At 26.2% G+C, this 43,691-nt stretch carries 42 protein-coding genes, 1 tRNA gene, 1 rRNA gene and 1 other RNA gene; 8 read left to right on the plus strand and 37 right to left on the minus strand.

Translation table 11 applies throughout. From position 1 onward, the window contains the following. Positions 1-212 (minus strand): 16S ribosomal RNA (locus AC4FQ1_RS12215); the annotation flags it as partial. 256 nt (positions 213-468) lie between these two features. Continuing rightward, entirely contained in the window at positions 469-1,002 is a 534-nt protein-coding gene (locus AC4FQ1_RS12220) for a hypothetical protein (RefSeq protein ID WP_303130893.1), read from the minus strand. A gap of 321 nt (positions 1,003-1,323) precedes the next feature. Here AC4FQ1_RS12220 and AC4FQ1_RS12225 point away from each other — a divergent pair, with 321 nt between their 5' ends. After that, entirely contained in the window at positions 1,324-1,815 is a 492-nt protein-coding gene (locus tag AC4FQ1_RS12225; RefSeq protein ID WP_491149422.1) for a PTS sugar transporter subunit IIA, read from the plus strand. A 35-nt stretch (positions 1,816-1,850) separates the two neighbouring features. On the opposite strand, the gene AC4FQ1_RS12230 is transcribed toward AC4FQ1_RS12225, so the two are convergent. The 4 genes from AC4FQ1_RS12230 to AC4FQ1_RS12245 all read right to left on the minus strand — a co-directional run bounded on the left by AC4FQ1_RS12230 (position 1,851) and on the right by AC4FQ1_RS12245 (position 6,764). Then, a complete protein-coding gene (locus tag AC4FQ1_RS12230) occupies positions 1,851-4,010 on the minus strand; it encodes an SdrD B-like domain-containing protein (protein ID WP_491169784.1) in 2,160 nt (719 codons plus the stop codon). Positions 4,011-4,043: 33 nt separating this feature from the next. Continuing rightward, complete coding sequence (gene srtD, locus AC4FQ1_RS12235; protein ID WP_303130898.1) at positions 4,044-4,706, minus strand: class D sortase, LPxTATN-specific; 663 nt, start codon at positions 4,704-4,706, stop codon at positions 4,044-4,046. Positions 4,707-4,749: 43 nt separating this feature from the next. Further along, a complete protein-coding gene (locus AC4FQ1_RS12240; RefSeq protein ID WP_303130900.1) occupies positions 4,750-5,688 on the minus strand; it encodes a GNAT family N-acetyltransferase in 939 nt (312 codons plus the stop codon). A gap of 314 nt (positions 5,689-6,002) precedes the next feature. Then, positions 6,003-6,764, minus strand: a complete 762-nt coding sequence (locus tag AC4FQ1_RS12245; protein ID WP_491149417.1) for a tRNA threonylcarbamoyladenosine dehydratase — start codon at positions 6,762-6,764, stop codon at positions 6,003-6,005. Between the two features lie 151 nt (positions 6,765-6,915). Here AC4FQ1_RS12245 and AC4FQ1_RS12250 point away from each other — a divergent pair, with 151 nt between their 5' ends. Beyond that, on the plus strand, positions 6,916-7,608 hold the full coding sequence (locus AC4FQ1_RS12250) for a 5'-methylthioadenosine/adenosylhomocysteine nucleosidase (protein ID WP_491169785.1): 693 nt from the start codon (positions 6,916-6,918) through the stop codon (positions 7,606-7,608). Between the two features lie 62 nt (positions 7,609-7,670). On the opposite strand, the gene gad is transcribed toward AC4FQ1_RS12250, so the two are convergent. The 7 genes from gad to AC4FQ1_RS12285 all read right to left on the minus strand — a co-directional run bounded on the left by gad (position 7,671) and on the right by AC4FQ1_RS12285 (position 16,648). Further along, positions 7,671-9,074, minus strand: coding sequence for a glutamate decarboxylase (gad, locus tag AC4FQ1_RS12255; RefSeq protein ID WP_491169786.1), 1,404 nt, complete (start codon positions 9,072-9,074; stop codon positions 7,671-7,673). A 116-nt stretch (positions 9,075-9,190) separates the two neighbouring features. Beyond that, positions 9,191-10,765, minus strand: a complete 1,575-nt coding sequence (gene gadC / locus AC4FQ1_RS12260) for a glutamate/gamma-aminobutyrate antiporter (protein ID WP_491149413.1) — start codon at positions 10,763-10,765, stop codon at positions 9,191-9,193. 589 nt (positions 10,766-11,354) lie between these two features. Then, positions 11,355-12,851 (minus strand): carboxypeptidase M32, encoded by a 1,497-nt coding sequence (locus AC4FQ1_RS12265; protein ID WP_491169787.1) that lies wholly within the window; start codon positions 12,849-12,851, stop codon positions 11,355-11,357. A 20-nt stretch (positions 12,852-12,871) separates the two neighbouring features. Further along, positions 12,872-13,048, minus strand: a complete 177-nt coding sequence (locus tag AC4FQ1_RS12270) for a hypothetical protein (RefSeq protein WP_303129105.1) — start codon at positions 13,046-13,048, stop codon at positions 12,872-12,874. Positions 13,049-13,226: 178 nt separating this feature from the next. After that, positions 13,227-14,318, minus strand: coding sequence for a glycerol dehydrogenase (locus AC4FQ1_RS12275; protein WP_491149409.1), 1,092 nt, complete (start codon positions 14,316-14,318; stop codon positions 13,227-13,229). Between the two features lie 147 nt (positions 14,319-14,465). Then, complete coding sequence (locus AC4FQ1_RS12280) at positions 14,466-15,734, minus strand: ABC transporter permease (RefSeq protein WP_491149407.1); 1,269 nt, start codon at positions 15,732-15,734, stop codon at positions 14,466-14,468. Beyond that, positions 15,734-16,648, minus strand: coding sequence for an ABC transporter ATP-binding protein (locus AC4FQ1_RS12285; RefSeq protein ID WP_303129101.1), 915 nt, complete (start codon positions 16,646-16,648; stop codon positions 15,734-15,736). Before AC4FQ1_RS12285 ends, AC4FQ1_RS12280 begins: the two co-directional genes overlap by 1 nt. A gap of 302 nt (positions 16,649-16,950) precedes the next feature. On the opposite strand from AC4FQ1_RS12285, the gene glsA reads away from it, so the two are divergent. Further along, positions 16,951-17,883, plus strand: coding sequence for a glutaminase A (glsA, locus tag AC4FQ1_RS12290; protein WP_303129100.1), 933 nt, complete (start codon positions 16,951-16,953; stop codon positions 17,881-17,883). Positions 17,884-17,945: 62 nt separating this feature from the next. On the opposite strand, the gene AC4FQ1_RS12295 is transcribed toward glsA, so the two are convergent. The 4 genes from AC4FQ1_RS12295 to dnaX all read right to left on the minus strand — a co-directional run bounded on the left by AC4FQ1_RS12295 (position 17,946) and on the right by dnaX (position 21,337). Then, a complete protein-coding gene (locus AC4FQ1_RS12295) occupies positions 17,946-18,194 on the minus strand; it encodes a pro-sigmaK processing inhibitor BofA family protein (RefSeq protein WP_303129099.1) in 249 nt (82 codons plus the stop codon). A 263-nt stretch (positions 18,195-18,457) separates the two neighbouring features. Continuing rightward, positions 18,458-19,054: a recombination mediator RecR gene (gene recR, locus AC4FQ1_RS12300; protein ID WP_491169788.1), complete on the minus strand. Its 597-nt coding sequence runs from the start codon at positions 19,052-19,054 to the stop codon at positions 18,458-18,460. Positions 19,055-19,208: 154 nt separating this feature from the next. Then, positions 19,209-19,547: a YbaB/EbfC family nucleoid-associated protein gene (locus AC4FQ1_RS12305; RefSeq protein ID WP_024614223.1), complete on the minus strand. Its 339-nt coding sequence runs from the start codon at positions 19,545-19,547 to the stop codon at positions 19,209-19,211. 149 nt (positions 19,548-19,696) lie between these two features. After that, on the minus strand, positions 19,697-21,337 hold the full coding sequence (gene dnaX / locus AC4FQ1_RS12310; RefSeq protein WP_303129094.1) for a DNA polymerase III subunit gamma/tau: 1,641 nt from the start codon (positions 21,335-21,337) through the stop codon (positions 19,697-19,699). Positions 21,338-21,579: 242 nt separating this feature from the next. Here dnaX and AC4FQ1_RS12315 point away from each other — a divergent pair, with 242 nt between their 5' ends. The 3 genes from AC4FQ1_RS12315 to AC4FQ1_RS12325 all read left to right on the plus strand — a co-directional run bounded on the left by AC4FQ1_RS12315 (position 21,580) and on the right by AC4FQ1_RS12325 (position 23,578). After that, positions 21,580-22,197, plus strand: coding sequence for a hypothetical protein (locus AC4FQ1_RS12315; protein ID WP_491169789.1), 618 nt, complete (start codon positions 21,580-21,582; stop codon positions 22,195-22,197). A gap of 95 nt (positions 22,198-22,292) precedes the next feature. Further along, positions 22,293-23,084, plus strand: a complete 792-nt coding sequence (locus AC4FQ1_RS12320; RefSeq protein ID WP_303129091.1) for a thymidylate synthase — start codon at positions 22,293-22,295, stop codon at positions 23,082-23,084. Then, entirely contained in the window at positions 23,084-23,578 is a 495-nt protein-coding gene (locus AC4FQ1_RS12325) for a dihydrofolate reductase (RefSeq protein WP_303129089.1), read from the plus strand. The genes AC4FQ1_RS12320 and AC4FQ1_RS12325 overlap by 1 nt, the downstream gene beginning before the upstream one ends. Positions 23,579-23,859: 281 nt before the next feature. Here AC4FQ1_RS12325 and ffs read toward each other — a convergent pair. From ffs to AC4FQ1_RS12360, 7 genes are all read right to left on the minus strand, one after another. Continuing rightward, an RNA gene (ffs, locus tag AC4FQ1_RS12330) (signal recognition particle sRNA large type) lies at positions 23,860-24,124 on the minus strand. Between the two features lie 2 nt (positions 24,125-24,126). Beyond that, positions 24,127-24,216: transfer RNA gene (locus tag AC4FQ1_RS12335), tRNA-Ser, on the minus strand. 181 nt (positions 24,217-24,397) lie between these two features. Then, the gene (locus tag AC4FQ1_RS12340) at positions 24,398-24,613 is read right to left on the minus strand and encodes a hypothetical protein (RefSeq protein WP_491169790.1); all 216 of its coding nucleotides are present in this window, start codon (positions 24,611-24,613) and stop codon (positions 24,398-24,400) included. Between the two features lie 109 nt (positions 24,614-24,722). Continuing rightward, complete coding sequence (gene lgt / locus AC4FQ1_RS12345; protein WP_491169791.1) at positions 24,723-25,508, minus strand: prolipoprotein diacylglyceryl transferase; 786 nt, start codon at positions 25,506-25,508, stop codon at positions 24,723-24,725. Positions 25,509-25,522: 14 nt separating this feature from the next. Then, positions 25,523-25,966: a nucleoside deaminase gene (locus AC4FQ1_RS12350; protein WP_491149427.1), complete on the minus strand. Its 444-nt coding sequence runs from the start codon at positions 25,964-25,966 to the stop codon at positions 25,523-25,525. Between the two features lie 60 nt (positions 25,967-26,026). Then, positions 26,027-27,277: an HlyC/CorC family transporter gene (locus AC4FQ1_RS12355; RefSeq protein WP_303129067.1), complete on the minus strand. Its 1,251-nt coding sequence runs from the start codon at positions 27,275-27,277 to the stop codon at positions 26,027-26,029. A gap of 227 nt (positions 27,278-27,504) precedes the next feature. Continuing rightward, a complete protein-coding gene (locus tag AC4FQ1_RS12360; RefSeq protein ID WP_491169792.1) occupies positions 27,505-27,894 on the minus strand; it encodes a hypothetical protein in 390 nt (129 codons plus the stop codon). A 117-nt stretch (positions 27,895-28,011) separates the two neighbouring features. Here AC4FQ1_RS12360 and AC4FQ1_RS12365 point away from each other — a divergent pair, with 117 nt between their 5' ends. Continuing rightward, positions 28,012-28,575, plus strand: coding sequence for a hypothetical protein (locus AC4FQ1_RS12365; RefSeq protein WP_491169793.1), 564 nt, complete (start codon positions 28,012-28,014; stop codon positions 28,573-28,575). A 67-nt stretch (positions 28,576-28,642) separates the two neighbouring features. Here the strand turns inward: AC4FQ1_RS12365 and AC4FQ1_RS12370 are convergent, their stop codons facing one another. From AC4FQ1_RS12370 to AC4FQ1_RS12410, 9 genes are all read right to left on the minus strand, one after another. Then, a complete protein-coding gene (locus AC4FQ1_RS12370; RefSeq protein ID WP_491169794.1) occupies positions 28,643-29,572 on the minus strand; it encodes a 2-dehydropantoate 2-reductase in 930 nt (309 codons plus the stop codon). Between the two features lie 671 nt (positions 29,573-30,243). After that, entirely contained in the window at positions 30,244-30,438 is a 195-nt protein-coding gene (locus AC4FQ1_RS12375) for a hypothetical protein (RefSeq protein WP_303129060.1), read from the minus strand. A gap of 264 nt (positions 30,439-30,702) precedes the next feature. After that, entirely contained in the window at positions 30,703-32,136 is a 1,434-nt protein-coding gene (locus tag AC4FQ1_RS12380) for a response regulator transcription factor (RefSeq protein ID WP_491169795.1), read from the minus strand. After that, entirely contained in the window at positions 32,114-33,805 is a 1,692-nt protein-coding gene (locus tag AC4FQ1_RS12385) for a sensor histidine kinase (RefSeq protein WP_491169796.1), read from the minus strand. Before AC4FQ1_RS12385 ends, AC4FQ1_RS12380 begins: the two co-directional genes overlap by 23 nt. Positions 33,806-33,939: 134 nt before the next feature. Next, positions 33,940-34,650, minus strand: coding sequence for an MgtC/SapB family protein (locus tag AC4FQ1_RS12390; RefSeq protein ID WP_491169797.1), 711 nt, complete (start codon positions 34,648-34,650; stop codon positions 33,940-33,942). Between the two features lie 65 nt (positions 34,651-34,715). Further along, entirely contained in the window at positions 34,716-35,789 is a 1,074-nt protein-coding gene (locus tag AC4FQ1_RS12395) for an ABC transporter ATP-binding protein (RefSeq protein ID WP_303129056.1), read from the minus strand. A gap of 23 nt (positions 35,790-35,812) precedes the next feature. Beyond that, positions 35,813-37,513 carry an ABC transporter permease gene (locus AC4FQ1_RS12400; protein ID WP_303129054.1) on the minus strand — a complete coding sequence of 567 codons (1,701 nt, stop codon included), beginning with the start codon at positions 37,511-37,513 and terminating at the stop codon, positions 35,813-35,815. Between the two features lie 98 nt (positions 37,514-37,611). Next, complete coding sequence (locus AC4FQ1_RS12405) at positions 37,612-38,643, minus strand: ABC transporter substrate-binding protein (protein ID WP_303129050.1); 1,032 nt, start codon at positions 38,641-38,643, stop codon at positions 37,612-37,614. Between the two features lie 546 nt (positions 38,644-39,189). Further along, a complete protein-coding gene (locus AC4FQ1_RS12410) occupies positions 39,190-40,953 on the minus strand; it encodes a GmrSD restriction endonuclease domain-containing protein (protein ID WP_491169798.1) in 1,764 nt (587 codons plus the stop codon). 269 nt (positions 40,954-41,222) lie between these two features. Between AC4FQ1_RS12410 and AC4FQ1_RS12415 the strand changes: the two genes are divergently transcribed. Beyond that, the gene (locus tag AC4FQ1_RS12415) at positions 41,223-41,648 is read left to right on the plus strand and encodes a hypothetical protein (RefSeq protein WP_491169799.1); all 426 of its coding nucleotides are present in this window, start codon (positions 41,223-41,225) and stop codon (positions 41,646-41,648) included. A gap of 85 nt (positions 41,649-41,733) precedes the next feature. On the opposite strand, the gene AC4FQ1_RS12420 is transcribed toward AC4FQ1_RS12415, so the two are convergent. The 4 genes from AC4FQ1_RS12420 to AC4FQ1_RS12435 all read right to left on the minus strand — a co-directional run. Next, positions 41,734-42,132 carry a hypothetical protein gene (locus AC4FQ1_RS12420; RefSeq protein WP_491169800.1) on the minus strand — a complete coding sequence of 133 codons (399 nt, stop codon included), beginning with the start codon at positions 42,130-42,132 and terminating at the stop codon, positions 41,734-41,736. A gap of 65 nt (positions 42,133-42,197) precedes the next feature. Continuing rightward, a complete protein-coding gene (locus AC4FQ1_RS12425; protein WP_491149371.1) occupies positions 42,198-42,512 on the minus strand; it encodes a hypothetical protein in 315 nt (104 codons plus the stop codon). An 82-nt stretch (positions 42,513-42,594) separates the two neighbouring features. Beyond that, positions 42,595-43,179, minus strand: coding sequence for a hypothetical protein (locus AC4FQ1_RS12430; protein ID WP_491169801.1), 585 nt, complete (start codon positions 43,177-43,179; stop codon positions 42,595-42,597). Between the two features lie 104 nt (positions 43,180-43,283). Beyond that, a partial coding sequence (locus tag AC4FQ1_RS12435) for a sigma factor-like helix-turn-helix DNA-binding protein (RefSeq protein ID WP_491169802.1) occupies positions 43,284-43,691 on the minus strand: 408 nt, incomplete at its 5' end.

The raw sequence follows: 43,691 nt of genomic DNA on the forward strand, positions 1-43,691 counted from the left end.
CTCCTTTAATTGCTGTTTCATGCGAAACTACAATCTTATGCGGTATTAATCTTCCTTTCGGAAGGCTATCCCCCTCTACAAGGCAGGTTACCCACGTGTTACTCACCCGTCCGCCGCTAATCCGTTTCCCGAAGGAAACTTCATCGCTCGACTTGCATGTGTTAGGCACGCCGCCAGCGTTCGTCCTGAGCCAGGATCAAACTCTCAATAAAAAGTTTAATCTCGCTCTTAAAACTTACTTGTAAAAAGAATTGCTGGTTCTAAATGTATTTCTATATTCTGTTCAATTTTCAAAGATCATTTTCTCCGTCGCACTCAAGCGACAAGGATTATTATATCTTAAATTATTTCATTAATTGATTAAATTATACATATTTTTTTATATTATTTTTATATTGCTACTATTTTCTATATATTTCTCTATATATCTTATATTGATACACTTGGTATAGTTTCTGCATAACTATCTTATTTATTCGTTATTTTTATGTCCTTTATTATTAAATTACTTTTTTCTAAAACATCTTTATAAAATTCTAAAACATCATAATTATTAAAAAATATAACAAATTTATAATCATAATTACTCCAAATAGTTAAATCATTTCCTAAAATATAAAATGTACTAAATAATATAGACTTAACAGATAACTTCATTATTAATTTTAGGTATTCTAAATTTTCTACAATAAAATATACTGAATTAATATTCTTCTTCCTTAACTTATATAGCAATTCCTTTTCTTTAATTTCAAGTGTTTCTGTCATATTTTCAAATTCTTTATCGTTTAATTTATTACCATAATAATCTACTACTATTGTTTGACCTCTGTTATAAATATCTGATATAAAATTTATAAAACAATTTTCTATTTCCTTATTATTTTTATTTTCTTCATTGTGTGTAATAATTGCATTATTGTATTTATTAAACCCTTCTATTATATTATTAGGTATTATTTTTATTAGCTCATTAACTTTTTCTTTACTTAATGTATTCATAAAATCTCTCCTTTTATTAAGTATAAATAATATTACTTTAACTAAATTAATTTTTAAATAATATTTTTATATAAATACTAAGTTAACATATATTAATTATAGTAAAACATTATAAAAATTTATATTATAAATCTTTATTTATTATTGTTGACACTTTTTTCTATGTAATATATAATTTTATTGTAAACGTGTTACTGAGATAGATCAGGCATAAGTTTAGAACTAAACTTATGCCTTTTTTTTATACTCAATAATATTTTTAATAAAATTAAGCATTTTAATAATTGATATAATATTTTTAAATAGAAAGGATTTGAAATTATGTTTGGGTTTTTTAAGAAAAAAAAGCAAAACGAGTCTTTAAATTTTGTTGCACCAGTTAATGGAAAAGTAATTGAATTATCAGAAGTTCCGGACCCAGTATTTGCTCAAAAAATGGCAGGAGATGGAGTTGCAATAGATACGACTGGGGATATAATTGTAGCTCCTTGTGACGGAGAACTTTCATTAATATTCAAAACTAAACACGCATTTGCTATGACATTAGATAATGGAATAGAGATATTAGTTCACATAGGAATTGAAACTGTATCTCTTAAAGGAGAAGGATTTAAACAATTAATTGAACAAGGAACTAAAGTTAAAGCAGGAACTCCAATAATTAAAATAGATAGAAACTTTATTAAAAGTAAAGGATTATCATTAATTACTCCTGTTCTTATAACAAATCCTGATAGCGTAAAATCAATAGATAAAAAAATAAATATTGATGCAATAGCTGGAGAAACAATTATTATGGAATATAGTTTATAAAAAATAACTCATTGCTTAAAGCAATGAGTTATTTTTTATTGTAATTTTATCCTTCTTGTAATTAAACATATTATACTACCTAATATAACCATAATAATACCTGTAACAATATACTTCTCTATATCTAAGCTTGTTTTAGGTAAATCAGTTACATCAGCCTTTTTTATATTATTTTCATATAAAGCCAAGCTTACCGTATTATCATGTTCTCCAGATTTTAATTTTATAGTTCTACTTTTATAACTTTTAATATTTTCATTTTCTTTATTTACTATATTATAATTATCTGGTACTTCAAAAACTGTGTAATAATTCCCAGGCTCTAAATTTTTAAAATTATATATTCCATTATCATCAGTTTTTGTAAGAAATAATAATTTGCCATCTGAATCACATAAAAATACATTTATATTAGGAATTCCATTTTCATTATTATCTTTTTTACCATTTTTATTTTTGTCATTCCAAACAATGCTTCCTATGCTTCCTGTTCTCACTAAACCTGCATTTATAGTTACTCTTCTTCTATCTGAATTTAATTCTATATTTTCACTAAACCCACTTGTATTAACGTTACTATATTTACTATTTAAATTAGACTTCTGTTTAGTAAAATTATTATAGTTATCAGGTAAAGTTACATTTATTTTGTATTTACCATCTTGTAAATTATTAAATTTAACTTTTCCTTCTTCATCAGTGGTTTTAATAGATACTTCCTTTCCAAAAATATCTTTAGCAATATTTCCATCACTATCTACAAGCTTAACCTTAACTTTAGGTATTCCAAATTCATCATCATCCTTTATACCATTAAAGTTTTTATCTTCCCATACATAAGCATTTATCTCACCTTTAAATAACATTCCAACATTTAAATTGTCATAATATTTTCCTTTTTCAATATTAATTAAATTACTTGTTCCACTTTTATCAACACTATTTCCGTATGTTAGCTCTCTATTCTTTGGTGAAAAGTCACTATATTTATCCGGCTTAATTGCTTTTATAAAATATGTCCCTGGCATTAAATCTGAAAATTCGTATATTCCTTCCGAATTTGTTTTTGTGCTTTTTATAAAATTACCATCTTTAGAGAATAAATTAATTTTTACATCACTTATTCCTTTTTCCTTCAAATCCTTTATTCCATTTGAATTTTTATCTTCCCATACTCTACTTTTTATTTTAGCTTTGTGTAAAGCTACATCTAAATCATTTTTAACTTCTCCTGATAATAAAGTAAAACTACTTGTTTCCCAATTATTATTTATTTTATTTTCTCTCTTATTTATTGTTGGTAAATAAGCCTTTGTTTCATCAATAAATCTTAAATTATATTTCCCAGGCATTATTTCTTTAAAACTATAATGTCCATTTATATCAGTTCTATTTGTACTTATAAGCTTTCCATCTTTATATAATTGTACAATTATATTTTTTATACCACCTTCACCATCATCAAACTTTCCATTCCAATTTATATCATTCCATACATAACTATTTATTGTAATAGGATTTGTTAATCCAGCATCAATACTATAATTTTTCATATCTTTTGTTACATTTATAATATTTGTAATACCTTCTTTGTTAAAATCATTATCAAGATTTAAATCATCACCAGTTTTATAGTCAGTAATCATTTTATACTTACTATCTTTACTTATTTTTATACGATAACTTCCCTCATCTAAATCTTTAAAAACATATCTTCCAAAAATATCTGTTTTTGTTTTTGCAACTTCTTGTCCATTCCTATTTAAAATAAATATTTCTACTCCTGGTACTAGTTGTTCGCTATCATCTTGTATTCCGTTACCATTTGTATCATGCCACACTTTTCCCCCAAGAGATGCTTTTTCATACTCTACATTCTCATCTAATTTTGGTGAATAATTTTTTATATTATTATCTAAAATATTTTTATATTCTTTTATATATAAATCTCTATTTTCTGATAAGGCTCTTTCATAATCCTTTTCAAAGCTTTCTGTCTTGCAAGCATTATCTTCTAAATATGGAAAACTATAATATAAATCTTTACTTGTATCTTGTTTATTTATTTCTAATTCAGTTTTATTATCATCAGCATATACATAACTTACTCCAGTAAGTTGAATAAACTGAAATACCATAGAAATTGCTAGCGTAAGCCCTAGCCACCTAATCTTTTTATTATTATTCCTTATCATAATTATAAATCACCTTATTTTTCTTGAGTATTATTAGTTTATTAAATCAAGCTTTACAATAAATCTTTCCGGAGCATGTCCAAGATAATTAAAAGGATAGCATGTAACTAATGTAAGGCTTGGGTTATTTTTTTGCGCTAAAATTGATTCGTCATCAGGAGTTGTGATATAAGTTCTCTTAACTTTAAATTTATATGTATTATTTAAACTTTCTATATCAACTTCATCCCCAACCTTTATATTTTCTAAAAAACCAAAAGTCGTTTCTCTATGACCAAGTATAATTGCAGTGCCATTTTCACCTGGATATATTCCATTATCATAAAGAGTAGCTCCACCTCTTAAATTTTCTTCTGTAGCTCCCATTAATATAGGTATTTGCTCTCCAGTCTTTTTTACTATAACTTTTCCTATTATATCTTTTCCATCAACCGTTACAGATGGATATTTATTTTTACTAACATTATTGTTCTTTTTATCATCTTTAACATTTTTATTACTATTAACTTTAGTATCTTGTTTTTGTTTATCCCACTCGTTTATATTTTTTGATATATCATGTTTATCTAAATAAATTTCAAAAAATGGATATGATATAGTACCCAATCCAGCTATTATTAAAATTATTCCTATAATTTTAGTTATTCTAAATCTTCTTTTCTTTTTAACTGAAACTCCTTTATCCTCTCTACTCATATTACACCCCGATTAATTTTAATAATTTTATTATTTATATAAATTAAGTTTGTCCTTTTATTTTGTAATAAGTCTTATGATCTTGCCACATACCATTTATAAAAAGATACTTTTCATTAATTCCAAGTTCTTTAAATCCATTTGCTAAAAGAACCCTTTTTGATTTCTCATTATTCAATAATACAGATGCCTCAACTCTATGAAGATCTAAATCCTTAAACGCATAATTAACAGTTAGATTAACAGCTTCTTTCATATATCCCATACCTTGATATTTTTCATCTATTGAATATCCTAAGACAGCACTTTTAAATACTCCGTATACTATATTTGATAATCTTAGCTTTCCTATCAAATTATTATCTTTTATAATAGCTAAATCAACAGCTGTCCCATTTAAAAATTGTTTATAACTTTCATTTAATGACTCTCTTTGAGTTTCTATTGTATAAAAATCTAAATCTCTTGTTGGTTCAAATTTTTCAAGATGCTTTTCATTTCTAATATAATAATCTAGTAATTCATCTGCATCATTAGGAGTAAAATTTCTTAAAATAATATTTTTTCCTTTTAATTTAACCATAGGAGCGCAATTTTTATATACATAATCTTCTCTATTAATTCCTAATATAAGTTCATCTTTATAAATTCCATTAGAAAAGGTATTATTAGATAATATTCCTTCCAATATAAATCCTAAATCTAAAAAGGGTGAAAGATTCATATCTTCAATTACTTTTATATTAACTTTAAAAATATTCTTATCTTTAAATATCGCCCTTAAAAGCATCTCTAAAGTTTCTCTTAATAAATTATAGTCATATTCTCTATAAAATTTTAAATCAAGGTTACATCTCTTATTAGATTGATCTAATTCTGATATTTCAAACCTACCTATATTTATATTATTTTTATCTTTAATAATATACTCTTTATGGCTTCCTTTATTTAAAATTATACTTACATTATTGCTTAATGACATACTTAATTCTCCTAAAATAATAGTCTTATAACAATATTATATATTATACTTATATGTTTACAAGAGATTACTTACCTTATTTCTAACAATATCTATATACAAAAAAATCCACCTTTGTATTATTTTAAAGATGGATTTTCAAAAAGTTATCCCCAATTTTATCAACATGTTGTTGATAACTTTTATTTTAAACACTATATATTGTGGTAAACATGCTGTTGTATATGTGAACATTTTGATTTTTTATATCGATAATAGTCATTTTTTATCCAATTTTTGTAAAACAATTAATAAAGTTATCCACAATTTATTTTTTAATTATTAATTCCTAATAAATCTTTTATAACTTCTCCTCCAATTATCATCCCAGCAACTGGTGGAACAAAAGATATACTTCCAGGTATCTGTCTCTTTTCTGCACATTTTTTTGTTCCTCCTGTGCATACACATCCAGTTTTACATGTAACTACATCTTCAGTTCTTGGTTTTGTTGGAAGTTCTTCTGAATATACAACTTTAAGTTTTTTAACACCTCTATTTTTAAGCTCTCTTCTCATAACTTTAGCTAAAGGACATACTTTTGTTTTAAATATATCTGATACTTTAAACTGAGTTGGATCAAACTTATTTCCAGTTCCCATAGAACTTATAATTTTTATATCATTTTCATAACAATATTTTGCTAAAGCAATTTTTGCACTTACAGTATCAATTGCATCAACTACATAATCTATATCATCTGTAATAAAATCTTCTATATTATCTGGTGTAACAAATGTCTGATAAGTTGTGACATTACATTTATGATTTATACTTAATATTCTTTCTTTCATAACATCTACTTTAACTTTACTTATTGTGTTATATGTTGCATGTATTTGTCTATTTAAATTTGTAAGACATACCGTATCATCATCAACTAAAACTAAGTTGCCAACTCCAGCTCTAGTTAAAGCTTCAACAGTGAAACTACCAACTCCACCTACTCCAAATACTATTACTTTTGAATTTTTTAATTTATCTAAACCTTCTTTTCCTATAAGTAACTCTGTTCTTGATAAAGCGTGTTGTGCCATCTTTTTATCTCCTTTTGTATAAAATATTTATTTATATTTTATTTTATATTATATCCTTATACAAGTATTTAATTATATAACTTGTATGTTTACTATAAAGATTATTAAGTCTATAATATAATCTATACTATTAAAAACGGAGGATTAATTTATGGTAATAGGTATTATAAGCGCAATGAGCGAAGAATTAGAAATTCTTTTAAAAGATATGAAAGTTACAGAAGCAAAAACTAAAGCAAAAATGAAATTTTACAAAGGAATACTTTGGGGCAAAGATGTTGTTGCTGTAGTTTCAGGAATTGGTAAAGTTAACGCTGCTGTATGTACTCAAATACTTATATCAGAATATAATGTTGATAGAGTTATAAATGTTGGTGTTGCCGGTGGTATAGGTATGGATATATATCCTGGAGATGTTGTAATTGCTGAAAATTTAGTTCAATATGATATGGATACAACAGTATTCGGAGATAGACATGGTCAAATTCCAAGATTAGATACATTTGATTTTATATGTGATAATGACTTAGTTAATGTTTGTAAAAAAGCATGCGATGAAATAGAAGGTTTTAATACTTTTTCAGGAAGAATAGTTTCAGGTGATCAATTCGTTGCAAGTGTTGAAAAAATAAAATGGCTTGAAAAAGAATTTGAAGCTAAAGCCGTTGAAATGGAAGGTGCAAGTATTGCCCATGTTTGTTACTTAAATAATATTCCATTTGTAGTTATTAGATCAATTTCTGATAATGCAAATAATGGTGCACATATGGATTATGAAAAATTCACACCAATTGGAGTTAAAAACTCAACTACTATACTTAAAGGTATGATAGAAAAATTATAATAAAAAAGCTATTATATAGAATTTCTATATAATAGCTTTTTAAATTTAAATACTAATATTTATTAGTGAGTGAATCCGTATGCACCCTTCTTAGTTTCTCTATCTTGAAGTACACGAGCTTTATTAAGAGCTTCAATTCCTTCTTTAATATCTTGCATTAATTGTTCTGCCATATTATGTCCAAGGTCAGCACGACATACAATACGTTGAATTATTACATCTTGTAAATTTTCTGGTAATGGATAAGCTGGTACTTGCCATCCCTTCATTAATAATCTATCAGCTAAATCATATAATGTCCATTCCACATTAGCATCTTCTTTTAATTTAAAGCATACTATTGGTAGATTTGATCCATCATTATATATTTCAAATAAGCCAAGGTTTTCTATTTCTTTTGCTAGGTACATAGCTACATCTTTTGTTCTTTGATGTATTTTTCTATATCCTTCAAATCCATATCTTAAGAAATTATAATATTGACCTATAATTTGACTTGCACTTCTTGAGAAGTTAATAGCCATTGTTGGTAATTTACCACCTAAATAACTTACTTCAAATACTAATTCTTTTGGTAAGAATTGTTCATCTTTCCAAAGTACCCAACCTATTCCAGGATAAACAAGTCCATATTTGTGACCTGATGTACTAATTGAAACAACATTTTTTAATCTAAAATCCCATTCTAAATTTGGTTCAATAAATGGTGCAAATAATCCACCTGAAGCCCCATCAACATGAATTGGAACTGATATTTTTGCAGTTTTATTGTATTCTTCAATTTTCTTATCTAATGCTTTAATATCATCATATTTACCAGTATAAGTTATACCTAATATACCAACTACACCTATTGTATATTCATCAACATAATCTAATACCTTATCTATATTTAAACTCATATGTTCTTCATCTAATGGAACTAATCTCATTTCTATATCCCAATATACACAGAATTTTTCCCAACATACTTGGTATCCTGATGATACTACTAGATTTGGTTTTTTAGCATTTATATCTATTCCAGCTTCCTTAGCTCTATTTCTCCATCTAAACTTCATTGCCATACCACCTAGCATACAAGCTTCTGATGATCCAACTGTTGAAGTACCCATATATTTCATATCTTCTGGAGCATGCCATAAATCAGCAAGTATATTTACACATCTATTTTCAAGTTCAGTTGTTTGAGGATATTCTGATTTATCTATTGCATTTTTTTCTAATGTTTCTGCCATAATTTCAGTTGCTTCTGGTTCCATGTAAGTTTGACAGAATGTAGCTAAGTTCATTCTTGCATTACCTTCATCCATTAATTCATCCTTAACCAATCTGTATGCTATTCTTGGTTCTATTGGATTTTTGTGAAGTGTATATCTTGGTAATTCAACATCTTCCTCCTCAGTACCAAATATAGGTGTTCTGTAAGTGTCCTTTAATTTTTTATCATCTCTACTAAATAACATTTTAAGTTCCTCCCTAAATATATTTTTATCTTATGTTCATCATTGGGTAGTTTAGTAGTAAATGCCATCTGCCGTGGTGAACCTTAATATATAAATTTTCTATATTTTGCTATTAATTACTTTTCATTAACATAATCTTGAACATGTTGCATTGTATCAGCTTGTTGCATAACATCTTCTGGATTAGGATTAATATGATGTTCTCCTCTTGCCATTGGATGTACAAATCCATTAACTTCATGATGTTTAATTCTAGTAACTTTTGGTTTAACATCATTATGCTCTGATTTATCATGTAATGCATATATAGCAAATGGAATTATAACTGCAATTACAAAGCTTATTACTAATATTGTTTCATATTCAGTAACACTCTTTCCTGTTAAACTGCTTGGTGGTACAAATGAAATTACTAATGAAAGGATTGACATTATTAATCCTGCTGCCCCAACTATAGTTTTAACTACATGTCCACCTGGAATTTGATAAGCTCTCTTTAAATTATTTTTCTTGTATATTAATACAAAGTAACCAATAAAGAATAATATATATCCAACTAAGTAAATTACAACTGTTAATGAAATTGCTGTTAAGAATGAAACGTTGTTACCACCGCCTCCAAATGTTAAAACAGCTGCCCATATTGTAACTACTATTCCTTGAACCATTATTAATGGAACTGGAACATTATGTTTATTAACTTTTCTTAATTTTTTTGGAAGAATACCTTTTTGAGCTGCTACATACATACCTCTTGAAGGACCAACAACCCATGCACTAACTTCTCCCATAACTCCTACTGCAATCATTAATGCTATTATTTTTACAAGCCATCCAAGACTATCACTAAAATGTCCTATTAGAGCTTGGAATGTTTGAACAACACCTGCACTTAAATTTAATTCTGATTGAGGTATTACAGCAGCAACACCTAATCCACCTACAGTATTTAAGATAATAGCTATTATGACTAATATAATCATTGCTAAAGGATAATCTCTTTTTGGATTAATCATTTCATTAACATGAGATGCTGATGCTTCAACTCCCATATATGCTAATATAAATGATACAAATACAACTAATGTATTAACTTTTGTAAAATCTGGTACAAATGTACTTCCGCTTATTTTTACATCAATTGGGTTTCCGCCAGCAACATAAGCTATTACTAAACAAAATAAAATTATTGCTGGTATAACTATTCCTACTATAAATCCTGTCTTTGCTATTTTTGCTGTATTTTTTGTTCCACCTAATTGTGAAAATGTTAAAATCCAAAATATTACTAAAACACCTATAAATTTTATAATTGGATTAGTATTAAGTGCTGGAAAATCAAATACATATGATAGCGCCCCTAATATAAAATAAATCATTGTTACAAATCCAACAGTTATTTGAAACCATTGAAAGAATATTGCTGCAAATCCAAATCTTTCACCTAATGTATTTCCTACCCATGCAAATATTCCACCTTCTTGCCAACCATCAACTGTAGCCATTTCTGCTGCGCATAAAGCTACTGGTAAGAACCATAAAAATCCGCCTAGTAATAAGAAAAATACTAAATGAAAACCTGAAGTTGCGAATGTTGGATATTCATATACTGTCATTACCATGGATGCTGTTATTGCGAAGAATCCAAATAAAGTTAAACTTTTTTTACTTTCCACTGATCCATTATCCATAATTTTACGCTCCTTCAATATTTATTTTTCAATGAACTAATATTCTTAAATTTGTCGACAAGCTTAAAAATTAATTCAGCTTTTACACAAAGTATAGCAACTATAGTATTTAATTCAAAATTTAAATTTCATTATAATACGCCACAAAATCCTAAAAATTATTATTATAAGTAATTTAATTAAATTATTATTTGATAACTTAATATTAATAAGTATTTCATAGTATATATACTAATATCATTTTGATAAGTCTAGAAAACCTTGAGAATTAGCCATTTCCCTCATTTTCACCATCATATTGTATATTTATTAATTTTAAAAACCCAATAAATAAGCCATTTTAATCGTTTTCAAAGAGGTCTGTAAAAACTTTTTTTATTCAATTAATTACTAATTATTAAAATTTGTTACTTTTATCAATTTATATACACATATTCTATAACTTTCTTACTAATTTGTTTACTTGTTTATATTTTGTTAAGTTAAATTGAATATTTTTTTATATAATTTATTAATTTACTGTAATTTAAACAAAAATAAAGCAGTATTTTTTTATTTTTACAAAATACTGCTTTAAGTTTTAACTTATTTATTTATATATTTCTAAATACTTATTTTCTAAATATTTTATAAAATATTTAGGATTTAATTCTTCTCCACTAACTTTTAATATTATTTCACTAGGTGAATATAAACTAGCATACTTATGAATATTCTCATTTAACCAATTATGAATTCCATATAAGTTTCCCATTCTTATATCATCATACATAGATTTATAATCTTTTTTCATAACTTCTAATATTTGAGCTCCATACAAATTCCCTAATGCATAACTTGGAAAATATCCAAATGAACCATCTGACCAATGAACATCTTGTAATATTCCTTCACTATCATTTGATGGTTCTACTCCTAAGTACTCTTTGTATTTTTTATTCCATTCTTCTTTTACATCATCTATATCTAGATTTCCATTTATAAGCGCTTTCTCAATTTCATATCTTATTATTATATGCAGACTATATGTTAATTCATCTGCTTCTGTTCTTATAAGAGAAGGCTTTACATAATTTATAGCTTCATAAAATTCATCTAAACTTATATCTTTAAATTGTTCAAACTCATATTTTACAAACGGTAAAAAGTACTCCCAAAATTCCTTACTTCTTCCTATAATATTTTCATAAAATCTTGATTGTGATTCATGAATACTCATTGAAAGAGCTGTATCTAATCCTGTTTTTTGAAATTCATCTGGAATATCTTGATCATATATTCCATGACCACCTTCATGTATACAACTAAATAATGCTGATGTAAAATCAGGTATATTATAATTTGTTGTTATTCTTACATCCTTGTTCCCAAAGCTAGTTGTAAAAGGATGCATACTTTCATCTAATCTTCCAGCTTCAAAATCATATCCCATCTTATTTAATATAAACTTTGATATCTTTTCTTGAGAATTTTTATTAAATTCCCCTAATAAAAAACTTTTATCTATTATCTTTCCACTAGAATTTATTTTTTCAAGTATATTTAATATTCCTTCTTTAAGTTCTCCAAAAACTTTATCAAGTTTATTAACAGTTAAACCTTCTTCATATTTATTTAATAACGTATCATACTTATTATCTTTGTATCCTAAATACTCTATAAATTCTTTTTGAAAATCTATTATATTCTTTAAATGTGGTTTAAATATTTCAAAATCCTTCTTTTCTTTAGCTTCTTCCCATGCATTTTGAGAAAGTGCTTGAGCCACCACAAATTTTCTATATCTATCTTCCGGAATCTTCTTTGTTTCATTATACTCTTTTCTTGCATTTTTAATTATAGCCTTATCAATTTCATTTAAGCCTTCCACATTTTTATCAAAATAGCTTAATAACTTTTCCATATTATCTGATGTTGTCATTTTAAATACTTCACCTGATAAATGTTCAATTATCTCTGATCTTTGCTCTATAGCCTTCTTAGGCATTTTAGTTTGCATATCCCAATAAATAATCTCTAAAGCCCCTATTGTTTTTTGTATATTTTTAATATACTCTTTTAATTCTTTTAATTTTTCTTCTCTCATTGCCCCAAAATCTCCTTATTTTAATATTCTTCATTAAAGTACAGTACAGATTCAGTTTCCCTACAATACTTTGTTATTATACATTCACTTAACTTTCTTGGACATTTAAAACACACACATTGTAAGTCATTTCCTTTGCAATTACCATTCTTTTTTTCCGGACATTCTAAACAATTAACTCCAACTCCTGCTGCCATTAAATATTCCCCCTATATTTTAAATTTAAATTTATATTATATTTAAATAAATTATATTATAAATAATTTATACTATTAATTATAACTTTATTTTTAAATTAAAACATATAAATTTAACATAAATAAAAATAACGTAGAAATTAAATTTCTACGTTATTTTTATTTATGTTATAAATTTTTATATGTATTGTTCTCCTAATGAGTTAGCTGTAAGTATAGCATTAAATACTTCTTCAACTTTAACTCCACCTAGAGTATTATGTATAGTTTCACCTTCAGCACAAGCTGCAACTGCAACTTTCATTATGTCATCTTTATTAACTTCTTTTAATCCAATTTGCTTAAGAGTTATTGGAAGATTTACATCTAAACAGAAGTTTATAACCTCTTCTATTTCTTCCATAGGTCTATCTTCTAATATTAATTGTACTAATGTACCAAATGCAACTATTTCTCCGTGCATATACTTTTCACATTCTTCAAGAACTGTAAATCCATTATATATTGAGTGTGCTGCAGCAAGACCACCATTTTCTGCTCCAACTCCACTTAAATAAGTTGATGCTTCTAAAACTTTTTCAACAGCAGGAGTAGATACTGAATTTTCAACAGCTAATTTAGCTTTTAATCCATAATCTAATAATATTTCATAGCAAAGTTTTGCAAGTGCATAACCTGCTTGAGATACTGCACCTGAAACAAGATTAGGTGACTTAGCATTTAAACAAGTTCTTGCTTCAAAGAAAGTTGCAAGTGCATCTCCCATTCCAGCAACGAAAAATCTAACTGGAGCCTTAGAGATAATTGTACTATCAACTAATACAAGATCTGGATTCTTTGGATAGAATAAATATTCACTAAATTCACCATCTTCTTTGTATACAACTGAAAGTGCAGTACAAGGAGAATCTGTTGCTGCTATTGTTGGTATTATAACAACTGGTATTTCTTCAAAATGTCCAACTGCTTTAACAGTATCAAAAGTCTTTCCTCCTCCGATACCTATTATTGCATCACAATTATTGCTTTTTATAGCGTCTTGTAGTCTTTCAATTTCTTTCTTAGTACTTTGACCATTAAAAAGTTCAAAGAAAATATTTTTTTCACTGTTTTCAAAACACTTTTCAATAGTTTCTTTCATCATATTCATAACAAATGAATCAGCTACAATAAGAAAAGATTTTCCTAATGTTTCTACATGATTTTTTAATTCTAAAATTGCATTTTCACCTTGAACGTATCTTGAAGGTGCTCTCATAATTTTAAGCATTTAATCATCTCCATTTTTTTAATTTAATTCAATATTGTTAATAAATTAGCATGTTTATTATATATTTTTTAATTAAATATGTAAATACTAAAAAAAAATGTAAACGTAATATAGAACAAGGTTTTTTTAACCTTGTTCTTTTTATAGTTACATAAGCATATCTCTTCTACTAAATACAATGTGAGATACAATATAAGAAATAACAATTGTTATTATCATTATTATTATTCCTAACTTAGGTGTAAAATATATATTACTATGATAATTAAATGCTATATCTCCACTTATAATACTTGGAGTATTGCCATAATTTAAGAAAATATATTGTGCAATTTCAGAAAATTTTTCACTTACCATAGGCAATACAGTTGCTGCAACTGATATAATTACTGAAACTGCCATTGTTATCATACTACTCTTAAATATAGCTGATATCATAAATATAAATGCACAACAAGTTATTATAAATAAAACTTGCAATAAGAAACTCTTAAGAACAAAATCTCCCATAGTTGATTGATATCCTGAACCTATAACTTTCTCTAACTGCTTAAATCCATCTCTTAAGAATACTTCTTGATTTATTTGGTATTTAATTCCAAGTTGAACCGGCATTTTTAAATCAGCAAATCCTGTAATTGCACCAACAATTCCAAACGTTGCAAGTTCTACACCACATATCATAGAAACAACAGTTATTATTACCGCTATAAATTTTGATAATATAACTTTTGCTCTTGATATAGGTTGAACCAATAAAAATTTAACTGTTGCTGGAGTAAATTCTCCTGAAACTATATCACTCATAAATACAGCTATACCAGAAACTAATATAACCATTCCTAATATCATCATTCCTTGAATAGCTAAATTGCCAGGATAAAACTCCCATTGTTCTATTGGTTTAATATTGTTATCTAAAAAATATTGCTTTTTTTCTATTTCTCTTTTTAAATCTTCTATATGTGCCTTATTTTCTTCATGTAGTTCCATACTATTTATGCTATTTTTTAGTTCTTTTATATCAGACCTTAATGAATCTCTCCAATCAATTGTTTTCTCACCACTTAATAATTGTTCCTGAATTTTTCTATCATCTTCTAATCTTTTAATTTCACCTTTAAGATATAAAATATGTTCTTCTTGTGATTTTATAACATCTTTACTTTCATTTTTAGATTTAAGTTCATTTAAACTATTTGTTGAATTTTTAAGTTCCTCCTTTTGCCATTTTAAATTATTATCTATCATTTCTATTTGACCTTGAGGAGATCTCCAGTGTTCCATATCATTTGCACTTATCTTATGAACAGTAACTAATCCAATCATTGCTAAGCAAAATAATCCAAATACAACCCAAGTTTTTCCTCTTTTAAGTATTTTAATTAACTCATTCTTAATTAAGGTAAATAACATTATCTTATACCTCCTTCAACAAGTTCCATATATCTTTGCTCTAAACCTTCCCTATTTTTATAAACTTCTTCTATTGATATTTTTTCATTAACTAATGTTTTAATAAGCTCAGGAGTTGTTCCTGAGTGTATAACAACATTTATTCTAGAATCTAATATAGTTGAAGTTATTACAAAAGGTTGTCTTGAAAGTATTTCACAAACTTTATTTTGATCATTATTAATAATTAATGTTATACTCTCTTTTTCTGTTCCAGTTACTGCATCCTCCATATTTTCAACAGCTTTTATGACCCCATCATTTATAAATGCAACAGTATCACATAATTGTTGAACCTCACTTAATATATGAGAGGATATAAATACAGCCATACCTCTTTCTCTTGCTGCTTTTTTTACTATTTCTCTAAAATCTATAATTCCTGATGGGTCTAATCCATTTGTAGGTTCATCTAATATTAATAACCTTGGATTTCCTATAAGCGCTGCTGCAAGCCCAAGTCTTTGTTTCATTCCTAAAGAATATTTTTTAACTTTATCATTAATCCTATGTTCTAACCCAACAAGTTTTATAAGCTCATTAACTTCTTCTTTTTTTACATTTCTTATTCTTGCAATTTGCATTAAGTTTTCTCTTCCTGAAAGATATTTATAAAGTTCAGGATTTTCAACAACTGCTCCAACATCTTTTAAAGCTTTTTCTTTATTTTTAAATAAATCTTCTCCACATATTTTAACTTCTCCAGAAGTAGGTTTTATAAGTCCTACTAACATTCTTATAGTTGTTGTTTTACCAGCTCCATTTGGACCTAAGAAACCATATATTTCTCCCTCTTTTACCTCAAAATTTAAATTTTTTATTATTTCACGTCTTCCGATTACTTTTTTAAGATTTTTAACCTCTAAAACATTCATTTAGTAACCTCCCTAACTTTTCTATAATAAAATTATAAATGTAACTTCTTAATATAAAACATTATTATTTCTTATTAAATTCTTAACAAATTCTTAATTGCTATATATAAAAACAACTCATGCTTAAATTAATTAATTTTTAAATATATAAAAATTAATTATTTATAAATCATTCGTTTACTTTATTTTAACTAACCATGTAAATATTCATTTTAAGTTAATTGAATAGATAATTTTACAGTGATATGCTTTAGCTATACACCAAATAATAGACGAAAATAAATTAAAAATGAGGTGAATTTATGAATATAAATAAAGTAAACTTAAACTACTTAATAGAAAAAAATAAAATATATATTGAAGATGGACATGTCGCTACATATATACCAGCTCTTGCAGAAGTTAATCCTAATCAACTAGGTATTTCAATCTATAATCTAGAAAATAATAGAGAATATTCAGCAGGTGAATGTGAAGTAAGATTTGCAATAGAAAGTATTTCTAAGGTTCCAGCCTTAATACTTGCTATATTGGATAACGGAATTGAAAATGTATTTAATGAAGTTGGTACAGAACCAACTGGGTTTGCATTCAATTCTATTATGAATATGCAAATAAATCATAGAAATAAACCAACTAATCCATTTATAAACGCTGGCGCAATTAAAGTAAATTCTCTTATTAAAGGTAAAAATTCAGAAGAAAGATCAAGGAGAATATTAGATTTCTTTAAAAAAATAATGGATGATGATGAAATTGAATTAAATACTGAAATTTATTTATCTGAAAAAGCTACTGGGGATGTTAATAGATCTCTTGCTTATTATATGAAAGGAAATAATATGATTAAAGGTGATATACCTGATATATTAGATTCTTACTTTAGACAATGTTCTATGCTTGTAACTGCAAAAGGCTTAGCTAGAATGGGTGCAGTACTTGCAAATGAAGGTGTTATGCCTTGGAATAATGAAAGATTATTTTCAATAGAAACAGCTACTGTTGTTAAATCATTAATGACTACTTGTGGGTTATACGATGAATCTGGAACATTTTCTGTTCATGTTGGTGTTCCTTCAAAAAGTGGTGTTGGTGGTGGTATTATATCATCAGTTCCTAGTAAATGTGGTATAGGTTTATTCAGTCCTGCTCTTGATAAATACGGAAATAGTATTGCTAGCATAAAATTGCTTAAAGATATAACAGATAAATTAGAATTAGATATATTTAGATAGTTTATATTTCATTATATAAAAATAAGTCATTTATCAAATTATTATTGATAAATGACTTATTTTTATAAAAACATCTGAAATAATATTATAGCTATAACTCCTGGTATTCCAAATATTCCAGCAATAAGTGCAGTTATAATATTAATCCCAATATGTATACCAAAGTTTACTCCTATTAAATTAATAATATACAACAATATTACTCCACATATCCCATTTAATAGTAACTTAATTGGCCATTTTAATAATTTTAAAAGAACATATAATATTATAATTCCTATTATTCCATAGATAATTAATTCAATATCCATAATCTCACCTTCTTTATTTTAAATCTTATTTTATATATACATAAGTTTTTTTCTATTTATAACTATTCTATTATTAATTTCTATTATTCATAATAATGGACAAATTTTATAATATTAATACATAAATAAGAAACTAATTTTAAATTTTAAGTAACACATTCTTAAAATAATCATACATTGTTATCATAAGAAGCTTTTCACTCATTCTCAAACAAAACTTCTAACTCCCATCTATATTAAGGGCTCTAATGAGCCCTTCTTTTTTATATTTGAGTTCTTCCTTGTAATGCTTTTGAAAGTGTAACTTCATCTGCATATTCTAAATCTCCACCAACAGGTATTCCGGCAGCAATTCTTGTTACCTTTACATCTAACGGTTTAAGTATTTTAGCTATATACATAGCTGTTGCTTCACCTTCTATATTAGGATTTGTTGCTATAATAACTTCTTTAATTTCTTCTCTCATTCTTGAAACTAATTCTCTTATCCTAATATCTTGAGGACCTCTTCCTTGCATAGGTGATAAATTTCCATGAAGTACATGATAAAGACCATTATATTCTTTAACCTTCTCCATTGTCATAATATCTTTAGGCTGTTCTACTACACATATAGTACTCTTATCTCTACTTGGATTACTGCATATTGCACAAGGATCTGAATCTGTAAAATTCCCACAAACTGAACAATATTTAATAGTTCCTCTAGCCTTAACTAAAGCATCAGCAAATTCCCTAACCTCATCTTCAGGTAAATTTAATACATGAAGAGTTAATCTTTGTGCTGTTTTTTTACCTATACTAGGTAATTTAGCAAATTCTTCTATTAATTTTTCTATTGCAATTGGATAAAATTCCATAAATATCTCCCCTTAAAATTATATAATTTTACTTTTACTTTTATTACTATACGTAAAACTATCTTATAGTTTAATACAGTTTTTAACTTTTAACAACTTTTCTATTTAATTATAAAAAGCCAGCTGAAAGCTGGCTTTAAATATATTTTTTAAATTAGAATAATCCTGGTATGTTTAATCCACCAGTTACTTTACCCATTTGACTTGCAGTTTCTTGTTCTGCTTTTCTTAATGCTTCATTTACTGCACTTAGTACTAAATCTTCTAACATTTCTATGTCATCTTCATCTACTACTTCTGGCTTTATGTTAATAGATAATATATCTTTTTTACCATTTGCAGTTACAGTTACAGCTCCGCCTCCAACTGATGCTACAAATTCTTTTTCTTCAAGCTCTTTTTGCATTTGCTCCATTTTCTTTTGCATTTGCTGTGCTTGTTTCATTAAGTTATTCATTCCTCCCATACCACCTGGGAATCCACCTCTTGCCATATATATATCCTCCTTATTAATAGATTCTAAATCTAATTATATAGCATTTTCTTTTACTTTACTATACATATAATCTCAGTATTTAATAGTATAACTACTATATATAAATATGTTTTTTTATTTTATAATGTACCAATTAATATTAGCCTTTATTCATCAATAATATCTAAAAACTCAGTTCCTATAATATCTGTTAAAACCTTCTCCGGATCAGAATTTTCTTTGTTTTCATCAATAACAGTAAAATGAACTCTCACTTTGTTTTTTAAAACCTCAGAGAAAACCTCATTTACAACTTTATTATTTTCAGGCTTTTCTAATCTATCTTTATTGAATGAATATTGCTCATTATATTGAATAGTTATTACACCATTTTTGCAATCAATAGGCCTTCCTGTTGTTATTGATGCATAAATTATCATTGCTCTCCTGTTTTTAAATTCTTCTAATATATCCTTCCAAGCAGATTTAACTAATTGAATAGTTACATCATTTGAAAGATTTTCATCCTCTACTAATATATTATTAGAATCTTTCTTATTTATATTGTTTCCACCTTTTGATGTACTATTATCTATTACTTGTTTACTTCTAATATTATTTGAATTAACAGCATTCACTGATTCGATTTGAATTTTTCCTGACTTTAATGCTGCTTCTAATTTATTTATTCTGCTAAGAATTACTTCATTAGATGTATCATATTCTATTTTACATATCTTAATTATTGCAAGTTCTAAATATAATCTTGCTTGCTTTGACATTTTTGCATTTGTCTCTGCTTCTTGAAGAATTCTTATGCTTCTCATTATTTCCTCAACTCGTATTCTGTCACCTTGCTCCTTTACCAAAGCTATATTTTCAAGTGACATGTCAAGAACTTCTTCTGGGTTATTTGTAACCTTAATCATTAAAAGATTTCTATAATGTGCTATTAAATCTTTTATAAATAAAAATACATCCTTCCCTGCAAATACTATTTTGTCAATTATAGTTATAGCTTTTTCTATATTTCTTTCTATAGTTGCAGAAGTTAAATCAAATAAATACTCATTTGTAACTAACCCAAGCATTGATACTAACTCTTCATAATCTACATTTCCATCTCCCATAGCAATGGCTTGATCTAATATACTTAAGGAATCTCTCATAGCACCATCTGACACTCTTGCAATAAGATTTAAACTTTTATCATCTGCAAAAACGCCTTTATTCTCTACTATGGTTCTAAGTCTTCCTGTTATTTCTGAATTATTTATTCTTTTAAAATCAAACCTTTGACATCTTGAAAGAATTGTTATTGGAAGCTTTTGAGGATCTGTTGTTGCAAGGATAAATATTACATTTGATGGGGGTTCCTCTAAAGTTTTAAGGAATGCATTAACGGCTCCAGTTGACAGCATATGAACCTCATCCATTATATAAACCTTATACTTTGCTTCTTGTGGTGGATATTTAGAATCATCTATAATATCTCTAATTTTATCTACACCATTATTTGAAGCCGCATCTAATTCTGTAACATCAATTGCTAACCCTTCATTTATCTTTTTACACATATCACATTCATTACAAGGCTCACCATCTTTAAGATTTAAACAGTTTAATGCCTTTGCAAATACTTTTGCAGTAGAAGTCTTACCAGTACCTCTTGTTCCACAAAAAAGATATGCATGAGCTATTCTATCATTTAATATTTGATTTTTTAATGTTGTTGTTATATGTTCCTGACCTACTACATCTTCAAATGTTTTTGGTCTCCACTCTCTATATAACGCTGTATATGCCAAGGGCTTTCCACCTCTTTTTCTAAAGTTAAACTTAAATTAATTATACAATAAATATATTAATAAAACTACGTATAAACATTAATAGTAATTATACCCTTTTACTATACTTTTAAATAATAATTTTAATTTATAATATATTTTATTTATTAAATAAGCTAATACTTTTTTAAATTTTAGTTTACATATAATAAATTTAAATATTTTAGTGCTAACATATTTATAAAAAGACTTGAGGTGAGTTAATGAATAAAAAATTACTTCCAATTCAAAAAAACAATTTAATATATTTCTTATTAGGAATAATACTTGTAGTATGTTCAGCTGGATTTATTTATTATTCCGTCTCAACTAATTACTTAATAAATTTTAATGCTAAAAATTTAAAAGATTTTGCAAAATCACTTTCAACATTAGCTGAAATAGGTTTTTTCTTAGCAATTACTTTATTTGCTCTTAGATGTATAATCAAAAATCTAAATCAAAAAAGAGAAAATATATTAAATAAGTGGCTAAATAAAATTAATATAGTAATTCCAACAGAAGTTCAAAATGAATTTTTAGAAAATACTATATTAGGAAAAATTAAAAAATATTTATTTAGTATATCAAAAATTTTTCAAAGATTTCATATAATAATAGCATTAATATCAATTTCTTTAATATTAATTCATGCTTATATATTTTTACATTTAGGATTTAAGTGGAGAGTTGGATATATTATTGGTATTTTGGCCCTTATTGACCTATTATTAATACTTATAACAGGTATTTTTAGAATTTTTAATAAAAGTATCCATGCTCATAAAGGACTTGGTATTATATTTATAATATTAATGTGTTTACATATAACGTTAGTTTAATAAAAAGCTAACGTTTTTATTTTTGCAGTTTTCATTTTTTAATTAAAATAATATGTTAAAATAATATGATACTAAAATGAGAGGAGTTTTTTTCAATGAGTTTATACGATAAGCAATATCTTGATATTGTAGAAAAAATTTTAAATGACGGATATTACGATCAAAATAGAACTGGAGTAGCTACATACAAACTTCCACATCAAATAATGCAATTTGATTTAGAAAAAGAGTTTCCTATTCTTACAACTAAATTTGTTGCTTTTAAAACTGCTGTTAAAGAACTTTTATGGATATATAAAGACCAATCAAATAGCGTTAAGAAACTTCAAGAACAAAACGTTAAGATTTGGAATGAATGGATGATGGATGATGGAACTATAGGAACATCATATGGTTGGGTTGTTAAAAAATTTAATCAAATTGATAACTTAATAGACGCTTTAAAAAATAATCCACAAGATAGAAGAATGATGATTAACTTATGGCAAATACCATATTTAGATACTGGTGCTCTTCACCCATGTTGCTTCCTTACAATGTGGGATGTAACTGATGGAAGATTAAACTGCATGCTTGTACAACGTTCAGGAGATATCCCTCTAGGTGTTCCATTTAACACTAGCCAATATGCAGTTCTTGTTCATCTTATAGCACAAGTAACTGGACTAAAACCTGGATTATTTACTCATGTTATAAATAATGCACATATTTATGAAAACCAAGTTGAAGGAATGAAAATTCAATTATCAAGAAAAGATGAAGCATTTGATGCACCAAAATTATGGATAAATCCTGAAATAAAAGACTTCTATGATTTTACACCAGATGATATAAAACTTGAAAATTATCAGCATCATCCTGCAATCAAAATGGAGGTATCTGTTTAATGTTATCTATAATAGTTGCAATAGCAGCATCTAATAATGCAATAGGTAAAGATAACTCTCTTTTATGGCACATTTCTGAAGATTTAAAAAGATTTAAAGAGATAACATCTGGTCATAAAATACTTATGGGAAGAAAAACTTTTGAATCTCTTCCAGGAATTTTACCAAATAGAGAACATATAATTTTAACTAGAGATAAAAATTTTAATGTTGATTCTGATAAGGTAACTATTATCAATAATATTGAAGATGCTATTAAATATTATAAAGATTCTAATGAAGAAATCTTTATAATTGGTGGTGGAGAAATATATAAAGAATTTCTTCCATTTGCAAATAAACTTTATTTAACAAAAGTTTATAAGGATTTCGATGCAGATACATTTTTTCCACAAATAAACCTTGATGAATGGAAAGTTATCCACACTTCAGAAACAAAAATTGATGAAAAAAGTGGATTAAATTTTGAATTTATTGATTTATTAAGAAAATAATTTATCAAATATATTAAAGCAGTCATTTTAATGACTGCTTTTTTTAAATTATATTTTATACTAAACTTATTTATCATTTAAAATTGTAACTCCACTTATTTATAAACAAGAAAAAGAGGGGTACTTGCTCTTGGATGCAAGTCTCCCTCTCTTTCTTATCCTATTGTTTTTGTCCTATATTGTTAATCCTATTGAAGAGTAACCTAAATTAATTATTTACTGAATATATGTATTCTTATTTTGAATATATGTATTCTCATGCTCAAAATAACATTAAAAAACCGTGCACCTCGCTTCGACAGTAGCTTATATGCGTTACCTATGCAGTTAGCTCAGGCCAGATTGATCCACGGCACACGGAAGGAACCACTTATTGCTGCTTCCTTCCGGACCTGACAAGGTTCATGGGCTCCCGTTGCGTGGGACCCAGCCATCAACACCACTTACATAGGGCAGACCACACAAGCTAAAGCCTCCCCGAGGAATTCGATCCTGCTATAGCGGATTGCAGGTTACAGGGCACCGCTAACTCCCCATCTAGCACGGTCTGGCGGAGAGAGTGGGATTTGAACCCACGGTAGAGTTTCCCCTACACACGCGTTCCAGGCGTGCTCCTTCGACCACTCGGACATCTCTCCAGATTAAAAAACTTAAGCTTAAATAGTTTAACCTATCTAAATCTTAATATATAAATTATATTATAAACGTATTAAATTTTAATACTGTTTCATTCTATCATAAATGTTATTTTAGTTCAATAGAAACATTTTCTTTATTAAAAAGTATTAATACATAAAATAATTAACTATAAATTTCTTATTATTTTTTATCTTCTGTTTCATTTAATTCTTTATCCCTATTTTCCTTTTCCTCTTTAAACATTTGTTTTTTCATTTGACCATTTATAAGTAAAATAGGCATTAAAAACACAAATAAAGCAATTCTTATTACTCCTGTTTTTGCAACAAATATTATAAAAATAAGTACTACCAATTCTATTACAGTTAGTACATTAGATATTTTTCTCATTTCCATAGTATATCCCCTAACTAAAAATATTTATTTTAAATTATATCAAAAAATTATTAATTTTACATAAATAAAAACTAATGTATATAATTATATACATTAGTTTTTATAAATTTTATCCAAAAATCATTCTCTCTTTATTTTTCCTTATAATAATTATAATAAATATTATACCTAAAATAATTCCTGCAAATGAAATTAATTGAGCTATTCTAAACCCAAAAAACATTAAGCTATCTGTTCTTAACCCCTCTATAAAAAATCTTCCTAATGAATATAAAATCATATAAGAACTTATTACAATGCCTTCATATCCTTTTTTTACTTTATAAAGTATAATAACCAATACTATACAAACTAATAAATCCCATATTGATTCATATAAAAAGGTTGGGTGATAATACTCACCATCTATAAACATACCACGTTGAATAAATAATGGAAATTTTGATATAAATTCCTTAGAAACAACTCCTCCATGAGCTTCACTATTCATAAAGTTACCCCATCGTCCAATACCTTGAGCTAATATTATTGATGGTGCAACTAAATCTGCATAAGCTAAAAAATTTATCTTTTTAATCTTAGTATAAATAAAAGCAGCTAAAAAAGCTCCTATAAGTCCACCATGAATAGCAAGACCACCTTGTCTTATATTAAATATATCAATAAAATTATGTTTATAATTGCTCCATTCAAATATCACATAGTAAACTCTAGCACCTATTATTGCACAAGGAAATGCAATTAAAAATATATCTATTAAGTTTTCAAACTTTAAACCTTTTCTTTTAGAATTAAAATAAGCTAATATAAATGCTAATATTATACCAAATCCTATTAATACACCATACCACATGATATCAAAGCCAAATATTTTAAAAGCTACAGGATCATTCATAAAATTTCTCCTTTCTATTTTAAGTTTTTCTCTTTTCTTCTCTTCCTAAAAAATTCTTTTAATAAGTTGCTACACTCTTCATTATATACCCATTCAATATCAATAAAAGTATCTAAATATTTATTATTTACAATATCTACAACCGTTCCACACGCCCCCATATCCTTATTAAATGTACCTATGTATAATTTAGAAATTCTACTTTGAATTATAGCACTAGCACACATAGGGCAAGGCTCTAAAGTAACATACATAGAAGCTCCATTAAGTCTCCAGTCCCCAATAGTTTTGCAAGCATTTTCTATTGCAATAATTTCAGCATGAGATATAACACTTTTTTTAGTTTCTTTAAGATTATACCCACTTCCAATAATTTCATCATCTTTTACTATAATAGCTCCAACAGGTACTTCCATTAAGTTTAATGCTTTTTTCCCTTCATCAATAGCTAATTTCATATAATCCAAATAATCACCACTTTAAATATAATTAAAGGACAGATTATCTGTCCTCTAACTTTAAGTATATATTCTTACCTTTAAAATTCTATTTTTTTCAACTTCTTCAACTACAAATCTTATCTTTCCAATCATTACTTCTTGGCCCTTACTAGGAATTGTACCAAGTTCTCCAATAATTAAACCACCTACAGAATCAAATTCTTCTGACTCCATATTAACTCCAATAAGATCACTAACATCATCTAGCCTAGCGCTTCCATCAACAACATATTCATCTTCTTTAATGACTTCAATCATTTCTCTTTCTTTATCATATTCATCTTCAATATCACCAACTATTTCTTCTACTAAATCTTCAATTGTAACAATTCCTACTGTACCACCATACTCATCAAGAACAACAGCCATATGATTTCTAGATTTTTTCATTTCATTAAAAAGTTCAATTATTTTTTTAAATTCAAACGTATATAAAGGTTCACGCATATATTTTTTAGCATCAAATTCTTCACCTTCATATCCAGCTATAATAAGATCTTTAACATTTATTATTCCAACTACATCATCTATTGTATCATCATAAACAGGAATTCTTGAAAATTGATCTTCTTTTATTACTTTCATAAGTTCTTCATAACTTGAATTAACTTCTACAGCAGTAATATCAACTCTTTGAACCATTACATCTTTAACCTGTAAATCACCAAAATCAAAAACATTAAATATCATCTCTTTTTCAACATCTTCAAGTACACCTTCTTCTTCGCTTACACCAACCATTGTCTTAAGCTCTTCTTCTGTAATAAATGGTTCAGTAGCTTTTGGGTCTCCCCCTAAAAGTTTAATAAATACTGCTGACACAACAGTAAATATGGATACAAAGGGTTTAAAAATAAAAACACAAAATTTTATTGGTTTGCTAACTTTTAATGATACATTTTCTGATTTTTGTTTTGCAATAGACTTAGGTGTAATTTCACCAAATATAAGTATAAGAACCGTCATTACTCCTGTAACAATAGCAACAGCTGATTCACTTCCACCTGAAATCTTAACAGCCAACGAAGTAGCTATAGCAGATGAACCTATATTAACTATATTATTTCCTATTAAAATAGCTCCTAAAAGCTTATTTGGATCTTCTATTAATTTTTCTACGAGCTTAGCTCCTTTTACCCCTTCTTCAACCATGTGTCTAATTCTAATTTTACTTAAAGACATTAATGCTGTTTCTGACATTGAAAAGAATCCAGAAAGAATAAGTAGCACTATTAATAAAATTATTTGTCCCGTATAACTAGAGTCCAAAAATTATCACTCTCCCATAATTCAAATTAAATATATTATTTTTCATTATATCATAGAGAAAAAGATTTACATATATACAAATTCAAACCTTTGGTTTGAATTTGTTAAAATTTTAACTATTTTTATTGCTATTGTTATATATTTAACAATACTTTGTATTTTTATGTCGTAAAAAGTCTTATTAAGCTAGTTATACCAACGCTTTGAACTTTGTCGATTTTTGTTAGTTATTTTTTTAACAAATACTTTTTTGCTTCTATTTCTAACTTTTTTTCTAAAATTTTTACTACATAAGGTAAATTGTCTCTCCCTTTATTTTTTATCAAGTCTACATTTTCTATTCCTATTTTCCTAATTTTATATGCCCAATCAATTATGTTTTCTTTATTCTGCTTATTTTCATCATAATTTATAATTACAAAACCATTATTCAAATCTAAATAAACTTCTGTAATTCCATTTAATTTTGATATAGCCTTCTTAAAAAGCTTCTCATACTTGTTATATTTACTATCAATATTTCTTAAACACCTCATTTCCATAATAATTTTTCCTTTCTCACATTTATGGATATTTATCTTTATTAATTTATCAATTATCTTTGATTGAATGCTCATATCTCCTTCTCCATTATCTTAAAGATTTAAAATTATATAATTATTTATATTTCTTCTATCTTATGTATATTCAAAGTAATATACTTAATTTATAGAATTTATTTGGAGGTGTTAATCTTGAATATTTTAAATACTTTTATAAATAATTTATGTGGAACTTTTGACAACAAGAATCAAGTAAGTCTAGAACTAAAGGAAAATAAATTAATTCATCCTAAAGCTATGCATATAAATGGTATTTGCAACGATAAAATTTTTAATATTCCTACTAATTTTGATGGATTTTTTGTATTGGAAGAAAGCTATTACGAAATAGGCAACTTTAAAAACTCTCTTCCACACTTATTCTTATTCACCTTAAATGCTGATGGAAATATTGTTTTAACTTCATATGATATTCCTAATAATATTAAAAAAGAAGACTTTAGAAATGATAATTTAAATTTAAAAATGAATTTTAATGACTTAAAAATATCTGAAAAATTCACCCCAATGACTTATATTTATAAAAATGGTGAATTTAAAGGGGAAAGCATAAGCTATTTTAATTCAGAAACAACATTTATTTTAAAAGAAACCGTAAAAGATAATATTTTAGAAGTTAGTGAAGTGTTTAAAAAAGATGGAAAAATAACCTTTGGATTTGAAAGCCCTATAATTTATGAGAAAATTTCTAAATAATATTTATTTTATAAAAATAGGATATACTCAATATTTTGAGTATATCCTTTATTATTGATTTTTATATTTATTTAACTAATAATTGCTCTTTTCCATGAATAAAACTAGTAATCAAATCATTATAAGGAGTATTTATATTTAATTCTTTAGACTTTCTTGATACATACCCATTAATATAATCAATTTCTGTAAGACGATGATGTTGAATTAAATCTTGATGCATTGATGGATAATGCTCCCCAGCCTTATTTGGATCATAAATATTCTCAATTCCTTTAGCAATTTCTTCAACATCAAGCTTTACTCCATAATATTTAGCAACTTCAGAGAATTCTTTAATTATTTTACGTATAATACTTGCAGATTCTTTAATTTCACCAAATTCTTTTATATTGCAATCTAAAATTGTACAGCAACTATTTAACGTTCCATTAACACATGCCTTACGCCATATAGAAAATAAAACATTCTCGCTATAATGTGCATTTAAACCAGCTTTATTTAAAACCCTGCAAATTTTCTTTGCTTCATTATCCATGTTAGGATAAATATTTTGTACCTCTAAACTACCATCACCTGTTAATGTAACATGTCCTGGACCTACTAATCCAGCTGTCCATAAAGTTACTCCCATAAAAATGTTTTTCTTATCAATATGCTTTGCAACTGTATCTTCATGTCCTAATCCATTTAATAAACACAATACCTTTGTATCTTTACCTAAAATTCCTTTTATAGATTCTAACATACTTTCAAGCCCCATTGATTTAGTAAAAAGTATAACTAAATCTGGTGTTTCTTTTGCATCTTTAGGTAATACAACTTTAATATTAACTTGTTTACTTATTTTATTTTCCTCAATTGTTAATCCTTTTTTATTGATAGTATCTACATGTTCTTTCCATAAATCTATTAATAAAACTTCATTACCTGCTTCATGTAGCATATACCCAAAACGTGAGCCCATTGCACCGGCTCCAGCAATTGCAATTTTCATTTGATAATTCACTCTCCTATTCTCATTAGTCAATTTTATAAATTATATATTTAAATATGTTATCCTCATATAAGTGTATAACTTTTCTACAGAGTAAATCAATAAAATACATCTAAAAATGTATTATTAAAAACTCCATTATAACTTCTAAAATTATACATACAGTTACTTCATTAATAACATCTATTATATACTCCTATAACTGTTTATATTTCTCTTTCTGCAAAAACTTTTTTAAATAACTTTTAAACTTCCATTTAATTTTCTAAGCCTTATTTCTTTTGCTCATTTTTACATTATTTCTTAAACTTATTAGTTCCATATATAAATTATATAAATTTTTTAAGTAAAAAATTTATCTTCAAAAAAATAAAAGACCTTACAAAAAATTAAGGCCTTTTATTTTAAATAATTTAGAGATATATCTTTATAATATAGTTGTATTAAAACTATAAATAACTATTAATATGTTACTTATAATTTATTATTAGCTTTTCTACTTCTTTTATTATGATAATTATATATTTGCATAATTATATATTTGCATAATTATTTATTTAAAATATATTGCTGATTAATTTAAAGAAAATATTTTAGAATCTAAAGAATTAAATCAAAAAGAAGGTTTTATATTATATAAAGTACAAATTAATTTAATTAAACTTAAACATTTAGTAAAGAAAGCTAATTAATTTTAAAATACAACCTAAAAACAAAGAAATATATGTTACAGTTATCATTCTTAAATTAATAATATCAAACAATAAGTATATAAGTATATGCCCAACTACAGAAATTATACAAACACTAGATAAAATACCAACTACATATAACCCTAATGACTTATTATTTAATACCTTACTCATAAAAAATCTCTCCTTTATACAAAATTTATTTATATTAAGTCGCCTAAAGTTAAGTATCAATTAAAAAGCTTAAATGTAAGTTATATTAAGATTTCAATAAATTAGTGATAATCTAGTAATTATATAAAGTTATCTTTATATAATTATACAACAATATTTTACATTTTTGTTATATAAATATAACATTTTTATATAAATCATTAAAATTGTATATATTTTTAACACTAAAATATTATTAATAATTAAATTGAGCTAGATAATTATCTAGCTCAATTTCCTTTTATATTCTCTTGGATTAAAACCTGTATATTTTTTAAAATTTATAGAAAAGTTTCTATAATCTATATAGCCAACTTCTCTTGATACCTCTTTAATTTTCTTACCTTTTTTCAAAAATTCTATAGCCTTTTCCATTCTTACTTTAGTTAGATATTCATTAAAACCTACTCCAACAGTACTTTTAAATCTTCTACTAAAATAAGATTCATTCAAATATAATTCCTTTGCTACATCTTTTAACTTTAAATTTTCCATATAATTATTTTCTATAATCTCTATACATCTATCAATACTTCTATCTTCTCTAATCCAACAAGATTCTTTTTTTATTTCAATATACCTTTCTGACTCTAATATTACTATACTTTTCAAATAATCTATAGTTAACCCTATTTCTTTAATTTCAATATTATTTTCTTTATTTTTTAAAATATCAATACTTCCCCTTAATTTAAATAAAATATCCAATGTTATACTTATACATATTTCCTTATTAATTCTATTATCCTTCAAAAATTTAAATAAATCTTCTATGCTATTTCTTATAAGTAAATTACTCTCTCCATTTAATGCTATATAAAACTTATCTAAATTATTTCTTATATCTTTTTCTGACATATTAATTCTCTCTTGATTTTTACTAACTATATTTCCATAACCTAAATAAAAAGTTTCTTCAATTAATTTTTTTCCTTCAGAATAACACTTAATTATATTATTTAATTTATGTGCTTTAGTTACAGCTATAGATAATTCTTTTTTACATATATCTTTAAATAAATGTTCCACATCTTTAACTTCTCCATCTATAACTAAAACAATTCTGTAATTATGAGGTTTTAATATGTAATATTTATTGTTAATTTTTAATTCCTTATAAATATTATCAATTAAGTTTTGTATTTTTTTATCATCTCTTTTATTAATATCTATAAAAGCCATAACTACACAATCACTTGTAAAATAATTATATATATCGGCTAAATTAGTTTCACCCCTTACAATATCTAATAATTTTCTATCTGGCTTAACAACATTATTAAATATCTCAAGTTTATTAATAGCTTTATTTACGGCGCAAATTAACTCTTCTTCATCTAATGGCTTAAGTATAAAATCTATAACATTTAGCTTTATTGCTTTTACTGCATACTTAAAGTCGTCATACCCAGTTATAACTATACCTTGTAATCTTGGAAGTTTACCTTTTAATATATTTAATAATTCAAGACCATCTATACAAGGCATATTTATATCAGTAATAACAATATCAGGCTTTTCTTTAATTGCAATTTCTATAGCCTCATTAGAATCAGTTGTTGATCCACAAATAACGCAACCAATTTCATCCCATGGAATAACTACTTCCATACCTTTTAATGAATATATTTCGTCATCAACTAAAAGAACTTTTTTCATTTACTGCCTCCCTTAAAGGTATTCTTATAATAAATACAGTTAAATTTTCTTCAGATTTATGACTTATACCATACTTTTCTCCATACTGTATCTTAATTCTAGTATCAACATTATCAATTCCAACGCCTTCTCCAGTATGTTTACTATTTCCTATACCTACCCCATTATCCTTAATTTCAAATACTATATCAGAACCTTCTATTTTTCCACTAATAATAATCTTCCACTTACCAGCTTTATTAGAAAGTCCATGAATTATAGCATTTTCCACGATTGGTTGAAGGGTTAATCTTACTATTTCACAATTTTTTATTTCATCCTCTATTAGATATTCAATATTTAGTTTATCTTCATATCTAACTTTTTGTATGTATAAATAATTATCTATAGCTTTGAGTTCTTCTCCTATAAGAACCTCATCTTCACTATTTTTACATGAATATCTAAAAAGTTTTGATAAAGCATTTATCATCTTTGTAACTTTATCCTTTTCACCTAACTTTACCATCCAATTAATAGTTCCTAGCGCATTATACAAAAAATGTGGATTTATCTGAGCTTTTAAAGCATTAAATTTAGCTTGATTTATTAATATTCTTTTATTGTAATCTTCTTCTATAAGCCTATTTATTTCTTGTATCATTGAATTAAACTTATCACAAAGTTCACCTAGCTCATCATCACCACTATACTTAACCTTTATATTACGATTACCATCCTCAATTTGTTTAATAACCTCACTCATTTCATGTACTGGATTTGAGATTCTTTTACTAATATTATAAATAACTATTGTTCCTAAAATAATTACAATTAATATCAAAATCAAAAATACCTTTATATTACTTAGTAACTCATAATACAAATCCTTTTTAGGAATGGTAGAAATAACATTAAATTTCTTTATATCTTTACTTGAATAATAAATTTTATCATTTTTATTAATTACATCATTTAAACTTTTCCCTACATTCTCTATATGGTTCCTGTCTACTATTATTTTATTATTTATATCAGTAACGTATATATTACTGTCCTTAAAAAAGGTTACATCATCAATATATTGATTAAAATATTTTTCTAAAATCTCAATAATTACATATCCGATAACCTTCTTATTTTTATCTACTATAGCCTTACCTAATACCAAAACTATATCCTGATGTAATTCACTATCAAATCTTCTATAAATCTTTTGATGAACTCTATTTTCATCTGCTTCTAAACTTTTGTAAAAATCCCCATAAACATCTTTATATATTGGTTTATAATAATTAGTTGATGAATATCTACTTACCTTATCCTTGTCTATAATATGTATTGGCATTTTCATCGGCATTGTTGAAATTAAAGTTGAGGTTATATTATATAACTTTTGTGTATTTTTAAATTTTTTCTCATTATTATTTTTATCATCACTTTTAACTATATCTATAATTTCATTATTAGAAGATATAAAGTCAACCATATTACTAAAGCCAACCATTGAATTTGTTATATTTTCAGAGCTATTTTTAATACTTGCTAAAGTAAATTTTTTTACTTCTTTTCTTGTTGAATTATAAGTATAAATTAAATTATAAAATCCAAATATTAAAAATGGACATATTGATACTATTACAAATGCAATTGTAATTCTATTTTTAAATGTACGATAACGTTTACTCATAATTTGATTATACATATAAAATAATATATTTTATGTTTTTATTAACCCAATTTACATATTGTTAATATTTAACTTATTCTATAATTCCATTTTAAACATAAAAAATGTTGCAAAATTAATTTTGCAACATTCTTTTAATCTTCTACTAACTCAACACTAAAAATGCTATCGCTTCTAGATAATTCGCTAATTAAATTGCTTATATCAATACTCCTAGGAATTTCAATAGTATATAAGCAGCTATCAACGTTATTATATTCTTTAATATTATCCTTAATGTAAAACTCTATATTCTTTATTTTTATAGCTTTTCTCATTAAGTAACTCTCAATATATTCTAACGCATCTTTTTTGTCAACATATGATACTTGAATCTTTATGCAATCTGGTTGAGTTATAAATTTATTTTGAAACTTCTTAAGTACCCCAAGAACTAATACTATACATATTCCTGAAAGTATACCTATAGAGTAATAACCCATTCCTATAGCCAATCCAACACAAGCAACTACCCAAATAGAAGCAGCAGTTGTAAGACCTTTTATAGATCCTTTATCATGTAATATAGTACCTGCCCCTAAAAATCCAACTCCTGTTATTACTTGTGCTCCAAGCCTTGCGTAATCAACCTTTATAACATTACTTAATTCAGGATGTAATATTATATTATTCATTGCCGTTTCAGACATATGAGATTGTATTAAAGAAACTACTGTAGCACCTACACATACTAATATATGAGTTCTAAATCCAGCAGGTCTATTTTTAAATTCTCTCTCATATCCTATAGCTCCCCCTATTAAAACAGCTAAAAATAATCTAATTACAATATCCCTTATCTCCATTATCGGCCTCCCCTATTTTATATATAATATAAAATAATATTTTAACTAAAGGGATATATCTAAATCTAAACAATATGAAGAACTTGTGGATTAAAATTAAGCTTGACCATATCTCCTTCTGAGAAATGTTCTTTTGCTTTAGGATTAGTTACTTCTATACAAATATTATCACCATTTACTTCAACTATATAATCCTGATATGATCCCATAAATGTTGATGATATAACCTTCCCTTCAAGTATTCCTTCCTTTCCAATTTCTATTGCTTCTGGTCTTAAAACTACACTAACTTCATCAGAAACCTTTTTATTTCCACTATAATTAAGTTTAAATTTGTTTTCGCCAATTTTAACTAAAGCTTTTCCGTCTTCTATCTTTTCAACTTTAGTTTTTAAAAAGTTTACATTACCTATAAATTCCGCAACAAATTTATTACTTGGTTTTCCATATACTTCTTCAGGAGTACCAACTTGTTCTATAATTCCATCTTTCATAATTATAATCCTATCTGAAAGACTCATAGCTTCTGATTGATCATGAGTTACATATATAGCAGTTATTCCTGTTTTCTTTTGAATTTTTCTTATTTCAGTTCTCATATAAACTCTAAGCTTTGCATCTAAATTTGATAAAGGCTCATCAAAAAGTAATACTCCCGGTTCCATAACTAATGCTCTTGCAAGGGCAACTCTTTGTTGTTGACCTCCTGAAAGTTGATTTGGACTTCTATTTTCCATACCTTTAAGACCAACAAGGTCTATTATATTATTTACTTTTTCTTTAATTTCTTCCTTACTCATTTTTTTAAGCTTTAATCCATATGCAATATTATCAAATATATTTAAATGAGGAAATAACGCATAACTTTGGAAAACCATAGCTGTATCTCTCTTATCTGGTGTTAAATCATTTATTTTATCACCGCCAAGATAAATTTCTCCTTCTGTAGGTATTTCAAATCCAGCAACCATTCTTAATGTAGTTGTTTTACCACAACCTGATGGACCTAAAAGAGTTACAAATTCACCAGCTTTTATATCTACTGATATATTATCAACAGCCTTAAACTCTGAATTTTTATTATGACTTAAATATATCTTAGTTAAATTCTTTATATTTACACCTTTGCTTCTTTCCATAATTACTACAACTCCTTACTTTTTTATATAACACTATCACTTGATTTACTTACCCCCATCTTACTTAACCCAAAATACATCAATGCTATAGCTATATAAACTATAACTATTAATACAGTTGAATATGCTGATGCAACACCAAATCTTCCTGTATCAACTTGTGAAAGTATTGATGCAGTTAATAATTGATACTTAGGTGTAACTAAAAATACTACTGCACTTACTGCTGTCATACTTCTTACAAATGTATATACTAATCCACTAAAGAAAGCTGATTTAATAAGAGGAAGTGTAACAGATGTAAATACTTTTTTAGAATTAGCTCCTAAATCTTGTGCCGCTTCTTCTATTGCTGGATCTATTTGTCCAAGTGAAGTTATTCCAGCTCTTATTCCTACTGGTAAACTTCTAACTACAAAAGCAATTACTATAATTAAACATGTACCTGTTAAAAGTAATGGTTTTGCATTAAACGCATTTATATATCCAAGTCCTAAAACAGTACCTGGAACTGCCATAGCTAGTAATGATACAAACTCAATGTATCCTCTACCAATAAATCTCTTTCTTGCAACTAAGAATGCTATAACCATTCCTATAATTCCTGTTATAGGTGTTGCCCAAAGTGATAATATTACTGTATCTTTTACTGATTCAAATCCTAAATCAAATACATATTTAAAATGCTCTAAAGTTAATGAATAATCTACACCCATTACCTTAAAGAATCCGCCTAACGGTATTAAAATATAAAATGCTAATACAAATATAGTAACTAATAAGCAGAATATATCTATTGGCCATACTATATTAGAATCTTCAATTAATATTCTTTCTTTTGATGCCTTACCTGTTACTGTTACATATGATTTTCTTTCAATCCAAAACTTTTCTAATACAAATAAAAGAACTGAAAGAACTAACAGTATAACTGCAACTGCAGCTCCTCCACTCATATCATAATTTCCTATTGCCTGCATATATATTTTAGTTGCTAATGTTGAATAACTACCTCCAATAACCATAGGATTTGAGAAATCCGCTACTACTTCAATAAAAGTTAATAAAAATGCATTTGCAATCCCAGGTAGCATAAGAGGTAATGTTACTGTTTTAAAAGTTGTCCACCTTGATGCTCCCATACTTCTTGAAGCCTCTTCCAAAGCTGGATCAATTTTTTTAAGTAATCCAATTAATAAAAGATAGGCTATTGGAAAAAATGTCATAGTTTGAACCATTACAATGCCTTTAAATCCATAAATATTAGCATCATTCATTCCAAGTAATTGTCTAGTTATAATACCAAATTGTCCAAATAACATAATAGCTGATAATGCTAATACAAAAGGTGGAGAAATTATTGGTAATATAGATACTAATTTAAATAATTTCTTAAAATGTGATTTTATGTACGCATCTGCATAAGCAAATATAAATCCAATTATAGTTGATAATACTCCAACAGTTACTCCAAGTTTTATAGTATTCCAAAATGTTGCTCTAAAATCTAAGTCTTTTAAAACTTGATTATATGATGCAAAGCTAAACTCTTTACCTGCATCTATAAAACTTACCTTTAGTACTGAATACAAAGGATATAATATGAATATTGATAATGAAATTATAAGAAATATTATTGTAGTTAAAAGTATCGGATCTCTCCATATCTTTTTCATATCTCTTAATTCATGCTTTAGTTTTAACTTCCTAGTGTACATTGACATGATTATTTTCTCCCTTCAGCTTATAAAAACAACTAAACTTAGCAGGACAATATACTATTTATTAAATAGTATATTGTCCTTACCTTAAAATTTTAAATTTATTTTTTTATTGCTTTATTCCACTCTTCTACTAATTTACCTCTATTGCTTCCTGCCCATTCTAAGTTATAATTTATAAGTTTAGTATCTTTAATTTCTGCTGCTTGACTTGGACTATTTGCAGCTGGATTTGTTAAAAATTGATATGAACCAACAGTTTGTCCTATTTCTTCACCTTTTTTAGATAAAACAAAGTCTACAAACTTTTTAGCTCCCTCTTGATTTGGAGCACCTTTTAATATACCAACAGCACCAACTTCATATCCAGTTCCTTCACTAGGTGCAGTTAAAACTAAATCCTTCATTCCTTCTTCTCTATATTTAATTGCATCATGTAAGAATGAAATACCAACCATAACTTCACCTTGTCCTGCCATTCTAGCTGGAGCAGTTCCTGACTTTTCATATGACTTAATATTCTTATTTAATTTAGCCATATACTCCATTCCCTTTTTTTCTCCCATAAGTTGAACAATAGTAGCAAGCATTGTATATGCAGTTCCTGATGAACCTGGATTTGCCATAGAAATTTGACCTTTAAACTCAGGTTTTAATAAATCTGCCCAACTTTTTGGAGCCTCTATTCCTTTTTCTTTTAATAATTTAGAGTTTGAAGCAAATCCTAAATAACCAACATAAATTCCAGTCCATAATCCTTTTGGATCTTTATATTTATCTGGTATTTCTTTTGCTTCTGGTGAATTATAAGCTTCTAATAATCCCTCATCTCCAGCTTGAACGAATGCATCTGCTGGGCCTCCAAACCAAACTGAAGCCTTAGGATTATCTTTTTCTGCTCTTATTCTGCCAAGTATTTCACCTGATGACATTCTTACCGCTTGTGCATCTATTCCTGTTTCCTTTTTAAATTCTTCAACCGCTTTTACCATATGATCTTCCATAAGACCACAATAAATTGTTAAAGTTTCTCCTGATGCCTTTTCTTCTTTTTTATCTGCTCCACACCCAGCAAATAAACCTAAACTTATAACTGCTGAAAGAGTTACAGCAATTAAACTTTTCTTTTTCATTATTATTTACCTCCTAATATTTCCTTTAACTTTATGTTAACGTATTCAAAAGTAATTTTTTTAAAAGAGGTAAGTTTTAATTACTTAAAAAGTAAAATTTTATTACATAATAAAAACTGAATTAAACTATTTCTAATGTACTAATACAAACTTTTGTCACCTTTTAAGCACAATAAAAAGGCTTAACCATTACGGTTAAGCCTTTTCTTATATGTAAGTGGCACTCCCAACAGGTATGAAACTATGCATTTTAATATATTTCTATACATTTTAATATTATATTCAAACCGTTGAAAATGCTCTATTTATAAATATTTTATATTTTAATAAATTTATTTATATCTTCTTCTATATTTGAAAATTGTCCCCTTAGTGTCACCTTTTTAACTTTGGACCTTTGAAAACGAAATATATTATTTTAATACTTTTTATATTACGCTTAAATCTTGTTATATAGTCATTATTATTTTATTTAGCTCTTTCTCTCCTCTACAATAAAATAAATAAAAAAAGAAGGCCTTTTATAGCCTTCTTAAATTTAGTTATTTAATTAAATCTCTTAAAAAATGAAGCCATATCCTGTATTTCTATCTTATGATTATTAGCTCCTCTTCTTTCATAATAATTATTATCATATAAAATTGCTTCATCACATTTTTCTAATTTCATTATAATTACGTGTTTTCCACCATAATTTAAAAATCTTATACTATTGCTTATTTTTGAAATATATTTACTTTCAATAGGTTCTTTTTCAAGTTTTTGTATTATCTTTTGGAAATACTTATCTGGATCTAATCCCAAAATCTTTATGTCATGATTAACTCCAGTTACAAAATGCTTACCAACTTTTAAACTTTTTTCCCCAGTTACAGCTTCTACGTCTTTTGTATCTGATTCTTTATCTGCCACTCCAATAATTAAATACCCAACTTGACCTTTACCTCTATTAACCATTGCTGTTAAAGTTTTTATAGTTTTACTAAACGTTTTATCTATAAATTCCTTATTCTGTATATTACAAAATCCAATTTTAAAATCAAATGAACTTTGTTCGGTACTTGATTGACTTAATATAGTTTCTAATTCCATACTCCATTGATGTATTCCTGGATCTTCTAAATTTTCAGTAAAATGTTTACTTAAAATACCTTTAACTGATCGAACATTACTATCTCTCTCAGTTGCCGCCCAAGTTCCTCCACCTTGACTAATATTTATATGTTTACCAATGCCATTAAGATCCTTTATAAGTCCATTTACTGAACTTATTTTTTTATTATCAACTATTAGTAGTTCATTTAAAGCAAGAAATATAACCTGGAAATATCTCGGTATTTTATCTAATGTATTCCCATTAAATAAAAGTTCATTAAATTTTTTATTAGATTCTTTTAAAACAACTCTTATAGTGTCTAATACAAGATAAAAATCTTTTTTTATATTCTCTTTACCTCTCAAATTTATAGCTTGTTCTATTTCTTTGTGCCTCTTACTTTTGCTTTCTCTTATCCCATATAATTCATCTAACATTTTGCTACTTGATACGGGTTTATCTTTTAGTAACATATATGCTAGCATGTCTGCTATTATTTCTTCATCTTTTGATTCTCTAACTTGCTCTCTTCTAATTATTGTATTTTTAACCCAAAAAACTTCATCAACGTTTATTCCATATTTAAGCTCTTTATTTGTGATACTTATATTTTTCATTTCATTTAATAATAACTGGTCTCTTAAAGATGCGTCTCCTCTAACTTCACTTGATAATTCCCTAACAATATTTGCATATACCGACGTCGCTCCTGCTTGCCTTATTTCTTGCTTAGATAAATGTTTCCCATTTGAATTTATTCTTCTAAATATTTCATCAATTTGTTCAGTTGTTTCCATTTTATATATTGACAACGGTAATACATAGGAAGCAATATTTGTACATTTCTTTCTATCTAAAACCGGCATATTTTGTTTTAACTTTCCTTGATCATGAATAAATTTACTTTCAGCCATAGCTTCCAAATCAAAATATCCACCATCAACACTAAATTCCCCTTCAATAAATGAAATAATAGCATTTAATCTCTGCATTCCATCAATTATTTCAAAACTTGTATCTGAATCACTGTTAATCTCAGCTAATAATATTAATGGAACTGGATATCCATTGATTATTGAATCTATAAAAGCTGATTTTTCCTCTATATTCCATACTAATTTTCTCTGATATCTTCTATTAACCAACATTCTATTATGAGTATAATATTCGTATATTCTCTGTATATTCTCTGATCTTACTGTTAAATCTTGCATATATCTCATCTCCCTTATCATTGAAGTAAAAGTTATTATAATAACCTTTACTTTCTCTATTATAAATTTTCTTTACTCATTTATGCAATGCTATTATCATTTTCTCTATCCTTGAATGCTATTTTACTCTTATAAACTTTTAATTTTTAGCACTCTATTTCCTAACCTATTAATTGTAAACATTATCTTTAAATTATTTATTATATATTGTGCACTAAAATTTATTCACCTAAAATATACTTATAATACTATAAGGAGAGTAAAATTTAATGAAAAAATTTACATCAATTTCACTAATAATATTGATACTTTTATTATTAAGTTATAAAGTATATTCAAATATTCCATCTATTCCATACAAATCTAAAGCCTTAAACTTAACAATTAAATTTCCTAAAAATTGGACTAATAAGTATGTGGTTGAAGAATCTAAAGATTCATTATCTGTATATTTTAAACCACAAAAGTCAGATAATTTAAAAGGTCTTTTATTCATTATTGCTAATTCTAATACTCAATCAATAAATTCCTCTGAATATGACAGCATAAATTCCAAAAAATATATAAATATAAAAAATAATAAATATTTTATTGGTGGCCCTACTGATACAGGCTTTCCAGATAATAATTCGGAATACTCTACATACAACAGCATGAAAGATCAAGTTCCTAAAATTATTAATTCAATAAAATAAACTTTCTAATATTATTTTTATTCAAACCTAAAATATAACTTCTAGTCCTTCTATGGCTAATAAAATAAGGGTAAGAACTTTAATCTTACCCTTTAAGTAAATTGTTTATATCAATACCACTTTCTTTTATAGCAATTATTATTTTATTTATAGCTTTAGTCTTTATTCCTTTTCTGCAATAATCTTCTGAATAACCAACTACATTAGCTATCTGTTTCCATGTTAATTTTTCTTTACTTAAATATCTTAATTCTATAAGTTTTCTTTCTGTTCCATTTAAATTATTTAAACACATATGTAACATATTTTTAAGTCTAATATATTTATTTAAATCTTTATTTAACTTTATTAATTCATCATCTTTAGAGTATTCATCATTTTTAACTATCTCTATTTCTTTATTTATAAAATCAATCTTATATGATAACCCTTTATATTCTGTAATAACTCTTTCAAACCTTCTAATTACTTCACTATTGCTCATTTACTCACTCCAATAAACTTAAATATTATAGGTATTATTCATATCAATACCTAAATCAATATTCCTTAATACTCTTTCAATAACTGCTCTACTTCTTCCATAGTATAATATCTCTTATTCTTATCTCTAAATACTATTCCTAGATTTATATAATACTTAAATACTGTATATATACTTACCTTAACATACACAGGACTTTTTATCTTTCTTTTATTACTCGCCCAACATTGAGTTAATCCTAAATCTTTTACATATACTAAATACTTATCATATTCTTTATTATGTATAGCCTTGAAATAAGCCTCTTCCCTCTTATATACATCTTCTAAACTTAATCCCATATCTTCTATTCTCTTCATCATTAATTCTCTATGCTCCATTACCTCTCCTCCTCAATTTATAGGGCGTTAAATACTTTACACCCATAATAAATAAAAGGATAAGAAAATTAATCCTATCCTTTTACTTATTATTTAAATTCCATTCCCATCCATTATTATTAAATACTTTATTATTTTTATATTCTATATTTAAATTAGGTTTATAATACATATTCTCTTTCATGAGCTTATTAATATCAGTATAAATAAAAAATATTATATTGTTCTCAAATATTATTGATTCAACCTTTTTATTATCTATCTTTATACTTTTTATATTATTATCATATTTTATAGATCCAATCATAATACCAATATTATATTTAGGGGCACTTGTATATACAATAGTATTATTTTTTACAAATCCATTAGAAGTAGATGTTTCAACTCTCCACCCTTTAAATATATGCTTATGAATTATAGAAAATATAACATCATCTTTTGTACTTTGCCATATAACTATCTTATTATCTTTATTAAAATCTTTAATAGAAATAATAGATTTTTGTTTAATATTATTTGAATATTGAAATTTTTCTAACGATTGTTCTACCTTTTCATTTTCAGAAATATTTTTATTTTTAACAAAATATATTCCTAGTATCCCACTTATTATTATAAATATAACCAACACACCAATTAACAGAAATTTTTTTTCTAATTTCACAATAACCCTCCATTTATAAAACGTTTTTTTAATTTTAATATAATTCTCCTTAATAATTACATTTATTTTTGTAAATTTTTAGTTAATTAGTATTATTTTATATTTCAGGAATATTTATTGTATTGCTTTAAATTTATTTCAAAATCTATATTTCTTATAATTCTCTCAAAGGTCATATCTTCTCTGTACCTTCTGTTATATTCAATTCTAAACCATGTACTGTTTCTTATTTTTCTTATAGCCTTTGATTTAGTACTTCTTATATCATTAGAAGAGGCTTGAAATATATCTGCTATATCTTCTATTGATACTTGGTCCGTATCCCAACCATAATATAGCTTTAATACTTCTCTCTCATGTAATGTATTATAACTATTCATTACACCCTCTAGCTCTTTTCTTAATTCCTTTGTATATAAATCATCTTCTATCTTTTCTATACAATTATCTTTACTTTCTATAAGGTCCATTAGTTCGCTTTGTTCTTCACCGACTGTTTTATTAAGGCTTGT

Source organism: Clostridium sp. TJA020, assembly GCF_058310295.1.

Excerpts from the sequence above, each read along its gene's own strand:
- AC4FQ1_RS12220 (WP_303130893.1), bottom strand. The coding sequence starts at position 1,002 with ATGAATACATTAAGTAAAGAAAAAGTTAATGAGCTAATAAAAATAATA.
- AC4FQ1_RS12225 (WP_491149422.1), top strand. The coding sequence starts at position 1,324 with ATGTTTGGGTTTTTTAAGAAAAAAAAGCAAAACGAGTCTTTAAATTTT.
- AC4FQ1_RS12230 (WP_491169784.1), bottom strand. The coding sequence starts at position 4,010 with ATGATAAGGAATAATAATAAAAAGATTAGGTGGCTAGGGCTTACGCTA.
- srtD (WP_303130898.1), bottom strand. The coding sequence starts at position 4,706 with ATGAGTAGAGAGGATAAAGGAGTTTCAGTTAAAAAGAAAAGAAGATTT.
- AC4FQ1_RS12240 (WP_303130900.1), bottom strand. The coding sequence starts at position 5,688 with ATGTCATTAAGCAATAATGTAAGTATAATTTTAAATAAAGGAAGCCAT.
- AC4FQ1_RS12245 (WP_491149417.1), bottom strand. The coding sequence starts at position 6,764 with ATGGCACAACACGCTTTATCAAGAACAGAGTTACTTATAGGAAAAGAA.
- AC4FQ1_RS12250 (WP_491169785.1), top strand. The coding sequence starts at position 6,916 with ATGGTAATAGGTATTATAAGCGCAATGAGCGAAGAATTAGAAATTCTT.
- gad (WP_491169786.1), bottom strand. The coding sequence starts at position 9,074 with ATGTTATTTAGTAGAGATGATAAAAAATTAAAGGACACTTACAGAACA.
- gadC (WP_491149413.1), bottom strand. The coding sequence starts at position 10,765 with ATGGATAATGGATCAGTGGAAAGTAAAAAAAGTTTAACTTTATTTGGA.
- AC4FQ1_RS12265 (WP_491169787.1), bottom strand. The coding sequence starts at position 12,851 with ATGAGAGAAGAAAAATTAAAAGAATTAAAAGAGTATATTAAAAATATA.
- AC4FQ1_RS12270 (WP_303129105.1), bottom strand. The coding sequence starts at position 13,048 with ATGGCAGCAGGAGTTGGAGTTAATTGTTTAGAATGTCCGGAAAAAAAG.
- AC4FQ1_RS12275 (WP_491149409.1), bottom strand. The coding sequence starts at position 14,318 with ATGCTTAAAATTATGAGAGCACCTTCAAGATACGTTCAAGGTGAAAAT.
- AC4FQ1_RS12280 (WP_491149407.1), bottom strand. The coding sequence starts at position 15,734 with ATGTTATTTACCTTAATTAAGAATGAGTTAATTAAAATACTTAAAAGA.
- AC4FQ1_RS12285 (WP_303129101.1), bottom strand. The coding sequence starts at position 16,648 with ATGAATGTTTTAGAGGTTAAAAATCTTAAAAAAGTAATCGGAAGACGT.
- glsA (WP_303129100.1), top strand. The coding sequence starts at position 16,951 with ATGAATATAAATAAAGTAAACTTAAACTACTTAATAGAAAAAAATAAA.
- AC4FQ1_RS12295 (WP_303129099.1), bottom strand. The coding sequence starts at position 18,194 with ATGGATATTGAATTAATTATCTATGGAATAATAGGAATTATAATATTA.
- recR (WP_491169788.1), bottom strand. The coding sequence starts at position 19,054 with ATGGAATTTTATCCAATTGCAATAGAAAAATTAATAGAAGAATTTGCT.
- AC4FQ1_RS12305 (WP_024614223.1), bottom strand. The coding sequence starts at position 19,547 with ATGGCAAGAGGTGGATTCCCAGGTGGTATGGGAGGAATGAATAACTTA.
- AC4FQ1_RS12315 (WP_491169789.1), top strand. The coding sequence starts at position 21,580 with ATGAATAAAAAATTACTTCCAATTCAAAAAAACAATTTAATATATTTC.
- AC4FQ1_RS12320 (WP_303129091.1), top strand. The coding sequence starts at position 22,293 with ATGAGTTTATACGATAAGCAATATCTTGATATTGTAGAAAAAATTTTA.
- AC4FQ1_RS12325 (WP_303129089.1), top strand. The coding sequence starts at position 23,084 with ATGTTATCTATAATAGTTGCAATAGCAGCATCTAATAATGCAATAGGT.
- AC4FQ1_RS12340 (WP_491169790.1), bottom strand. The coding sequence starts at position 24,613 with ATGGAAATGAGAAAAATATCTAATGTACTAACTGTAATAGAATTGGTA.
- lgt (WP_491169791.1), bottom strand. The coding sequence starts at position 25,508 with ATGAATGATCCTGTAGCTTTTAAAATATTTGGCTTTGATATCATGTGG.
- AC4FQ1_RS12350 (WP_491149427.1), bottom strand. The coding sequence starts at position 25,966 with ATGAAATTAGCTATTGATGAAGGGAAAAAAGCATTAAACTTAATGGAA.
- AC4FQ1_RS12360 (WP_491169792.1), bottom strand. The coding sequence starts at position 27,894 with ATGAGCATTCAATCAAAGATAATTGATAAATTAATAAAGATAAATATC.
- AC4FQ1_RS12370 (WP_491169794.1), bottom strand. The coding sequence starts at position 29,572 with ATGAAAATTGCAATTGCTGGAGCCGGTGCAATGGGCTCACGTTTTGGG.
- AC4FQ1_RS12375 (WP_303129060.1), bottom strand. The coding sequence starts at position 30,438 with ATGAGTAAGGTATTAAATAATAAGTCATTAGGGTTATATGTAGTTGGT.
- AC4FQ1_RS12380 (WP_491169795.1), bottom strand. The coding sequence starts at position 32,136 with ATGAAAAAAGTTCTTTTAGTTGATGACGAAATATATTCATTAAAAGGT.
- AC4FQ1_RS12385 (WP_491169796.1), bottom strand. The coding sequence starts at position 33,805 with ATGAGTAAACGTTATCGTACATTTAAAAATAGAATTACAATTGCATTT.
- AC4FQ1_RS12390 (WP_491169797.1), bottom strand. The coding sequence starts at position 34,650 with ATGGAGATAAGGGATATTGTAATTAGATTATTTTTAGCTGTTTTAATA.
- AC4FQ1_RS12395 (WP_303129056.1), bottom strand. The coding sequence starts at position 35,789 with ATGGAAAGAAGCAAAGGTGTAAATATAAAGAATTTAACTAAGATATAT.
- AC4FQ1_RS12400 (WP_303129054.1), bottom strand. The coding sequence starts at position 37,513 with ATGTCAATGTACACTAGGAAGTTAAAACTAAAGCATGAATTAAGAGAT.
- AC4FQ1_RS12405 (WP_303129050.1), bottom strand. The coding sequence starts at position 38,643 with ATGAAAAAGAAAAGTTTAATTGCTGTAACTCTTTCAGCAGTTATAAGT.
- AC4FQ1_RS12410 (WP_491169798.1), bottom strand. The coding sequence starts at position 40,953 with ATGCAAGATTTAACAGTAAGATCAGAGAATATACAGAGAATATACGAA.
- AC4FQ1_RS12415 (WP_491169799.1), top strand. The coding sequence starts at position 41,223 with ATGAAAAAATTTACATCAATTTCACTAATAATATTGATACTTTTATTA.
- AC4FQ1_RS12420 (WP_491169800.1), bottom strand. The coding sequence starts at position 42,132 with ATGAGCAATAGTGAAGTAATTAGAAGGTTTGAAAGAGTTATTACAGAA.
- AC4FQ1_RS12425 (WP_491149371.1), bottom strand. The coding sequence starts at position 42,512 with ATGGAGCATAGAGAATTAATGATGAAGAGAATAGAAGATATGGGATTA.